General features: G+C 47.0%; 31 protein-coding genes and 1 pseudogene. 20 read left to right on the top strand and 12 right to left on the bottom strand.

Annotated features, from left to right (window positions below; translation table 11 throughout):
* Positions 1 to 325: pseudogene (locus IQ270_RS06535) on the bottom strand (glycosyltransferase family 2 protein); the annotation flags it as partial.
* Positions 326 to 748: 423 nt separating this feature from the next.
* On the opposite strand from IQ270_RS06535, the gene ebsA reads away from it, so the two are divergent.
* From ebsA to IQ270_RS06510, 5 genes are all read left to right on the top strand, one after another.
* A complete protein-coding gene (gene ebsA / locus IQ270_RS06530; protein ID WP_193972432.1) occupies positions 749 to 1,123 on the top strand; it encodes a type IV pilus biogenesis protein EbsA in 375 nt (124 codons plus the stop codon).
* A gap of 742 nt (positions 1,124 to 1,865) precedes the next feature.
* Positions 1,866 to 2,945, top strand: a complete 1,080-nt coding sequence (locus IQ270_RS06525; protein ID WP_193972431.1) for a permease — start codon at positions 1,866 to 1,868, stop codon at positions 2,943 to 2,945.
* A 135-nt stretch (positions 2,946 to 3,080) separates the two neighbouring features.
* On the top strand, positions 3,081 to 3,869 hold the full coding sequence (locus IQ270_RS06520) for a TIGR03943 family protein (protein ID WP_193972430.1): 789 nt from the start codon (positions 3,081 to 3,083) through the stop codon (positions 3,867 to 3,869).
* Between the two features lie 181 nt (positions 3,870 to 4,050).
* On the top strand, positions 4,051 to 5,433 hold the full coding sequence (locus IQ270_RS06515; protein WP_193972435.1) for an oligosaccharide flippase family protein: 1,383 nt from the start codon (positions 4,051 to 4,053) through the stop codon (positions 5,431 to 5,433).
* 114 nt (positions 5,434 to 5,547) lie between these two features.
* Complete coding sequence (locus IQ270_RS06510; RefSeq protein ID WP_193972436.1) at positions 5,548 to 5,766, top strand: hypothetical protein; 219 nt, start codon at positions 5,548 to 5,550, stop codon at positions 5,764 to 5,766.
* A gap of 218 nt (positions 5,767 to 5,984) precedes the next feature.
* On the opposite strand, the gene IQ270_RS06505 is transcribed toward IQ270_RS06510, so the two are convergent.
* The gene (locus IQ270_RS06505; RefSeq protein WP_228056124.1) at positions 5,985 to 6,860 is read right to left on the bottom strand and encodes an IS4 family transposase; all 876 of its coding nucleotides are present in this window, start codon (positions 6,858 to 6,860) and stop codon (positions 5,985 to 5,987) included.
* A 308-nt stretch (positions 6,861 to 7,168) separates the two neighbouring features.
* Between IQ270_RS06505 and IQ270_RS06500 the strand changes: the two genes are divergently transcribed.
* The 5 genes from IQ270_RS06500 (at position 7,169) to IQ270_RS06480 (ending at position 15,686) form a co-directional block, all read left to right on the top strand.
* A complete protein-coding gene (locus IQ270_RS06500) occupies positions 7,169 to 7,711 on the top strand; it encodes a hypothetical protein (RefSeq protein ID WP_228056123.1) in 543 nt (180 codons plus the stop codon).
* A 279-nt stretch (positions 7,712 to 7,990) separates the two neighbouring features.
* Positions 7,991 to 9,559 carry a hypothetical protein gene (locus tag IQ270_RS06495; RefSeq protein ID WP_193972428.1) on the top strand — a complete coding sequence of 523 codons (1,569 nt, stop codon included), beginning with the start codon at positions 7,991 to 7,993 and terminating at the stop codon, positions 9,557 to 9,559.
* A gap of 514 nt (positions 9,560 to 10,073) precedes the next feature.
* The gene (locus tag IQ270_RS06490; protein WP_193972427.1) at positions 10,074 to 13,274 is read left to right on the top strand and encodes an ATP-binding protein; all 3,201 of its coding nucleotides are present in this window, start codon (positions 10,074 to 10,076) and stop codon (positions 13,272 to 13,274) included.
* A 296-nt stretch (positions 13,275 to 13,570) separates the two neighbouring features.
* Positions 13,571 to 14,452 (top strand): tetratricopeptide repeat protein, encoded by an 882-nt coding sequence (locus IQ270_RS06485; RefSeq protein WP_339384357.1) that lies wholly within the window; start codon positions 13,571 to 13,573, stop codon positions 14,450 to 14,452.
* A gap of 22 nt (positions 14,453 to 14,474) precedes the next feature.
* Positions 14,475 to 15,686, top strand: coding sequence for a glutathione S-transferase family protein (locus IQ270_RS06480; RefSeq protein WP_193972425.1), 1,212 nt, complete (start codon positions 14,475 to 14,477; stop codon positions 15,684 to 15,686).
* 64 nt (positions 15,687 to 15,750) lie between these two features.
* Here IQ270_RS06480 and IQ270_RS06475 read toward each other — a convergent pair whose 3' ends face one another.
* Positions 15,751 to 17,709 carry a sodium:proton antiporter gene (locus IQ270_RS06475; protein WP_193972424.1) on the bottom strand — a complete coding sequence of 653 codons (1,959 nt, stop codon included), beginning with the start codon at positions 17,707 to 17,709 and terminating at the stop codon, positions 15,751 to 15,753.
* A 1,415-nt stretch (positions 17,710 to 19,124) separates the two neighbouring features.
* Between IQ270_RS06475 and IQ270_RS06470 the strand changes: the two genes are divergently transcribed.
* The 3 genes from IQ270_RS06470 to IQ270_RS06460 all read left to right on the top strand — a co-directional run bounded on the left by IQ270_RS06470 (position 19,125) and on the right by IQ270_RS06460 (position 21,914).
* Positions 19,125 to 19,619 (top strand): DUF427 domain-containing protein, encoded by a 495-nt coding sequence (locus IQ270_RS06470; RefSeq protein ID WP_193972423.1) that lies wholly within the window; start codon positions 19,125 to 19,127, stop codon positions 19,617 to 19,619.
* Between the two features lie 369 nt (positions 19,620 to 19,988).
* Positions 19,989 to 20,492, top strand: a complete 504-nt coding sequence (locus IQ270_RS06465) for an O-acetyl-ADP-ribose deacetylase (RefSeq protein ID WP_193972422.1) — start codon at positions 19,989 to 19,991, stop codon at positions 20,490 to 20,492.
* A gap of 276 nt (positions 20,493 to 20,768) precedes the next feature.
* Positions 20,769 to 21,914 carry a GGDEF domain-containing protein gene (locus tag IQ270_RS06460; RefSeq protein WP_193972421.1) on the top strand — a complete coding sequence of 382 codons (1,146 nt, stop codon included), beginning with the start codon at positions 20,769 to 20,771 and terminating at the stop codon, positions 21,912 to 21,914.
* 11 nt (positions 21,915 to 21,925) lie between these two features.
* Here the strand turns inward: IQ270_RS06460 and IQ270_RS06455 are convergent, their stop codons facing one another.
* On the bottom strand, positions 21,926 to 22,933 hold the full coding sequence (locus IQ270_RS06455) for a methyltransferase domain-containing protein (protein ID WP_339384356.1): 1,008 nt from the start codon (positions 22,931 to 22,933) through the stop codon (positions 21,926 to 21,928).
* A 539-nt stretch (positions 22,934 to 23,472) separates the two neighbouring features.
* On the opposite strand from IQ270_RS06455, the gene trxB reads away from it, so the two are divergent.
* From trxB to IQ270_RS06430, 5 genes are all read left to right on the top strand, one after another.
* Positions 23,473 to 24,843 carry a thioredoxin-disulfide reductase gene (gene trxB, locus IQ270_RS06450; RefSeq protein ID WP_193972420.1) on the top strand — a complete coding sequence of 457 codons (1,371 nt, stop codon included), beginning with the start codon at positions 23,473 to 23,475 and terminating at the stop codon, positions 24,841 to 24,843.
* Between the two features lie 177 nt (positions 24,844 to 25,020).
* Entirely contained in the window at positions 25,021 to 25,905 is an 885-nt protein-coding gene (locus IQ270_RS06445) for an ABC transporter permease (RefSeq protein ID WP_193972419.1), read from the top strand.
* Between the two features lie 148 nt (positions 25,906 to 26,053).
* The gene (locus tag IQ270_RS06440; RefSeq protein WP_193972418.1) at positions 26,054 to 27,259 is read left to right on the top strand and encodes an AAA family ATPase; all 1,206 of its coding nucleotides are present in this window, start codon (positions 26,054 to 26,056) and stop codon (positions 27,257 to 27,259) included.
* Positions 27,260 to 27,310: 51 nt separating this feature from the next.
* The gene (locus tag IQ270_RS06435; RefSeq protein WP_368670090.1) at positions 27,311 to 27,916 is read left to right on the top strand and encodes a DUF4276 family protein; all 606 of its coding nucleotides are present in this window, start codon (positions 27,311 to 27,313) and stop codon (positions 27,914 to 27,916) included.
* Between the two features lie 419 nt (positions 27,917 to 28,335).
* A complete protein-coding gene (locus IQ270_RS06430; RefSeq protein ID WP_193972417.1) occupies positions 28,336 to 28,521 on the top strand; it encodes a hypothetical protein in 186 nt (61 codons plus the stop codon).
* 853 nt (positions 28,522 to 29,374) lie between these two features.
* On the opposite strand, the gene IQ270_RS06425 is transcribed toward IQ270_RS06430, so the two are convergent.
* Positions 29,375 to 29,536, bottom strand: a complete 162-nt coding sequence (locus tag IQ270_RS06425) for a hypothetical protein (RefSeq protein ID WP_193972416.1) — start codon at positions 29,534 to 29,536, stop codon at positions 29,375 to 29,377.
* A gap of 52 nt (positions 29,537 to 29,588) precedes the next feature.
* On the opposite strand from IQ270_RS06425, the gene rpoD reads away from it, so the two are divergent.
* Positions 29,589 to 30,758 (top strand): RNA polymerase sigma factor RpoD, encoded by a 1,170-nt coding sequence (gene rpoD / locus IQ270_RS06420; RefSeq protein WP_193972415.1) that lies wholly within the window; start codon positions 29,589 to 29,591, stop codon positions 30,756 to 30,758.
* A 585-nt stretch (positions 30,759 to 31,343) separates the two neighbouring features.
* Here the strand turns inward: rpoD and IQ270_RS06415 are convergent.
* From IQ270_RS06415 to IQ270_RS06405, 3 genes are all read right to left on the bottom strand, one after another.
* Complete coding sequence (locus IQ270_RS06415) at positions 31,344 to 31,496, bottom strand: chlorophyll A-B binding protein (RefSeq protein ID WP_193972414.1); 153 nt, start codon at positions 31,494 to 31,496, stop codon at positions 31,344 to 31,346.
* 119 nt (positions 31,497 to 31,615) lie between these two features.
* Positions 31,616 to 33,100 carry an ABC transporter ATP-binding protein gene (locus tag IQ270_RS06410; protein ID WP_193972413.1) on the bottom strand — a complete coding sequence of 495 codons (1,485 nt, stop codon included), beginning with the start codon at positions 33,098 to 33,100 and terminating at the stop codon, positions 31,616 to 31,618.
* Between the two features lie 217 nt (positions 33,101 to 33,317).
* Complete coding sequence (locus tag IQ270_RS06405) at positions 33,318 to 35,870, bottom strand: DNA topoisomerase (ATP-hydrolyzing) subunit A (RefSeq protein WP_193972412.1); 2,553 nt, start codon at positions 35,868 to 35,870, stop codon at positions 33,318 to 33,320.
* Positions 35,871 to 36,853: 983 nt separating this feature from the next.
* Between IQ270_RS06405 and IQ270_RS06400 the strand changes: the two genes are divergently transcribed.
* On the top strand, positions 36,854 to 37,249 hold the full coding sequence (locus tag IQ270_RS06400) for a response regulator (protein ID WP_193972411.1): 396 nt from the start codon (positions 36,854 to 36,856) through the stop codon (positions 37,247 to 37,249).
* A gap of 380 nt (positions 37,250 to 37,629) precedes the next feature.
* Here the strand turns inward: IQ270_RS06400 and IQ270_RS06395 are convergent, their stop codons facing one another.
* The 4 genes from IQ270_RS06395 to rpoB form a co-directional block, all read right to left on the bottom strand.
* The gene (locus IQ270_RS06395) at positions 37,630 to 41,757 is read right to left on the bottom strand and encodes a DNA-directed RNA polymerase subunit beta'' (protein ID WP_193972410.1); all 4,128 of its coding nucleotides are present in this window, start codon (positions 41,755 to 41,757) and stop codon (positions 37,630 to 37,632) included.
* Positions 41,758 to 41,998: 241 nt separating this feature from the next.
* Positions 41,999 to 43,873, bottom strand: coding sequence for a DNA-directed RNA polymerase subunit gamma (locus IQ270_RS06390; protein ID WP_193972409.1), 1,875 nt, complete (start codon positions 43,871 to 43,873; stop codon positions 41,999 to 42,001).
* 151 nt (positions 43,874 to 44,024) lie between these two features.
* On the bottom strand, positions 44,025 to 44,534 hold the full coding sequence (locus tag IQ270_RS06385; RefSeq protein ID WP_228056122.1) for a hypothetical protein: 510 nt from the start codon (positions 44,532 to 44,534) through the stop codon (positions 44,025 to 44,027).
* 158 nt (positions 44,535 to 44,692) lie between these two features.
* Positions 44,693 to 47,098 (bottom strand): DNA-directed RNA polymerase subunit beta (rpoB, locus tag IQ270_RS06380; RefSeq protein WP_193972408.1); only part of this gene is annotated, 2,406 nt, incomplete at its 5' end.

The following is a 47,098-nucleotide window of genomic DNA, read 5'->3' as shown; positions in this document are numbered from 1 at the left end:
CCCCCCACACTACCCACGCACCCCAAGAAATCAAGTGCAGGGCGATCGTCCCGGACCAAATCGCCGTCAGCAGTGCCGCGGCTTTCCCCCGCCTTCCCCGGTACAGATTTTGAGGAAAAGAGCAAGATACCGGCACAGACACCGCCACCGGGAACTCTGCTTTTGTTTCCGCACCGGACACCCTGTCGCCAATATCTGGTATGGCAAATATTTTGCTTACCTTCGAGTTCGAGGTCAAACTCTTGAGTTCTTCTTGAGCTAAATCAGGGATGTCCAAGTTAAGCTCAGTGCGAGCGTCGTTTTCTGGCCAAGAACTCTCCTGCATAGGTTACTTAATTCAACTACCAATAGTTTTTGATTTTAGAGATAAGTATTTACTGTATCAGTTTCTGAGCTTTTGTCGAAAGCAGACTCTGGCACGCTTGCCGGAGAACCCTCTGCTGGTAAGACTCCGGTAAACTATGACTGCATATAGTATTTGGGATCCCCCCCCAAAAAAACGGATACAAGCACCCAACTCCTGTCGTTGGCTGCCTCAAATTTTAGACCCCAGTTCGATAGATCGATCGATCTGTAGAATAAATCTCAAATCTCAAACTTGTACGCAAGCAAGAGTCGAAGCATCTCCAATCCCCAACCGAAAATCTCAAATCGACCGACTCTTGCTTGCGCTTACCCTGAAAAATCTGCTAATTTTTGCAGAGCAGCTCAACTAATCTGTTAGTAGTAATTCTCAGGATGTGGAAATATGTCTCTTCCTCAACTGAAGCCAGCCGACGACAAAGAAGTGAAAGTATACTTGCCTTTCTGTCAGGAGCCCCGGCGCAAGTTTTTGCCACACGCTATCAGTCTCTACAAGCTCAAAAGCTTGGAAGGGGCTAGAAAAATTGACGGTGGCGAGGACGTGCCGTTTGTCGCTAGTTGGAATATCTCCTCGCTGCCGATCGATTTGACCCGCTGTCGGGTGTTGTTTGACGGCAATGCTGAACTCAGCTACGAAGTAACTATGCAAAGTTCTGAGTTTGTCACTTGCTTAATTGAGGTACTCCTGACCTTTCAGCGGACTCGTACTGTCGATTTTTCTAAAACGTTTTACCGCAAGCTGATGCGGATGGATGAATAACTTTCAACGCAGCCGCACTATCAAAAGTCGGCAATTGACTGGCGCTAAAACTGGCGCACCAATAGTTTAACGCCACGACTGCGACATTACACAATTGGTGCGCCAGTTTTATTTGAGAAGCTGTATTTGTTGTCACAAGCCCAAAAGCCTATTTCTGAGATTGGTACAAGATGTAATGCCAGACACATTTCCCCGACAAAAATCCCATTTTTTCTATGTATTAATAATCTTGAGAGCTGGTGAATCAAAGTATGATTTAGCCTGTAGCAGTAAATTTAAGAATTAGTTGTGCAGAACCGCGGGGGTTTTGCCCCTAAAATTTTCATAGCCAAATTCAGCAGCAGTTTTTTTATTCAATTAAATGCTCGCTCTACATACCAATCTTAAAAAAATAGAAATACATACATTGCACGGGAGCATCATTAGGGAATTAGGTACGGCGCGGTGTCTTTAGCAGAAGCAGCAAATTTGAATAATTCGTATAATTTTGATGGCTGTAAAATAAAGAATGGAAGCATCTCCTGCTTGGGAAAAAATCTGTTTTTTTACAGTGCTGTAAAATCTCCTACACCGTTATAAAAAATTAGCGAACTCAGCCAAACGATAGCGCGGCGTTAAAGCCAAACACAGATACTCCCAAAAAAATCAACTGAATCTTAACTTAGTGCTGTGAAAAAGGTATGATCGACAGGGACTCAGCCAAATACGTGAAACTAAATACCAATTTACCAGCAGGCGATCGATGCAACCAGCCCTCACAAATCAGTTAAACAATGCTTTTACCCTTTTTCTCAGCTTGTTAGTAGAAGCAATACCTTTTCTGCTGCTGGGAGTGCTATTCTCAGGTTTGCTGCTGGGGTTTGTAGACGAACGCAAACTCGTATCCCGCATCCCGCGAAACCCGCTGCTGGGGGCTTTGATGGGGAGTTTGATCGGCTTTTTGTTTCCCGTGTGCGAGTGCGGTAACGTCCCCGTAGCCCGCAGGTTGCTAATGCAGGGAGTACCCGCATCAGCGGCGATCGGCTTTTTGCTCGCCGCCCCCACCATCAACCCCATAGTAATTTGGGCGACTTGGACAGCATTTCGCGATCAGCCAGAAATTGTAGTTTTGCGCGTAGTCTTTTCTCTGTTTACCGCCACAATTATCGGCTGGGTGTTCAGCGCCCAAGCAGACTTGCGGCCTCTGCTACACTCCTCTGTAGCCCGCGCGATTCCCCTCCCAAAACCAGAGTTATCCGAAAAAGACTTCGCCCAATCCAACACTCCGCTGCTTTTACAATCTGGGACATTTATGCTCGGTCAGCCGGGGGGTGCAATGCCGATCGAATCTTTGCTACAAGATGACTGGAAGCCCTTACAAACAGGCAAAACCACAAAAACCTCTAAACCTTCCTCCATGTTTCACCGCGTTTCTAGAGAGCGTCTGCGTTTGCTTTTAGATAGTATGGTACAGGAGTTGCGGGAGTTGGGAGGAGTTTTGGTCATCGGAAGTGCGATCGCCGCCATCATTCAAGTTGGCGCACCCCGCGAACTAATTCTCAACCTCGGCCAAGGTCCAGTTTCCTCAATTCTCGCCATGCTGCTATTAGCCGCAGTCGTATCGATTTGTTCTACAGTAGATGCTTTTTTTGCCCTATCTTTTGCGGCCACATTTACCAGCGGTTCGCTGTTAGCATTTCTCGTTTTTGGCCCGATGATTGACCTCAAAGGCATCGGTTTAATGCTCTCTATTTTTAAAGGTAGAGCCGTAATTTACTTAATTGTTTTGGCGGCTCAATTAACCTTTTTGATGACTCTAGCTGTCAACTTATATCTAGGTTAATCGATCTGCCCGCACGGAAAAGTAACGATATATTTCCAATGACTGTTGACTGTTGCCAATTACCAATTACCACTACCAACTGCCAACTGCCAACCACCAACTGACCAATGACTAATAACTAATAACTCTTGAAAAATGAATCTTAAAAAAATTAGCCCTTGGCTGGATGCCCTAGCCATCCTAGCGTGGGGAATATTGCTCCTAAAATATTGGATTACCGGCAAATTAAGCATTCTGATTCACCCCAATTACTTTGGATTGACTGTAGCCGGAGGAATCGGCTTAATGGTGATTGGCGGGTTGAAAATTTGGGAACTCTTAAAAGTCGATCGCCCCAACAAACAATTGCGGACATCACCAGCAAACAAGCCTCTCAGAATCACAGAAGTTGAACACATTACCTTATTTCCCCCCAGTATCGGCAGCACCTTAATGCTGAGCGTCGCATTAATCGGTTTAGCGGTAACGCCCCGCACATTTACCAGCCAGACAGCATTGGAACGAGGCCTCACCGAATCCCTGCCCATCACCAGACTGCAACCGCAAGAATTTCGCAATACCACAAAACCCGAAAAACGATCGCTCGTCGAATGGGTGCGGCTGTTAAACTTCAATCCAGAGCCAGATACATACAGAAACCAAAAAGTCAAGGTTCAAGGATTTGTCATTCACCCGCCAAATATATCAGAACAATATATGTGGATCGGGCGTTTTATCATTACCTGCTGCGCGGCGGATGCCTACCCGATCGGGTTGCCGGTCAAATTACCGATCGGTCAAAACCGCGCCTCCTTTGCCCCAGACAGTTGGCTAGAAATAGAAGGAGAAACGATCGTAGAAGAACTGCAAGACAAGCGCAAATTAATCATTCAAGCATCCTCCCTCAAACCCATTCCCGAACCAAAAAACCCTTATGATTATTAAACGAGGAGCCAGTTGCAGATTAAATTTTATCATTTTGGTTTTGCAACAAAAGTCCCGTCCGCTATCCCTAGAAAAATAAAGATACGGTAAAGTCAGCTACAAGATTGGCAGCAGCACCCTGTAAAAGTTGCCAATCATAGATTCAGCAACTAGACTCGTAATTAGGCAATAAATGTAGAGTATATGTCATCAGAAAAAAAAATTAGCGCTCAAAGGAGCATTCTGGACGATCGCCAGCTATGGAAGCAGTCAAATTATCCGATTTGGCAGCAACCTAATTTTGACCCGCCTGCTTTTGCCAGAACTATTTGGTCTGGTGGGTTTAGCCTACGTTTTCATCACAGGTGTCAGCTTATTCACAGACATAGGTTTGGGCCCGAGTATTATTCAAAACAAGCGCGGGAACGAGCCAGAATTTCTCAACACCGCTTGGACAATGCAAGTTTTTCGCAGCTTATTTGTTTGGCTGTGTTTAATATTAATCACCTGGCCAGTTGCTAACTTCTACGAAGAACCCCGTCTCCTGTGGTTGCTGCCCTGCATAAGTATAAATACTTTAATAGGAGGGTTCAAATCCACTTCCGTATCCACTCTCGAACGCAAAATGAGCGTCAAGCAAGTAGTGCTTTTTGAGTTGGGCATACAGATATTTTCAACTACAGTGATGATTGTCTGGGCCTTTTTCAATCCCAGCATCTGGGCGATTATTGTCGGCGGTTTTACGGGCGCTTTAACAGAGTCAGTATGGAGCCATTTTTTGATTCGCGGCCAGTCAAACCGCTTCGCTTGGGATAAAGAAGCAGCTAAAGAAATATTTTCTTATGGCAAATGGATATTTTTGTCTACGATGTTATTTTTTCTGTGTTCCCAAGCCGATCGCCTAGTTCTAGGGAAAATCTTTACTTTAACAATGTTGGGCATTTACGGCATCGCTTTTACCCTCGGCGATATGCCGCGCCAAGTGATCATGGCCCTCGGCGGTAGGGTAATTTTTCCCTCTATTTCGATGCTAGCAGATTTGCCTCGCGAGGAATTGCGCGCCAAGATCATTAAAAACCGCAACTTGATTCTGATACCTTTAGCCGTAGGCTTAGCAATTTTTGTGAGCTTTGGAGATCAGCTCATTTTAACACTGTACAGGAAAGAATATATCGCAGCATCTTGGATGATGCCAATCTTGGCTTTAGGTATCTGGCACACTACTCTCCACAATTTAATGGGTTCTTGTTTGTTAGCGGTTGGCAAATCTCAATATTCAGCTATGGGCAACCTGGTAACTTTTTTGAGTATCGCTATTGGCATCCCGATCGGATATCATTTCATGGGTAATTTAGGTGCTGTGATTGCTGTAGCTCTCGGCGATATTCCTACTTATTTAGTCACTAGCTACGGTCTTTGGAAAGAAGGGCTAACTTGTTTTTGGGAAGATATCAAATTGACAGCACTGTTCTTAGGAGTCCTGGTCAGCATACTTTGTGTTAGAATGTATGTCTTGGGTTGGGGGTTGCCAATTGATAAAATATCGATGGATGATTTAAGACCGATAAATCAACTGTTTCAGTAAACAAAAAGGAGATTGTCTGTATGTCAGAGGAATATACAGTAAAAAAAAGCAATACACTTTATCTTTTTCCAAATTGCTTTGTTACAAGAAATATCGCGGTCGGTTGTTAGATATATGAAAATGATGCTTTTTTATCAAAAAAAGCCCCTCATAAATTTATTCAAAGAAAACGAACAGCCCAAAAAAGAACTCCCTAAAGTCTTTGTTGCTGTCGCACACATTACATCAGTTGAAGAATCTAACAATCCAGAAAAAGGGGCAGCAAAGCTGTCGGGGCGACAAGTCGCCTATAACGCTGATAGAATAAGGCTCATAGCTCTTATGCCTTGTTGATAATTAGGCAGTTTATGTGGAGATAAAGACATTAATTCAACAACAACCTGCCAATCACTAAACATCGAATCGACCCATGATTCACCCCAAAGCCCAATATAAAAAGTGCTATGGCGTGCATATTTTCTGTGACTTTCTGTTTTTCTACTTAAATATTCTTGAACTTGCTTTGACTTAATTTCCATCCCTTGGATTATACTCTTCAAATATGCTAGTGATCACAAAATCAATAATTTACTCAATCGCTCACCCGTGAGATTAGTCCTTTCTAGGTTATATCCTCCACCCTTAAAGTCTCTGAACATCTCTTCAATTCCAAATTTTTTTGCATAGGCATCAACTGCTGCTTGTATATCTGCCAAGCTAGTCAGAATATACCAAGGTTCCTTTGTAGTAAAATTTCGATATTTACCCAGCCATTTACCTGCCAGATTAAACCCCGTAATTGGTGCTGTTTTTCGGATCGTTACTTCTTGATTGAAAAAGCTATTTCCTGGCTCTAATCCTAGGATTTTTAGTTCAGTCCATAATTCTTCTTCTGTCTTGATACAAACATTCTTTTTTAGTCGTAAACAGAAATCTACTTTCTTCTCCCTCAGCCAATTTGCGAGGGTAACACTACAAAATTCACGATCTCCTAAAACGAGCAATTTATAATCTGATAAAGCATCGAATACTGGCGTTAATACAAATTGTTGATTTTCCAATGTACTGTTTTCTTGTTTGTCAAGCATTTTCCAATAAATAGGAATAGCTCTTTTTCGCCAAATCATGCTGACCATTAAAATATTATTTAATTCCCATTTGGTTCGGTCTATTGCTAAATATATAACCTTATTCTGTTTGACACCTTTAATCCAACTAATAACCAGTGACAACCAAATATTATCTAAAGTCCATTCATCCTCCGATAAAAATCTCTGAATCTTTTTTCTTCTACTTTCAAATTTAATGGGCATTGGTAGTTTTGTCGCTATGCTTTCCAATGTGACTTCTTTAATCGATTGCACTACTTGAATCAATAAAATTGTCAATATGTAATTAGAACGTGTCAGCTTTTCTGACAAATGGGCATGATATAATTCTGGTATCATTTAATTGTTTTTGGGTAAGAAGCTTTCTTACCCGATCTTTTTTGAGGCGATTTGTCTAGAGTTATCTCCCTGTATGCTTTTCAGGCGACCTGTCACCCCGTCAGGCAGCAAAGATAGAGAGACTCAGGCATACAATAGATGGACTGCTGACAAGTTTTGCTCATTGCGATCTGAGTATAGCGATCCAAACTCTACCGAACAGGCACGTTACAGCTTATTTGCCTGAATATCAAACTAAGTGCATTCAGGTACAAGAATATCCTGAATGCGACCCAATGTTTGTAGAGTTTAGGCTTCAGGAAGAGTTTGTGGAAAAACTAGAAGAATTTGACTGGTTTTTATTTATAGAAGATGACATTATTTTGTCGGACGCTTTCACTATAGAAAAGCTAGAAAAATTTAACCGACAAAGCGGGTATGAAAATGCAATTCTTTACCCAAATCGTTATGAAATGTATCAAGGAACCAAGAGATATATTGATTTGACAATAACGCAACCACTGTTGATAAACAAGCTATCTAGTGTAGAGATAGAAGGTGTAAAATTTGCTGAGTTTAACAATCCTCATTCAGCATTTTACTGTTTGTCAAGCAAGCAGATGAAACACTGGATAAAATCAGGTCGCTTGTTCAAAAATCAAATAGTGGAGGTCGGGCCTTTAGAGAGTGCAGCAACTTTTTGTCTTTTGGAATGTTTCTCCATATATAAGCCTCACCCGTCAAATTTAAACTATTTTGAGGTCAGGCATTACGATAGCAAATATTCTAAGTTATATCCCGAACCGGAATCGCCGTATACACTGTCAGCGGTTAATCATAGTTCCAATATAGCAACGGTCGAAAATTTGTGAAATAATGGCTCAGGGCTAAGTAGCCGTCAGAATTATTAGTAGTCCTGGACGCGGTGGCGATCGCTCGATTTCGGATTGGTTCGTAGTGCGGACTTGCATACGCTCAAACTGCGTATGCAAGTCCGCACTACAAACTGTTTTTGTTATGGCAATCGACCGGAGTTGATCTGAAACTCCGATCGCCAAATTGGGTTTTTGAACTGGGGTGCGCGCAGAACTGTAAAATTTAAGAGGGAAAATTGGGCAGTTATTTTCAGCAGAAATAGGAGAGAAAGATTTGTGAAGATTTTTAACAAAAAAATTAATCCTTCACCTTTGGGTATTCTGTCATTCAAACAGCCGATCGACCGCACGGCCATCTTCCTGATGCTAATCCTGAGCGTCTTAATCGGACTGCTGCTGCTGAGCGGCGATCGCACGGCACCCAGAGTGCGAGAATTTAGCTGGGAAAACAAACAAATCGGAGCCCGAGATACCGGCTTTCTCCTCACCTTCTTTCGGCCGATGAACCACTCCAGCGTCGAGGAAAACTTAACGCTAGAACCCCCCCTCCCCGGTAAATTTAGTTGGGCCGGAAGGCGCATGGCTTACACTCTCAAAGATCCAGCACCCTACGGCGTTACCTACACATTAAAACTCGCCAAAGCAACGGACAAGTATTTCGGAGCGGACAACAAATATCAAGGTACGCCGATGCAGCCGTTTAGCAGTTCCTTTCGCACTCGCGATCGAGCTTTTGCTTATATCGGCGTCCAAGGCGAAACAGAAAGCAGATTAATGCTAGTCAACCTCAGCAGCGGCGACTCAAAACCGATACCCCTAACTCCCAAAGATTTGGTTGTCACCGATTTTAAACCGTATCCCGAAAGCGATCGCATTTTATTCTCCGCCACAGATCGATCGATCGCCCGTACTCGTGGCACCCTAAATCAAGAACTGTTCACAGTCACCACCGGTCTCAACCCCCAATCCCCCGGAGAAGATTCCCAACAAAAACAGCCAGCAGGTAGAATCGACAAACTACTAGATTCCAAAGATTACCAAAACCTAAAATTTGACCTTTCAGCCGACGGAAAAATCATCCTGATTCAGCGCGTCAACCGCAGCAATCCCAGCGATTTCAGCCCTTGGATTCTGGAAGAAAAATTACCGCCCCGCCCATTGGAAAATCAACAAGGCGGAGATTTTATGATTCGGCCCGACAGCAAATCGGTGGTAATGTCTCAAAAACAAGGATTAGCCATCGTCCCGCTCAAACCAGAGACAGATCCAGTAGAATTTTTGCCAAAATACGAACAAGTATTGGCTATGGCGCGCGACAATTCCGCTGCCGCATATGTTAAATACAACAGCGACTTTACTCGATCGCTTTTCATCTTAGACAACCAAGGTGCAGAACAAGAAATATTGCGGATTCCCGGCAGCATTATCGCCGTTTATTTCGACCCGCGCAAAGACAAAGACAATCAATTCCAGCGTCTCTACTGTTTGTTAGCCCAGCGCCTCCAAACAGAAAGCTACAAAGAACAGCCTTTTATCGCTGCCATCGACCTCAAAAAAGATGGCATCCGTTTGACAGGAACCATCAAACCGCTGCTGATTTTGCCCAACCAATTAGATACCCAAATCAGTTTATCTCCCGACGGTCTGGCATTAATTTTTGACCAATCAGTTACATCAGCAAAACCCTCAGCAGCAGACAGTCCCCGCAACTCCGGCGGACAGTCGATCGCCACGGGCCGCCTCTGGGTGCTACCCTTATTAGAAATATCTGCAGACGGTTCTCCGGCAAAAGTACAGCCCGAAGAACTGCCCTTGGCCGGCTATCATCCCCGCTGGCTGCCGTAAATCGATTTTATATTTGATGGCGATCTCAGGTGGAGAGAGTCTGAGACTGGCAGAGGATTTGACTATTTTTGGTTGGTCAAAAAATACAATATTTCTTTGCACAGCAGCCGATCGCCAAAAAATGCTTTTTACCAAGCCCCAGATGCTCCCTAACACAGCGAGATTCATGCCGATTGCTATGAAAAATTTGTTTACACAATCACACTTATTTCAACATTTATTGTAACCAATCTTAACCACCAAATAGAGGATAAGCTTTCTAACAGAAGAATAATCAAAGTGTGCTCGTTTGCTTTTATGTCAAGCACCCTGAGCTTCATTTCTGCAATTAAGCTTAAGCCTTAAAATAATTAGTAGTAGCCTCAAATCAGGTGCAGGTATCGAACTCGCTATTCTGGGGGCCGATCCCGGCTCTGATAGCGAACTGATATAAAATTAATAAGATACAGAAATCCGCAGGTACATTGGGTATCAAAAATATTACTGCTATAGATAGCAGACTCTCAGGTTTGTTATGCCAACCACCAACCCCAGTCTCAAGAATTTTATCACCCCAGTGCCACTGTGCCGATTAACGGCGACACTAGAATCGCTGCAGTCAATTTTCATTGAAGGAAATTGCGATCGAGTCGCAGTAGTCAACGAACAACTAAAGCCCCTAGGATTAGTTTACCTCCGCAGCATTTGGGCCCGCGCGGACTCACACACAAACGACGGAAAGCAACTGTTGTCAGAAAGCTCGATCGCGATCGAACCCATCAGAATAGTATCGGCAGCTTGGAGTCTCAGTGAATTCTGGCAGTACCTGCAAAAAGAAGAACTCAAAAGCCCAGCCGACAGCCAAACCATCGCCGGTTTCTCCAAAAGCCCGATCGGCCTCACAGATGCCAGCGGTCAAATTTTAGGACTGCTAGACAGCATGAGCCTGCTGCAATTTGTCGCCGCACTCAACAGCAGCCGTCAGGCGGAACCAACAGCAGTCAAAGAAATCGAATTAATATCCGTATCTGCTGTCATCGCCACCAACCTCGGCGCTCGATCGCGCTTTTTGGAAGCAGGATTGAAACCCTCGGAAAACCTCAACTCCTTAGTCCAACTCCTAGAAAAACTGCCCTTACCGCTGAGATTGCAAACCCCCAACGGACAAATAGTCAGTCAAAACGCAGCGTGGCGGATTTTGCTGGGATCGGGGCCAGAACCAATTGTAGAACCAGCAGCAAATTTGGGCAAACACTCGCCCCCCAAACCAAGCCATTCCACAGCCGAATACACGAGTCAGTCGATAGAGGCAGTCACCCCTGAGTGCAGGAGTTTAGTAGGAGCAGGGTTCGCGGGCGATCGGCGGGATGATGCAGCAGCCACCAGTTGCCCGCTACCCCTGTACGCCGCCGCCTCCCCATCAACCTTAACCGCTCCAGCTTGGTGCGCGATCGCAGGCAAACCAGACACCTACATTTGTGAATGCCCCGTCCAAAAAGGTCAAGAACGGACGTGGCAATTTGTCAAACAGCCGCTCTGGGACGAGCTAATTTTAGTCATGGGACAAGATGTCACCGAAGAACATTTAGTCGCCAAAGAACTAGCAGCAAAAAACGCAGACTTAATCCACCTCAACCGACTAAAAGACGAATTTTTATCCTGCATCAGCCACGAACTAAAAACCCCCCTCACCGCCGTCCTCGGCTTGTCCAGCCTGCTCAAAGATAAATTGATCGGAGAACTCAGCGACCGCCAAACACGCTACGCCAAATTAATCCATCAAAGCGGGCGGCATTTGATGACAATAGTTAACGACATTTTAGACTTGACCCGCATGGAAACCGGGCAGCTAGAACTAATTCCCGAATCTGTGGAAATAGCAGCAACCTGCAAAAGAGCCTTTGAACAAGCAAAACAACTGCAACAGCAAGAAGAAAAATCCCCTGCCGCGCCTAACAAAACAAACGGCGAAGCAAACGCAGAACCGTCAGAAAAAATACAATTTACACTCGAAATAGAACCGGGAGTTAGCTATTTGATTGCCGACGAACTGCGGCTGCGACAAATGCTCGTCAATCTCCTTGCCAACGCCCTAAAATTCACCGAAGCAGGCGGCAAAATCGGATTGAAAGTAAATCTTTGGGAAGGTTGGCTTGCCTTCACAGTTTGGGACACCGGCATCGGCATCCCCGCCGACAAACAGCACCTAATCTTTCAGAAATTCCAACAGCTAGAAAGCCCCCTCACCAGACGCTTTCAAGGAACAGGACTCGGACTGGTACTGACTCAAAGGCTCGCGAGGCTCCACGGCGGAGACGTTTCGTTTATTTCCTCATACAACCAAGGTTCTGAATTTACCCTGCTGCTGCCGCCAAATCCTCCGGGAAACTGCGGGGAAGAATCCGCACCGCGTGCAGCAGCGGAGGCAGAATTATTCAAACCAAAATATCAGACAGCAAATTCTCGCTCTCGTTTAGTATTAATAGTGGAAGCAGTTCCCAAATATATCGAAGATTTAACCAAACTTCTATCGGGTTTGGGCTACCAAGTAATAGTCGCCCGATCGGGCACAGAAGCGCTGGAAAAAGCCCGCAGGTTCAGTCCCGAAGCGATATTCCTCAACCCGCTGCTGCCTCTGCTGTCCGGTTGGGACGTGCTGACGCTGCTCAAGAGCGATCCGGATACCCGATCGATTCCAGCGATTGTCACAGCCACCAGAGGTGAAAAGGAACGGGCTTGTGTCAACCGCGCCGAAGGCTTTTTGAGCTTGCCGGTGGAAGAACCCGCTTTGCGTAGGTTGCTGGCAGATTCGATCGGCCGCAGTCATGCCAGTACCAGCAAGGTGAGAAGTTCTTTAACCGTGTTGTGGCTGTCCCCGCAAAACAGTTCGTCTCAAGGTTCCGCTTTACTGCTAAACCCCAACTACTGCCGGGTTTTAGAAGCAGACGACCTCGGCCAAGCAGAACTCGTCGCCCGAATTTGGCGGCCTTCGGCGATCGTCTTGGACAGTACCAGTCAACTACAAAACCCCTTAGCTTTTATCGAACAGTTGAGTCGGTCGCCCAATTTGGGTGCTCTCCCCTTGGTGACTTTAGACCCCGCAACTACCCAACTGGCTAATCAAGTCAAAGGATTGTCGGTATTTCCCTGTTTGGCAATCGGCAGTCCCGAAACATCAGGGTTGGGCGGGTCGGCGCTGTGGCAAGTGATTCAAGTAGCTGCGGGCATGAGTTGGAAGCCCAGCATTTTATTGGCTGACATTTCGACTTTACCGGACTTGCACTGCACCACTCGGGGGAATCCGACGGGAGAATTGGCAAATGGCGGTCGATCGACTTTTGCCGAAATTCCCATCCCCAATTCCCAGTTTTGTGCTCCCAACTTTCAAGCTTTTATTCAATACATCCAAACCGCAGGATTCCGAGGGTCGATCGCACCCTGCTGGACAGAAGTTTTGCAGCAGTTGCAGTATCAAAGCGTTGATTTAGTTTTGCTGTGCTTGCGAGATGCCCCCCCAGAATCCACTGCTATGTTGCAAGCCCTCTCCAACCTGCGACAAATGACTGGAAAACTGCCAATTTTAGTCTGGGATTATCGATATGTTGTAAATTCCGAATCCGAGGCGATCGACTTTTTGCTGCAAGAAGTATCTGCTAAAATTTTGCCTTCTTCCTTATCTGCAGCACAATTGTTAGATCGAATTCAACAGGCTTTATTAAATCACTCAAATTGCTAGAAACAAAATTTATTCAGGTTTTTAGTAAGGATTTCAGTTTTTTCTGAAGTATCAAACAGAACTTGTTAACTCAATACAAACCTAAAAATAAATATATTTTTAGGTTTGTATTGAGGAGTTCAGTCCTCTAGAAAGCAGTAAATCAAAATTATTATTCCTGAGTGCAAAACAGAATCTGGGAACAATTGAACAGAAAACCGCAAAACGTTGCAAGTCGGGAAGCAATATCAAAACTCAAAAATATGAGTTATTATAGGCGATCGAGAAACCCTTATATTTTTTTCAGGGGCTGTACAGTGCCTAATCGCATTTCTTTAATATCTCTGGCCCTGGCACTTGGCTTGTGGGCAATGCCCGAGCCAGTGGCCTCTCAGGCACTCCTGCCTTACACCCTGCAAATCGATTCTGCCCAACTCGAACAGACAGCCTTGAGCCTTGCAGAAGAAGCCGTCCAGCTAGCCAGACTTCAGCAGTACCAACTCGCTGTCCCCAGAGCCGAACTCGCCACACAGTTAGCCCCCAAGAATTCTCAAACTTGGACTTTGTTAGGCAGCTTGTACCTTCAAGTTGAACAGTTGGACAAAGGGATTGAAGCTTTGGGGCGAGCTCAATCTCTGGCGCCAGAAAATGCCTCAATTAAATTTGTCTTGGGAGAAGCTTACTTTCGGCAAAAAAAGTACGAGAAAGCAGCCGAATACTTGCAAGCAGGATTGAAAATAAAACCAGACACTCCCGGCGCATTATTTGATTTGGGTAACGCTTTTTACAAGCTCCAGCGGTTTGATAATGCGATCGCCCAGTACGAAAAAGCCTTTGCTTTAGAAAAAAACCTGTGGCCAGCGATCAACAATATCGGATTAGTCAAATACGAAACCGGAGATGTCGATGGCGCAATCAAACGCTGGCAAGAGGCAGTCGCGATCGACAACAAAGCAGCAGAACCAATGCTAGCTCTAGCAGTAGCACTCTACAGCAAAGGCGACCGAGAAAAAGGTTTAGCAATGGGAGAAGCAGCTCTAAAATTAGACAAACGCTATGCCACTGTAGATTTTCTCAAAGAAAACCTCTGGGGCGATCGCTTGATTGCAGCCACCCAAAACTTCCTAGCCACTCCCGAAATCAAAGCAGCACTCACCAAAATTCAAGACGCTCCACCCCCTCCCCAGACATCGCCCTAATTATCATCAGCCCAATTTAACTATGACACCCACTGATCGCCTCGCCCCCCTAAGCTGGACAGAATTGGAGGCACTCACAGACTTTCAAGTCGATCGCACCAACGGCCCCACCAACGCTCAATCCCGCTTGCGCCTCTTCGGAAAAACCGAATCCGATGTGCGAGTCACCCTCTACCGCGATCACCATGCTTGGTGTCCCTACTGTCAAAAAATCTGGTTGTGGCTGGAAGAAAAACAAATTCCCTACCGTATTGACAAAGTTACCATGTTCTGCTATGGGGAAAAAGAAAACTGGTACAAGCGCAAAGTACCATCGGGAATGTTACCCGCGATCGAACTAGACGGCCGCATCATCACCGAAAGCGATGACATTTTAATCGCTCTCGAACAAGTCTTCGGCCCCTTGAGTTTGGGCATGAAAGACCCGAAAGTCCTTCCGCTGCGGCGACTAGAGCGACTGCTGTTTAGAGCTTGGTGCTCTTGGCTGTGCTACCCAGCAAGTTCAACCGCAATAGAACAGCACAACCGCAACCAATTTATCAGCGTCGTCGCCGAAGTGGAAGCAGCCCTCGCCAGCACTCCAGGGCCTTATTTCCTCGCTGAATTTGGCACTGCGGATGTTATATTTACGCCCTACGTCGAACGGATGAATGCCAGTCTTTACTACTACAAAGGCTACTCGATGCGGGAAGAAAACCCGCGCTTTGCAGACTGGTTTGCCGCGATGGAAAGCCGCCCCACCTATCGCGGTACTCAAAGCGACTTTCATACTCATGTACACGATTTACCGCCTCAAATGGGCGGCTGTTATGAAAACGGCGAACCACAAATGTTACTCAACAAAGCCCGCGTGGATAATGGGCCTTGGGCCCGATTACCGGATGTGATGTATCCAGAACCGGAAACCTCCCGCGCTGAAGCTCTTCACCGCGTCATTAAGCATCAGCGCAACATTATTAAAGTCAATCCTGCGGATGACAACTTATTCGATGAGGCTCTGCGTTGTGCTTTAACTTTGATGATGACTGGGGAAGTTTGTAAACCGCCGGCTGGTTCCGATGTGGCTTTGCGCTATTTGCGCGATCGGGTAAATGTCCCCAGGGATATGTCGATTTACGCGGCGAAGCGGCTGAGGGAAGCTTTGGAGGAAACTGCGGCCCTGGTGGGTGAGGGCCAAGGCGATCCGATTCTGTTGAAGCACCGGCGGGATCAAGATCCGGCTAATTTTGTCTAGGGAGAGTTTGGTGGATTCGATCCAAGATTTCTACAAACTCTCAGGTGCGATCGGGCGAATGCTCCTACCGCGAAACAGGCGGCGGCAAAACATCAGCCTTATTTTCTATTTCCCCTTCTGCCAAAATCGGCTCTAAAGCCGGATCGGGAATCGGTACTTTCTCGACTACTTGATGCTTTTCTAAAGTTAGGCCAGACTGCGATGAACCAGACAATCTTTTTAACAATTTCGGTGTCGGATCGTACAGCAAATAAATAATTCGATCGCCCGTTTGCCAAGTTTGGGCGGCCGACACTACTTGCAAGTATCCCTGTCTTTCCAGTAGCAGCGGAGTCAACTCCCCGGCTTTCACCAAAGCTTGCAAGTGAGCAATCTGAAACTGCAATCCCGCACTTTTTAACTCGGTTTCCCCCAATTTTACTTCGCCGTTGTTTAAGTATTCATTCCAATCCTTCAGCGACAAATCGGAGACAAAGGCTTGATTGATTTTACTCTGACTTGCCGGCGCATTTGCTTGCGGGTCTTTGGGGAATATTGCCAAAACTCTCGGCGGTGTAAATTCCTCGGCTGCTCGTTGAGCTAACACTAAGTTTACCTCACCGTTGTTAGTCATTGCCAAAAAAGTTCCCATCGAATCAAGCCCGGCTTCTTCTAAAATGCTGTGATCGAGAGCACTGCTCAAGAACACGCGCAAACCTTCTCTTTCTGCTTGTTTGCAAGATTCCGGGTTGGTGTCGATAATTGCTACAGATTCTCCGCGTTCTTGAAACAAGCGAGCAATTAATCTGCTCAAAGGATTTGACCCCACAATCACGGCACCCGTTGCCGATTTTAAGGTGATGTCCAACATTTTAGCGATCGGGCCCGCTGTCAATCCCTGCAAAAAAACTGTGATAATGATTGTTAGGAACACTAAGGCTTTAATTGAGTCGCCACCGGTGATTCCTCGCTGGGTGAGTAAAATTGCAAATAAAGATGCGATCGAAGCTGAAATAATTCCCCTCGGCGCTACCCAGGAAGCAAATAATTTCTGCCTCCAGTTTAGCTCGCTGTTGATCGTGCAAACCCAAATGTTGATCGGTCTGACTATCCACATTAAAGCTAAAACTGTGAATAAACTTCCCCAACCGAGGGCGACCACACTAGCAAGGGATAAATCTGCCGCCAGCAGCACGAACAGCACGGATATAGCAAGGACTGTGAGCTGACCTTTAAACCTCCTCAGCAGTCTTTCTTCGGGGACTGAAGCGGCTCTGAGCACTATGCCCGAGAGTACCGTTGCCATCAATCCCGATTCGCTGCATATTTGTTCTGCAATGGCGAAAAATCCCCACAAACCGGCTAAAACTACTAAATTTTTGAGGTCTTCTGACAGGAATTTCGATCGCTTGAGAATGAGTCCCAGCAGCCAACCTCCGGTAACTCCGATGACAGTGCCAATACCCAGCCGCACCATTAAATCTCTGAACAAAATCAGCAAGTCTGTATTGCCGTTTAAAACCACATTCAGTACCAATACTGCCAAAATGGCTCCAACGGGATCTACTAACACACCTTCGCCTTCTAGCAAGGCGGCGACTTTTTTGTCAACGGATACTTGTTTAAGCAAAGGGCCGATGACTGTCGGACCTGTGACGACTACTAGAGAAGCATACAGAAAGGCGATCGGCCAGGGAAATTCCCCCAACCAGTGTGCTGCCATTCCGCCGCCAATTAGTGTAATTAAAGTCCCGAAAGTAACTAAATTGCGAATGCTGCCAGAAACTTTGCCCAAGTCTCGCAATTCCAAATTCAAGCCGCCTTCAAACAGAATTAAGGCTACGCAAAGGGATACCATAACTTCCAAACCGCTGCCCAACAGACTCGGGTGCAGCAGTCCCAAGCAGTCTGGGCCGGCTAAAATGCCGAACAGCAGCAAAAACACGATCGCCGGAACTTTCAGATAAGCGGCCAGAACTTGAGCGCTGATGCCACAGATGACGGTCATGACCATCAACAGGGTGATGCTAAAGGAGATTTCCATAGATACAATTGTTAAAGGCTGCCCGCTCTGTTTTCAAAGTTCGATCGCGGGTAATGTGACTGCAGGCGCTATATTTGGCGCTGATACAAACTCGGCACTGCCCCAGATTTTTGCCAATAAGATTAAAAAACCTTAATATTGCCTATAACTTTATCAGATAACTCTCTTAGCGTCAAAGATGGGAGTATCCCGTTTTGAAAGTAGACGCCCAAAGGCTTAAGGCTGAACGCTTTTAGACCTGATGGCTAGAATCTGCTCATCATAAATTTGGGCAAATATTTGCTCGTTGCTGTCGGTTATTAATTGCCAATCAGTACCTAGCACAAATAAGGTTGGTTTGCGGTGAGGACTTGGCTTGTCTTAAAAAACAGGGATGCTCTGTGTTTTGTAAAAAGCCTTTTTTGAGTGCTGTTCTCAAAGAGCTGATACAATTAAGCGGTGGACAGCTTTTATGCAGCAACAAAACCGAGATGCTCTCTAAAAACTTTGACGGCTTAAGTCGGAACGCTCGAACCCATCGCAGTCATTTTACCTGACTAATATTACTTGCCGTCACAACTGGCATTCTGCCATTGGCGAAGCAACCGATAGCTGTGCTGAAAAAACAATTTTTTCAGCCAATCTCAAGCCTGACTTTGGTTTAGTGCGGTTCGAGAAAACTTACAGGTACTTATCAGTATAATCCAAGTTTTTGAGAGGGTAGATTAAAACTGAGATATTGCATCTGTGGCAAAAACTTGGTTTCTGACCGCAAATTTATACTATTTATAAAAAAGCTGGCTGCAAGAGAATTTTTGAGTTTGTTTCGTCTACCCAATGTGTAAGGTGCGTCGCACGATATATCTGGCGTGAAATGCTCTGAATTGTTCTCGTGCGACGCACCCTACAACTACTGTGGCAGGATTTTGGAAAAATGGTATTAGCATGACAACCTATATCTCTCGTTCAGAAACCCGGTTTTTAAGAGATTCCATACGAAGGGTGCTCTTCTGTCAGTTTTAACTGAGAGAAGAGCACCATTTTCAATAAGCTTTTTATGGACGGGAAGGATACCCATCCCACAAGAAATTCACTCTTTGTGGAACGGGCTTCTAGCCCTTTGCTGACAATGGTGCAAGATATCAGTTAAAACCACAATTTTTGTCGAAGCTCGGCAATAACAGCCGGATAAATTTATTTTTACAGCCAATCTCAGGCTTTGTTTTGTTGTGCAAAAGCGCGATCGAATTTGCCGACATCTCTACAATTGCAAATTATTGTCTTTAGGTACAGAAGTTGTTGTAAACTTTTGAGTGTGTTGTCCTAAAACAAAGGTATAAACTTGACTTTGTGGCCAAATTAAGGCAGTATATTGACTGGCGCCAGCTTGATAACGATGGGTCGCTAATTGTTTTTTTGCAGGGGAGATTGTGCAAGTGAACTTCGATCGCATAGAACCGAGTCCCGGTCAAGAGTCTGTTTGGGATTACCCGCGTCCGCCTCGCCTAGAACAATCGACAAAACACGTAAAGATTGTTTTTAATCAAGTGACGATCGCCGACACGCGACGTGCTCAGCGGGTGTTAGAGACAAGTCATCCTCCTTACTACTATATCTCTCCTGAAGACATTCAAATGCAATATTTGCACAAAAGTTCACGGGGTTCGTGGTGCGAGTGGAAGGGACAAGCCGGTTATTACACTGTGACGGTGGGAGAAAAAGAAGTAGCGGATGCCGCTTGGTTTTATCCGAATCCCGTACCAGCCTTTGAGGCTATTAGAGATTATGTGGCTTTTTATCCGAGGCTGATGGATGCTTGTTATGTGGATGGGGAGTTAGTGCAAGCTCAAGAAGGGATTTTTTACGGCGGTTGGATTACCAAAGATATTGTCGGCCCCTTTAAGGGAGGAATCGGAACTTGGGGCTGGTGATGGAAGTAGTTTTGAGTTTGGGTTGGGAGTGGAGGACTGGTGTATAAACCTGGTTTTTACTGAGATATTTCATCATTCGTGCGGAATCTGTACGGGCGGGTTCACCAATAGTTTGAAAGTTTGCAGATAAGTTAAATAAACTCGCCTTCCTCCACGAAAAATCCCTGACGGATATTGGTGCAATATCTCACTCAGTTTTGACGCAAAACCTGGTTACAGCTTGAACCCTGATTTAAAAACTCAGAAAATTAGCGGGTAACTCTGGAGGAAATCAATTCGCCCCTGGGGAGTTGGGAAGGTTGGGTTTGGATTGCGGGCCCTATTTCTAGGTTGTTAAGCTTGATTTGAGATTTACAATTGGGAATTGCGATGTTAGACCGGATCGAAGTTATTCAAGGTGATATTATCAAGCAAAAGGTGGATGCGATCGTCAATGCTGCCAACGAAAGTCTTTTGGGAGGAGGGGGTGTTGACGGCGCAATTCACCGGGCGGCCGGGCCTGGTTTGCTTGAAGAGTGCAGAATATTGAAGGGCTGTGCGACTGGTGAGGCTAAAATCACCGGCGGTTACAATCTCCCTTGTCCCTGGGTAATTCACACCGTCGGCCCCGTTTGGAGAAATGGCATTTGTGGGGAAGATGAATTGCTGGCTTCTTGTTACCGGAACAGTTTGATGTTGGCTCAAGAACATCAAATCCGTACAATTGCTTTTCCGGCTATCAGCACGGGTGTGTTTCGTTTCCCCATCGACCGCGCCGCCCAAATTGCTGTCTCTGAAATTAAGCTGTTTCTCCGTAATAGCTCGATCGACCAAGTGATGCTTGTTTGTTTCGAGCGATCGACCTATGAAGTTTATTTAAATGTCGTGGAGTAAATATTTGAATTCGAGCTAAATTTTATATTTTCCAGCCGTTGTCGAGAATGCGGTTAATATTTCAGATTTAAATTAACAGTTAAATACGCTCGATAATTCAACTATTCTACAATTATATGAATAGGAATCCAGCCAACAACTTACTTCTCAAATATACCCACAGCTCTTTTTTGATTGTGATTTACACTACAATCAATTATAATATCTTCAGTTAATCTCATAAAATAGTGGACAATAGGTTTGTTGCTACTATATAGTTGATTTTGGGTATGCACTGTGTTTGCTAAATTTATCGCACCATCTATAGAACCTGAAAAACCACCTAAAACTTTATCTTTAGAGTCTACTCTTAAAGAACTGGCTGTATTTGATGTTCAGGTTGAAGCTTCATGTCTTGCCAAAGATGTAGCTCGGCTATTTCAAGCTCATCCGCTGCTTCCGGGAGTTATCTTGAACGTAAGTGGCACATTTTTAGGGATGATATCGCGCCAGAGATTTATGGAACGCATGAGCCGGCCTTACGGAGTAGATATATTTGCTTGCAGACCAATTCAGGCTTTGTATCAAATAACTCAAACGGATATTTTGATTTTACCAGGAGTAGCCTTAATTGTCATGGCAGCTCAGCGAGCTGTGCAGAGACAGCCGGAAGAGCTTTACGAGCCGATTGTCGTGCAGTTAGAACCTGAAGTTTACCGCCTGCTAGACGTACATCAAGTGTTACTAGCTTTATCTCAAATTCACCAACAAGCTACTTGGTATATTAGCGAACTTTACTACAATTTATCGGTCACGCAATCCGAGTTGGAAGCAGCCAATTCTCAATTAACTGCGGCTAATTCGGAATTGTACCGCCTCGCTCATTCAGATGGTTTAACTCAGGTGGCCAACCGACGCTGTTTTAATGAATACTTAGAAAAAGAATGGCAAAAATTGGGAGAAGCAGCAGCAGAAATATCTTTAATTTTGTGCGACATTGACTTTTTCAAGAAATACAACGATACTTACGGACATCAGGCGGGAGACGCTTGTTTGCAACAGGTAGCCAAAACTATTGTTGAGGCGGTAAAGTCCTCAGCAGGCAAAGTTTTGCGAGAGACTCTGGTAGCTCGTTACGGAGGTGAAGAATTTGCAGTAATTTTACCTGAAGCTTCAGCGGATATGGCTGTCTCAGTGGCAGAGAAAATTCGAGCCAGGGTGAAAAAACTTGAAATTGAAAATATCAAATCGCCGTTGTCTTCTTGTGTTACACTGAGTTTAGGAGTGGCGAGTACGGTGCCTAGACCGGAAATTTCACAAAAAGATTTGATTGCAGCAGCAGACAGTGCGCTTTATGAAGCTAAAGACAGAGGGCGCGATCGAGTAATTTTAGGTAATATCGAACTGGATTCAGTAAATGAGTCCGAAAAATTGCTTGGTTGACGATCGCAAATTTACATCCGGGCGCGCAGGGCCGTCCAGTGCCTATCCGAAGATTCATAAATCCTCAAACCCTCCAAACCGACAGTTTCGCTCATTGTCTGTATTTCATTGAGAGTAAAAGCAGCTTGCAGGGAATCACTGAATAACTGTTTTTGATGGGAGTTGCAATCTCCGGTGTACATCTCGACTAAATTATCCCTGATTGCCACATTTTCGGGTCTGAGTAAATCCCGTAAAAATATTGCTCCGTTCGGTTTTAAGACTCGTTTGACTTCGGACAAAAACGGCAGCGGATCGGGCAAATGGTGGATAATACTGTTAGAAATCAGCATATCAAAAGAACTGTCTGGATAGGGCATAGCTTTAGCATCGATCTGTTCGAGCTGAATTTGCTCCCGAAGATTCGCCTCGCACACATTTTCCCGTCCTAATTTCAGCATATTTGCCGACAAATCGATGCAAGTAAACTCCCAATCCGGACGCATCCGAGCAATGGCGATCGGGATTCTCGCCGTACCAGTCCCAGCATCTAAGATTTTCCCAGACATCGGCCCGAGTTCGATCGCACTTTTAGCAAAAGCCGCATTCACCTCAGTAAAATCCATCGAGTCATACTCAACAGCTTCTTCCCAAGAATCCATAACCTCCGGCTCTAGAACGCGCTGCATAAAACTTGTCCTGCTGTCTGACATTTCCAGATCCGAACCGAGCTTCGCCTGCAAAATCTCGACTAACTCTGGTTGCATATACTCATAATTATCGGCGATTTGCAGACAAATAACTTTTTTGCCTTTAAGACTTTCAGGAAATTTGCTGGCAAGTCGATCGGCGTGCTTCTTCTCCATCACAAATATCAAATCCGCCCAACCCAGCAAACCCTCAGTCACTCTAATTCTGGCACTTTTTTCCGTTCCAGCCGATCGCACACTCAAGCCGCTAACATTCTCGCATATCTTCTGTGCAGTCAAACTTCTCCACTTGTTTTGGCTGCACACAAACAATATCTTGGTATTATCCACAAATTTAAAAAGCAAAATTCCATCTGATCTGCGTCAATCCGCGTCAATCCGCCTGCATCTGCGGTTAAAAATCCTCATCCAAATTCCCTCCACCGCACCTTCTATATCACAAAAAATATATTTTGTCAAATCAGCCTAAATTTTCGTTACAATTGTTAAACTACTAAATGCGTATTTTGCATATTAGAGTTGTATTTGTTGCATTAGTTGAGTTTGTTTATTCTCCGATTTTAAAAGCTTTCAGCGTCCAAGTACAAAAAATAGTCATAGCACCCCTTGAGTATCAGAATTGTATAATAGCTCAAACGTCGCAAATTCGTCAAGTAAATGAGAATGGAATCAATAGTGAAGGGGGCCTATTTTGGGGGTTTTCCGGGAATTGATTGAACATTTAAAACAAAATTAGTTTTTTGATTATTTTTGGTTATTTAACTGGCTTGAGTTGTCTCGATCGCCCTTGGGCCCTCAAAAATAGAAATAGGCTCGCTCTCTGCTATAATTTAGTTAAGCGAAGTCGTTATGAGTTTGAATAAACAGCTGTGACCAACGAAACTGTAGAAAACCTAGTGATTATCGGCTCAGGCCCAGCAGGCTACACCGCAGCCATCTACGCCGGGAGAGCCAACCTGAAACCCGTAGTCTTTGAAGGCTACCAAATGGGAGGCATTCCCGGCGGTCAACTGATGACCACTACAGAAGTCGAAAACTTCCCCGGCTTTCCCGAAGGCATCACCGGGCCGCAACTGATGGATCGGATGAAAGCTCAAGCAGTGCGGTGGGGTGCCGAATTATACACCGAAGATGTAATTTCAGTGGATTTAACGAATCGTCCGTTTACAGTGCGATCGGAAGACCGAGAAATTAAAACCCACACGATAGTAATCGCTACAGGCGCAACAGCAAAAAGGTTGGGTCTGCCTAGCGAAAAAGTATTTTGGAGTCACGGCATTTCGGCCTGTGCGATTTGTGACGGCGCTACCCCAATTTTTAAAGGAGTTGATTTAGCAGTCATCGGCGCGGGCGATACTGCGGCCGAAGAATCTATTTATTTGACAAAATACGGCTCCCACGTAAATATGCTGGTGCGGCGCGATCGGATGCGCGCCAGCAAAGCTATGCAAGACCGAGTGCTGAGCAATCCCAAAATCACCGTGCACTGGAACACCGAAGCTGTAGATGTTTTGGGAGTGCCCGGAAGCAAAATGGATGGGGTGAGAATTAGAAATATCGAGACTGGCGCCGAAACAGATTTGCAGGTGAAGGGATTGTTTTACGCGATCGGTCACACTCCCAACACTCAACTGTTCCAAGGTCAGCTAGAACTCGACGAAGTAGGTTATATCGCTACCAAACACGGCACGGTAGAAACTAGCGTCGAGGGAGTTTACGCCGTGGGCGACGTGCAAGACCACGAGTTTCGCCAAGCCATTACCGCAGCAGGTAGCGGCTGCATGGGGGCGATGCTGGCAGAACGTTGGCTCTCAGTTAACGCTTTAACCCAGGAATTCCATCAAACCGAGGAATCCGAGTCGCCGACCTCGGTACCGGAAGCTCCAAAAGTCCGCAAAACCGATGAGAATTTTGAGATCGAAGACACGCGCCATGAAGGAGGTTATGCTTTGCGGAAGCTGTTCCACGATAGCGATCGACTAATTGTGGTCAAATACTCCGCTCCGACTTGCGGCCCTTGTCACAGTCTCAAGCCGATTTTGAGCAAAGTAGTAGATGAGTTCGATGGCAAAATTCACTATGTGGAAATCGACATCGAAGCAGATCCAGAAATTGCTGAAAATGCTGGCGTGACTGGTACGCCGACGATTCAGTATTTCAAAGACAAAGAATTGGTAGTCGAACTCAAAGGAGTTAAGCCAAAAAGTCAGTACCGCGAGTTAATTGCCAGCAATTTGTAGGAATGCAAATTAGCGAAGAGTTTTTAACCGCAGATATCAGCGGATGAACACGGATGAACGCTGATGTAATCCGCTCTGCGTGTATCTGCGTTCATCAGCGGTTAAAAAGTCTTCCTATGGTTTTTGGTAAATGTTGATATGCTGTTGAAAACTAATTTGACGCACTAACGATCGATTATGACCCAAAGCCGCCTCCGACTACCGAAATTTCTCAATCTTGCCTCAAAGTCAAGCCTGTCAATGAAAATGATGTGGGCGGGTTTGACAATAACTGCCGTGTTTGTGTTGGTAGCCATCTTGTCTCCAACTATGCAAGCTTGGGGATGGCTGCAAAATCCTACGGATGCTTTGATCAATCCGATTCACGAACCGCCATCGGCGAATTATTGGTTTGGTACCAGCCGCAGCGGCTACGATGTTTTTTCCCGGACGCTGTTTGCTTCTCGGGCTGCTTGGCAAGTGGTGATTTTAGCCACAGCTTTGAGTTTGTTTATCGGCGTACCGCTAGGTTTGCTTAGCGGTTACTTGGGCGGTAAGTTCGATCGAGTGCTGTTATTTTTAATGGACACAATTTATACTTTGCCGGGGCTGCTGCTTTCCTTGACACTGGCCTTTGTAGTTGGAAGAGGAATATTCAACGCTGCGATCGCCCTGAGCATTTCCTACATCCCTCAATACTACCGAGTCGTCAGGAATCACACCGCCAGCGTCAAAACCGAATTATTTGTCGAAGCCGCGCGAGCAATGGGTGCCGACACTTGGACAGTGCTTTCGCGCTACCTGTTTCTGAACGTGATTGGGAGCGTACCGGTGCTGTTTGCGCTCAACGCCGCCGATGCCATTTTAACATTAGGAGGCTTAGGATTTCTCGGATTAGGACTTCCCGAACAAACTCCAGAATGGGGACACGACTTGCGTTTAGCTTTGGATGCGTTACCTACGGGAATTTGGTGGACAGCTTTGTTTCCCGGTTTGGCGATGACTTTAATGGTAGTGGGACTATCTTTAGTGGGGGAAGGATTAAACGAATTTGTGAACCCTCGCCTGCGGAATCAGCAGTAATTGGTCTCGCCGTCAAATTAAGTTCTCCGTCAGGACTTTAGTTTTTTCTTCTTCTCTTTTCTTCCTTCGCGCACTTCGCGTCTTCGCGGTTCGTTAAAAGAGAAATTAGGATAGAAAAAACCGAGATTATAATTGAGGAGGTGAAATCATGAAAAATATTCCCCGTATAGAATATCTCAAAGTCCAAAATTACCGTGCTTTGCACAATCTAGAACTCAAAAACCTCACCCCCTTAACTGTCTTCTTAGGCCCCAACGGTAGCGGAAAGTCAACTATTTTCGATGTTTTCGCTTTCCTATCCGAATGTTTCACCGAAAGCCTCAGAAAAGCCTGGGATAGACGGGGCAGATTTCGAGAATTACGCACCAGAGACAGCGAAGGCTGCATTATCATTGAATTAAAATATCGAGAGACATCCGACTCGCCTTTAATTACCTATCATCTGGCTATAGATGAAGAAAATAATCGTCCCTTTATTGCTGAAGAATGGTTGCATTGGCGACGCGGAAAATCTGGAAGAGGAAAACCCTTTCGTTTTTTAGACTTCAAAAAAGGGGAAGGACAAGTCATTAGTGGCGAAAGTCCTGATGAAGAAGGTGAAAGGATCACCGAACAACTAGCATCATCTGAATTATTAGCCGTAAATACATTAGGACAATTTACCAAACATCCCCGTGTTAGTGCTTTAAGACGCTTTATTACAGGCTGGTATTTATCATATTTAACCGCCGATCATACCCGCAGCCTTCCCGAAGCAGGTGCACAGGAAAGATTATCTCCCACGGGTGACAATTTACCCAATGTTATCCAATACCTAAAAGAACAACATCCCCAACGGTTAGAACAAATACTAAAAACCCTTTCCGTTCGTATTCCACGCCTCGAAAAAGTCGAAGCCTCAATCATGCAGGATGGCAGACTTTTGTTGGAAATTAAAGATGCTCCTTTTACTCATCCAATTCTGGCAAAATTTGCCTCTGATGGTACGTTAAAGCTCTTAGCTTATTTGATAGTATTATTTGACCCAAATCCCCCGCAATTAGTTGGAATAGAAGAACCAGAAAATCATTTACATCCGCGATTATTACCTCAGCTTGCAGAAGAATGTCGTTCGGCTTCTGCGAATACTCAATTAATGGTGACAACGCATTCTCCCTTTTTTGTGGATAGTTTGAAGCCAGAGGAATTATGGGTATTATATCGAGATGAGAAAGGTTTTACTCAAGCAAAAAGAACCGCAGATATGCAGGGAGTAAAAAAATTTATGGAACACGGTGCATTACTGGGTTCGCTGTGGATGGAAGATTTCTTTGATGTGGGAAATCCGCTTAAAAATGCGGGTGCACCGCAATGATTTTAAACTTAAAATAAAGAGAAGGTGAGCATTTTGCATCTTGAGTTTTTAGTGGAAGAAGCCTCCCTAGAATCAGCTTTGACCCAGCTTTTGCCGAAAATATTGCCATCGACTGTTAGCTGTAAGATTCATGCTTTTCGAGGAAAACCAGATTTACTTGCTAAAGTGCCTAATCGTTTGAAAGGTTATCAAGCATGGCTTCCCCCGGATTGGAAAATTGTTATTTTAATAGATGAAGATCGAGAAGATTGTCTTAAATTAAAAAAACAACTAGAAGATATAGCAATATTAGCCGGATTAATCACTAAATCTTCCTGTCAAAAAGATAAATCATTTCAAGTCTTAAATCGAATTGTGGTAGAAGAATTAGAAGCATGGTTTTTTGGAGACGTTCCAGCAATTCGCCAAGCTTATCCTAAAGTCTCTGCCAATATAGCTAATCAACAACCGTATCGCGACCCCGATGCTATTAAAGGGGGTACATGGGAGGCTTTGGAAAGAGTCCTGAAAAAAGCTGGATATCATCCGGGAGGACTAGAAAAATATAAAGCCTCTAGCGAAATTTCTAAATATATGAATCCTAAATCAAATCGCTCTAAAAGCTTCAAAGTCTTTTATCAAGGTTTATTAGAAATCATCAATAGTAAGCAGGTATAATCAACTTTATAGACAAATTTCGCTCTCGTCATTGCTGAGCTAGCAGCGCGATCGATGATTTAGAGATCAAACCTAGAACCGCGCTTTCGGACGATACGCTGTAAATAAATGTAACAAAACTTTGAGCGATCGCACCAGCGTCCTACCGCTCCACATCTTTAAGCGCATTCTGCAGCTTGTGCCTTCTCCAACAATAGCAAGCACATCGCTAACTGGGTAAATTTTCCTTTTCTTGCAGAGTTATCATCTGCCGACAGTTGCACCAACGCCCCATGCGGCTTTTGTTCTGTCTGCTTAAAATTATCCGCACAACGCCAGTAATTTCACCTAAAATTGATTTAGTTGCTTTATCAAAGCTTCACACTGTTACGATATATTGAAAGGAACCATGAAGTTGTTCCTCCGGGAAATAGCCAATTGTGTTGCCTGTCAAAACTCGCGATCGCCCGAGTGCGAGCCCAAAGCCAGAAAACTTGAGAGAAGTTTGCGGTCGCCAGTTGCGCGGCGGGTTGACTATGAGTAGAATTTATCCGGGTGGTTTTGCCACTGACGGCGACAAACTCGTGTCGAACTGCTTAAATGAGAAGGTGACGTTAAGAACTTAATGTGATTTAACGTCATAATTAAACCCAATTTCTGGGATTTGAGCTAACTTAACAATGAACGCCCCTGTTGCACTACTAAACCCGCAACGCTTCATTTGGGGAAATAGTCGGTTTCTAATCTAGAGTTGCCGATTTACAACTAAAGCTCGCAAGCTTTATTCGATCGCAGATTGCGTATGATTCAATTCAGGGAAACAGGGTAATGATGGGTGCATCTACACCGATTTTATTGGTCTCAATTCCGGCAAGTCAAACATTGTCTGCTCATTGTCTGGCAGACTGCGCTGCAGCCGTTAACCCACACAGGCGCCGAAAACAGCGCCGTTCGACCGTACCCAAGTTTTTATGGGCCGTTCTCAGGCTTTAGCTGGAGCGGCCATGAGTCACTATTGTCAAGCTAAGCTGACAAAGTTTTCCGAGTTCTTGACAAAAAACGGAAAATAGCTTCCATTTTTTGTGAGAACGGCTACAATCGGAAGGGACTTTGTAAGATCCGATTCTCACCATTTGATGCTTCGACTCTAAGAGTGTTGCGATTGAAGCAGCAGACTCACATCCAAGATGGCGAAAATTCGCCGTGCAACTGTGATGTCTTATGACAAAATCGTCACTCGCACGCAGCAGGTAAATCAAAAGTTCGACACCTCAAACACAAAAGTTAGAGGGTTCGGTGCCAGAAAACTGTTACTGGTAAAAGATCGAAAGTCCCGCGTAAAAAAGCCAGTATTTTGACGTGCGATCGATCGGATATCTAAGTTCGTTTCTCTGGGTAAGATATCCAGATGATGCGATTTATCGATGCGAAAGAAAAAGCCACACCCTCAATCTAGGTCGCGAAATTAAAAATCTGCGATTATTGAATGTACTCGGTGCTTCTTTCCACCAAAAGTCGAAATTTGACTTGTAAAACTGGTGCAGTTTCGGTCACTGCTTCATTTGGCAGACCGAAAATTCCACTATTTTTTCTGGCAGAAATGTCAAGACTGGCTAATTTGTCTAAACTACAAACAGACACTATTCCACTGTTATTTATTCATTCTTTAATTCAGGAGCATGAGGAAGGCGGCATGATCCAGGCTAATACCGTACTCGAAACCAAAATCACACCAGAAATGGAAACAATCGATTTGCTTCGGAACGCCAAAAGCGTTCTACCCGAAAGCGAGTTGGAACTGTTTATCGACGAAGATGACGATCGAGAAGATTTTCTAGACAACCCATCAGAGGAAGACGACACTAAAGCTGGCAAAGCCGCCAAAGCCCGCCGCCGGGTGCAGGCAAAGAAAAAGCACTATACAGAAGACTCTATTCGTCTTTACCTCCAAGAAATCGGTCGAATTAGACTGCTGCGAGCTGACGAAGAGATTGAACTCGCCCGCAAGATTGCCGATTTGCTGGAATTAGAGCGAGTTAGAGAACAGCTGCTCGAAGAGTTAGACCGCGAACCCAAAGACAACGAGTGGGCTAATGCTGTGGATATGGCACTGCCGGCGTTCCGTCACCGACTCCACGTCGGTCGGCGGGCCAAGGAGAAGATGGTGCAATCAAACCTGCGTTTGGTGGTGTCGATCGCCAAAAAGTACATGAACCGCGGTTTGTCTTTCCAAGATTTGATTCAGGAAGGCTCTTTGGGTCTGATCCGAGCTGCGGAAAAATTCGATCACGAAAAAGGCTACAAATTTTCCACCTATGCAACTTGGTGGATACGTCAAGCCATCACCAGAGCAATTGCCGACCAATCCCGGACTATTCGCCTACCAGTTCACCTTTACGAAACCATCTCGCGGATCAAAAAAACTACCAAACTTCTGTCTCAGGAAATGGGCCGCAAGCCTACGGAAGAAGAAATCGCCACTAAGATGGAAATGACGATCGAGAAGTTGCGCTTCATTGCTAAATCCGCACAGTTGCCAATTTCTCTAGAAACTCCGATCGGCAAAGAGGAAGACTCGCGTCTGGGAGACTTTATTGAATCTGACGGAGAAACACCAGAAGATCAAGTCTCGAAAAACTTGCTAAGAGAAGATTTAGAAAGCGTTTTGGATACTCTCAGCCCCCGGGAGCGAGATGTGTTGCGCCTGCGTTACGGCTTAGATGACGGACGGATGAAGACATTAGAGGAAATCGGTCAAATCTTTAATGTCACTCGCGAGCGGATTCGTCAAATCGAGGCTAAAGCGCTGCGGAAGTTGCGCCATCCCAACCGCAATAGCATCTTAAAAGAATATATCCGCTAGAGTATTTGTCTGGCATCACCCAAAAGAATGATTCGCACTCTTGTGGGGGGCAACCCCCTGCCCCCAAAAGAGCGATACCTGTTAAAAACTTTTCGCCTAGCAGCAGGGGAGCAAGTCAGTATTTGCTGCGGGTAAATCCCGCTGCAAAAATTGCGCTGCTAAAAGCGCACGGGCAAAATTTTGGGAGTCCCGAAAGGAACTCCCAAGCTTTGCATTGTCTGAAAAATCTTAACTAGGGCTTACTGAAAAAGTCTTTTCGTTAAGGGTAGGAGTCAGAAGTCAGAAGTCGGAATTAGAGGAGGTAAGAAACTAGGGCTTGCTGAAAAAGTTTTTTCGTTAAGGGTAGGAGTCACGAGTCAGAAGTCCGAATTAGAGGAGGTAAGAATAGTCAGTAATCAAAGTTGGAATTGATTGACTTTTGATGGTTTCAAAGCTTATTCCTTGCACCTCCTACACTTGTGAACCCTCTCAATCCATTGATTGATCTAGGTTTTTGGTTAAATCAGCAAGCCCTAACTAATAATTTAGATTGAGTTGAAAAAAAGAATGGCTTGCTAATTGTGCAATCTCAAATCTCAAATCTTACTATAGTAGGCCCCAGAAGTGAAGTAGGCCTTGACCTGAAACCAATTCGATAATAACAGCGGCGGAGAAACCAATCATCGCGAAACGACCGTTCCAATTTTCAGCTCCTTCGCTGAAGCCCCAGTTCCAAGCGTTGCGTTTTTGTTGTTGCATAGTGCGAACTCCTTTGGTTAACTTTTGTCAGGCTTGTGTGAATAAATATAACAAGAAATTGAAAAAAGTGCAAGTGTGTGAATTCGGTGGCAAAGCTCGATCGACCTTAATAATTTTACCTAGCGAGGAAAAATAGCCAACTCGGTATCAGGGTCAAACAAGTGAATTTTGTCATGGGCGACGGCCAGCCAAAGTTCCTCGCCAACTCGGATCGATCGCTCTGCTGGAACCCGTACTTGCATCCGCACGGCCGGAGCATCAGTCAAACACACCCGCAAATAAGTTTCCGGTCCCAAAGCCTCCACAACTTCCACTTGTACAGACACATTTTTAGTAGCAGGAGGGTGAATGCTCAGATGTTCCGGTCGGATGCCCAAAATTAACTCTCGCCCGTCATATTGTTGTAAATTTTTTGCCCAAATATCCGGTAAAGTAAAGCGAAATTGCGGGTGAGAAATCAACAGCGGGGCTGTAAATTGCACCGCCAAAAAATTCATTGGTGGAGAACCAATAAACTCAGCCACAAATAGATTAGCCGGCTTGTTGTAAAGCTCCAGAGGTTGAGCGACTTGCTGAAGCTGGCCTGCATTCATAATAGCAATGCGATCGCCCATAGTCATCGCCTCAGTCTGGTCGTGAGTCACATAAATAGTCGTAGTTCCCAACTGTCGCTGCAACTGCACAATTTGCGATCTCGTTTGGGCCCTCAATTTCGCATCAAGATTCGATAGCGGTTCGTCCATCAAAAAAACTTCAGGATTTCGAGCCATCGCCCTACCCAAAGCTACCCGCTGCTTTTGTCCTCCCGAAAGTTGTTTCGGTAAGCGATTTAAAAGCGGTTCTATTTGCAATAATTTAGCTACATTCAGGACTCGGTTTTCTACTGCCTTTTCCCGTTCTGACCAATAACGCAAACCCCGAGGCAACTTGCGAGTAGCTCCCACTAAAAAATCTTCCCATACAGTGTATATTCGACCGTTATTTAAAGTATGCAAAGCTAAATAATCAATCACCTCTTTGACCTTATTTTTGATAGCTTCTCCCTGATCCCTGTCTCCTTTTTTTGTTTCTGTCGCTGCTTCCTTCTTACCTTTTCCTTCTTCCTTGTTCCTTGTTCCATCGGACTTCTTACCTATTCCGACTTGTATTTCTGTTCTTGTTTCTTGCGACTTACCTTTTTCTTCTGGCTGCTTGGGACTTGTATTTCTCTTCTGACTTTCCGAGCGGCGCAATCCAAAGGCGAGATTATCGTAAACAGTTAAGTGAGGATAGAGAGCATAATTTTGAAATACCATAGCAATATTTCGGTCTTTAGGAGGCAAATCGTTCAGCAGCCTACCGCCAATCCAAATATTCCCCGCTGTCAAAACTTCCAAACCGGCGATCGATCGTAACAAAGTGCTTTTTCCGCAGCCAGAAGGCCCAACCAGCACCATAAACTCCCCATCTTCGACCGTCAGGTTAATGCGCCGCAAAACTCTGTTAGACGAAGAGCTAGAGGCATCTGGCAAGACACTTTCTGCGACATTTTTTGCTAATTTTTCCGGTTCTCCTTGGCGGAGAGGAAAACTTTTGTAAATATTTTCTAATACAACTTGCGCCATCGAACAATTTTAGAATTGGGAATTGGGAATTGGGAATTGGGAATTGGGAATTGATAATGGCTAATTCAGCTCTGTAATTGGAAAGGATTCTAGGGTGAAATAGCCAACTTTTCATTCCTTCATACCGCTTCCCAATTACCGCTTCCCAATTACCGATGCCCGGAGCGAGCAGATGCCCTGTTTGACCAATTCCCTGTTTGGCCTGTTTGGCCAATGACTACTGACTGCTAATAACCTTGATAATTTTTTCACCGGGATTTAGGTCAAAAACTCGATCGCCCGCAGCATCTTTCCCCCAAAAAGCTATAGCATCAGTAGTCGATCGCAACAAGCGGCCAGAAGTAGTAAAGAGCTTAACATCCGTACCGGGAACAGCTTGCAACAAGCCAACCAAAGCATCTTTAGGCTCTGCAAAGCGAAAAGCTTGAGTGCCAATTTCGCCCCGGTTAGTCAGTCTGACAGAACCAGCAGGCATTCGTTTAGCCCAACCCAACTCCGAAATTAACACCAGACTGTCTTCCGGGTCGATCGTAATACAACCCACCAACTGTTCCTGCTTCCGCAACCTGGTTACTTGAGAACCCTGGGCGCTGCGGCCCATTGGCGGCAGTTGTTCGTCATCGACATCAAACCGGAGGACTCGGCCTCCCGAAGTTGCGACGGCCACTTGCTCGCCGACTTTGCTCAGACTAGCCGAGCGCAGCCGATCGTCCTCCTTGAGTTTAACAACAGTAATGCCACGATTAGTCAAATCGGCCAATTCCTGTATCGGCAAGCGTTTAATTTTTCCTTGCTGAGTCAGAGCGACCAACTCCGCCCCCTCCGAATTTTCTGGCAAAATAAAGTGTGCGACAGTGATTTCGGAAAAAGCGAGATCGGCACTATTTTTGGTAGCACTCGGGGACAACAAACCAACAATCGGCTTTCCCCGGTCTTTGCCGTTACTACTAGGAATATCAGCCACTTTCAGCGGGTAAGCCTTGCCATTAGGAGTTAAGACTACCAAAGTGCGATCGGTTTTAGTCAGCTCTGCCGTCACAATAAAATCTTCATTTTTTTCTAAAGCTGAAACCGATTTTTCGCGACTTTTCGAGCGGGGACGTTCCCCCGTCGGCATGCGCCGCACATATTGCTTGTGCGAAAATTCAACAATAGTTTCCTCAGCCTCAAGAACCGGCAATAAATTAGAGGCAATCATTGTCGCCGACAAAGGCTTGACAGCAGAATTTTTCTTGCCAGAAACTGGGGATTGGGCCTTTGGGACGCCTTCGATTCCCCTAGCAAATTTAGTGCGGCGTTCGTCAGCGTACTTGCGTTTGAGCGATCGAAATTCCTTCTTCAAAGCCTTCAAGAGTTCGCGCCTGTCGCTCAACAACCGCTGCAATTCTTGAATATTTCCCATCAACTCATCAAGCTCAGCCTGCAAACTTTGTCTTTCCAAACCAGTCAGCCGGCGCATCGGCATCGCCAAAATCGCATCAGATTGACTTTCGCTCAAATTGAGGCGAACTTGGAAAGTTTGCTTAGCAGTAGTACCGTCAGGAGAATTTCGGAGAATGTCGATCGTAGTATCGAGATTTGTCAAAGCTAACATTAAGCCTTGGACAATGTGACAGCGACGTTCTGCCACCTGCAACTGGTAATTGTGGCGGCGGGTGAGAGTCACTTCTCGGAAATCCAGAAATTCCTGCAACAATTGTCTGAGCGTCAACTGTCGGGGTTGACCGTTGACAATTGCCAGCAAAATCGCACCAAAATTTGTTTGCAGGTCAGTTTGTTGGTAAAGACGAGCTAGCACCGCTTCGGGAGTAAATTCCCGCTTGAGTTCAATCACAACTCGAATGCCATTGCGATCGCTCTCATCGCGCAAATCAGAAATACCGTCGAGGCGACCGGCATTCACCAAATCCGCCACCTTTTCAATCCAAGCCGCCTTATTCACCTGAAACGGAAACTCCGTGACCACGATCGCCGTTTTAGTCCGCACCTTGCGATTACCAGGCACTTCTTCCACCCCAGCCACACCCCTGACCGCAATGCTGCCTCGACCCTTAGTGTAGGCATCAACAATGCCCTCTGTAGCGACGATTTCCCCTCCGGTCGGGAAATCCGGGCCAGGAATCAGTTCAATCAACTTCTCGTCCGAGAGTTCTGGATTTTCAATCAAAGCAATTAAACCGTCTACCACCTCCCCCAAATTGTGGGGTGGAATATTAGTTGCCATCCCCACAGCAATCCCAGTACAGCCATTGAGCAGCAGAAACGGCAACTGAGCCGGTAGTGCGGTCGGTTCCTGCTCGGAACTGTCAAAGTTAGCGGCAAAATCAACAGTTGCATCGCCGACTTGGGTTAGCATAGCTTCGTGGGCGATCGGTGCGAGGCGAGTTTCCGTGTATCGCATCGCAGCAGCCGGGTCATTGTCCACCGAACCGAAATTGCCGTGACCCGCCAGCAAAGGATAGCGGCTCGAAAACTCCTGAACCATCCGCACCAGAGCGTCGTAAACCGATTGGTCGCCGTGGGGGTGATATTTTCCCAAAACATCTCCAACTACCCGGGCGCACTTGCGGTAAGGTCTGTCCGGCGTCAAACCGAGTTCGTGCATCGCGTACAAAATTCGACGGTGAACTGGTTTTAAACCGTCGCGGACATCAGGCAAAGCTCGCCCGACGATCACACTCATGGCATATTCGAGGTACGATTGCTGCATCTCGGCATGCAGAGGCGTAGAAATTACTTGCCCGGAAAGTAGGTTTAGTTGTTTAGCCATGAGTCCTTGTGTCCGTTAATTCCTGAGTGAAGACAGCCTGTGTCAATAATGCTCAGGTTGCCGATCTCGAATGAAAAGCGTTTGCTGGTACAGCGAACCAAAAGTTCGACAAAACCGCCTAGCAGGAGGATAAAAATAAATTTAACAGGTTAAAGCATAATCAGAGTGCCAAAGACGGGCAACACTTGCCTCTTACTCTCGACTATTAGCTTAATCTCTATATTGCCGATCTTTGCGCCTACCTGTATATTTACCGCCCGGCGCGAGAAGGTAGATTTACAATCATGCTTTTTCTTATAATCGCTCACAAATGCCGATCGTTAAGAATTCAGCAGTCAAAAGCTCTCCTCGTGATATTCTAGTCTGACCTGTGCTTGATGAACCGAAGCGTCAATTTTTCAAGTCGTGTCGATCGCCCGCAACTAAGAATTGAGAATCCTCAACAATCCCCGCTATGTTCGCTACTCCGAATGCTGCTGCGGGAGTAGATGAATAAACATTGCTTTATTCTAAGAGCAGGAAATAAAATAATTGTCACACCTCCCCGACTCTCAGTCGCAGGCTTGACCCAAAGAGAGAATACTAGAAACCGGCCAAGTAAGTCGGCGCTGTACAACACAACTATGTAAACGATCGCAAAGTATCCACAATGCCCTCTAGCGGAACTCGTCAGCCCTGTTTACATAATGTTACATAGTTTTGTTTAGTCCCGCCTACGTACTTTGTGAGGAATCTTGAGGCGATCGTCAGTGTCAGGTCTATTTGCCGCAAAAAAACAACTAAACTGTCTTGCAGCCTTGCAGACGGTATCGGCAGTACACAAAGCCTTGCATTCTATGCGTGAGGTATTTTACAAGTATTGCAAACACATTCACAAAAAAGATGGTTATTCGTATGCAACCTAAGTGCTGCCCATCCTTTCCTCCCATCTCCCCGGTGCTGAGTACAGCGCCTTTGAAGGTGGTATCTAGGAGAGCGCAAAGATGAAAACCGTTCTGATTGTAGAGGACGATTTGGTTAATGCTCGAGTTTTTTCTAAAATTCTGACTAAGCGGGGTGGCTTAGCGGTGAAACACACAGAAAATGTTGAAGAGGTGATGCAGATTGCTGCTTCAGGGGAAGCTGATTTAATTTTAATGGATGTGTCTCTTTCGCGCAGCGTCTACCAGGGAAAAGCTGTTGACGGCATTAAGATTACTCAACTGCTCAAAGCAGACCCGCAAACCGCCTCGCTGCCGATTATTTTGGTAACAGCTCACGCGATGGCCGGTGACAAAGAAACTTTTCTGAATCAAAGCGGTGCGGACGGTTACATCTCTAAACCCGTAGTAGACCATCAAGAGTTTGTCGCTCAGATCAAGGCTTTGCTCCCGGACTGAGCGATATACAAAATCCGGGGACTGTAGCAATCCTAAATGATTGGCAAAATTTTTAGGGTAGTGCATTTCTTTGTCTAGCCCCGCTCGGCCGGGGCTCTTCAAGGGGGGAAGAACCCTACAATGAATTAAACAAATCATGCGAGGATTGGTATATTAATAACTAACAACAAACTGGTTGTTGGTAGTTGGCATTCGCTAATAACCACAGCTTTCCTGCTTTCCTGACACTTGGCATTAAGCATTTGCTAATAAAAACTAACAACTGCTTTCCTAATATTAAGCAGTTGCTAATAGCAACTGCTTTCCTAATATCTTGAAATTGGCATTTGCTAATAAAAACTCACAACTGCCAACTAACAACAACCGCAAGAAACTAATAATTAGTCGTCGTCATCGAAATCCTCGTAACCGATGTCGTCATCCTCATCAGCCAAAACCCCCAAAGAATCATCATCAGTCGGACCGACAAAATCGTCCTCCTCAACCTCAATTTCCTCAAAATCTTCATCAACCTCAAGGTCAGAAGCAGCTCCGACCTCGAAACCGCTTTCGATCGTATACTTGCGGCGGGCAGTACGGTCATCAAGTACCACATCCTCCTGCAAATCCTGAAAATCGTCGTCAAACACCGCACCCTCAAAACCCGCATCTTGAACGCTGGCATCCTCGTAGGCGTTGAACCCGGTGCCGGCAGGAATCAGGCGGCCGATAATTACGTTTTCCTTGAGGCCGCGCAGCCAGTCGGACTTGCCTTCGATCGCCGCCTCGGTCAGCACCCGCGTAGTTTCTTGGAATGAAGCAGCCGAGATAAAGCTGTCGGTATTGAGCGAAGCTTTAGTAATTCCCAGCAGTACCGGAGTATAGTCCGCCGGCGCTCCACCGGTAATTGACATGGCTTCGTTGACCTGCTCTACCTGGCGCAGTTCGACCAGTTCCCCCGGGAGCATGGTGGTGTCGCCGCCGTCCTCCATCCGCACTTTGTTGGTCATCTGTCGCACGATCACTTCGATGTGCTTGTCAGAAATATCTACGCCCTGAGACTGATAGACAGACTGCACCTCATTCACCAAAAAAGTCTGCACCTGCTGGAAACTTTCCAAAGCAGCCTCAAAAGTCGGTTGGCGCTCTTTGAGAACGTGGAAAAACACTTCCAGAATTTCGTGAGGGTTTGCAGGCCCGTCAGTCAGAGATTCGGCGACGCCTACCCGCTGTCCGTCAGAGACGATCGGATTTTGACCGGGTAACAAAGGATACTCCTCAATGCGGCCGTCATCTTCAATCACGGCTAATTCGACAACATCGTCATCGGCTGCGATCCTAGCGGTGCCGGGCCGCTTTGCCAAAACACAAGCTTCTTTGGGCTTGCGGGCTTCGAGCAATTCTTCGATGCGGGGTAAACCTTGAATAATGTCCCCGGTTTTGGCTCGCTCGAACACCAAAATCACCAAGTTGTCTCCCCGCTGCACTAAGTCGCCGTCGTCTACGTGCAGCACTGCACCTGCGGAAACCCGGTAAGGGCGGGCTATCCTGAGTACAATTTTGGCAGGTTCGCCGTCGGAAGAGGGTATGACTTTCACGACTTGACCGGACTCTTCGAGGGTGATTCCGGGAGCAACCTCAGTACCGGCCACTAGCAGTTGACCGGGACTCAAGTTGGGGGCAACTGGGACTTGCACAGAAATAGAATCGGCATCCCGCATCACTAGGAGGCGGCGCACGGGTTCGCTGTGTCCTTCGCGGATGCCTCGGACAATGCCGGCTTCTTTGCAGAGAATCTCTGTGCGGGCAACTACTGCTCCTGGAGCGATCGACAGTCCGTCCTCGACCAACAAGCGGGTCTGAGTGCTGCCCTGAGTAGGATCTGCCGATACGTCGCGCCGAATTACTAGCGATTCCAAAATCACTAACTGCAAGCGGAAAGTTTTGGAAACTGGTGAGGCTTCATCGCCTTCAGCTAGTGCCAATTCTTCAGAACTGGGAACATCGGCGGTACCCCAAGCGGGGCCGGAACCGTCTGCTCCAAAAGCTACAGCATCGTCTTCGTCGGGCAGCAGTTCGATATCTGCGGCCAATTGCGGAGCACCGGAACCGATTTCTAAAATAAGCTGAGTCCGCAGCAGTTCGAGTCCTTCGACTGACTTGACGCGCTCTCCGTCTTTGTAGGGCAAGCGCTGCACTGCTTTGAGGGAAATCGACTCGTTGAGGGCTGTTTGGGAAGGTACGGGCGGTTTGTCGGGTACGGGAAATTCTATGACGGGACGCAGGAGCAAGGCGGGGCCTTCGGGTGTTTCGATATATTCGGCGTAACCGAGTTCCTGGGCAATCAAGCCGGGGAAGATTTCTTGACCGGCGCTGACAATTTGACCTTCGGTTTGGGAAAGTGGCGGGCGATCGACTGCGTGCAAAGTTCCGGGTTTGATGACTATTTCCCGCAAGATGTCATTTTTCTGGGTAACTTCGACGGCGCCGCTGGTTTGGCAGAAAATATCTTTGACTACTTCGGTACCGGCTTCGACGTATTGGCCGTCTTCGACGATCAATAGGCCGATATCTTTGTTGACTTCGTGGCACTCTTCAGGTATCCACAGCAGGGTGCCGCCTTTGATGACTTCGAGTCCTTGTTTGGCTTTGCCGCGCTTGTGAACTTCGACGCCGGCGTATTTGACGATGCCTCCGGTTGCGGTGCGGTAGGTGTCGTCGATCAGTTCGGCGACGACTTCGCCGTTGATGACTTTGCTTCCTGGTGTGGTTTTGAGAGAGAACCGCTGGTTAGAGGCGGTTTCGATGGTGTAGTGGTCTCTGCCGCCGGTACTTTCGGCTCGGACGACGGCTTGGTCGAGCAACACTTGGGCTGTGATGATTTCGATTTCTCGCTCGTCGGCGATGCGGACTACGCCGCCGTGTTCGGAGATGAGTTTGGTTTCGGCGATGACGCTGTTGGCGGGAATTCTGGAACCGTTTTTGACGGCGGGTTCGGCGCCGGGGGGTAAGTTGTAGACTTCTCCTGAAAGTATCCAAACCAGTCCGCCGCGGCTGGCGGTGCGGGTGGTGTTGCCTTGGCGGTCGGTTTTTTCTTCGGGCACGATGTCGGCAAATTTGGCTTCGCCGGCTAAGTCTGAGGCTACGTCGGTGGTGACTTTTTCGGTAGTTTTGCGGGCGGCGCGTCCGAGGATGGGTACTTCTGCGAGGATTTGACCTTGGAGGGCGCTTTGTCCGTCGCGGGCCATGACTGTAGAACCGATCGCGATTGCCAGTTCTATTTTGAGTTTCTGATTTTTGGCCCCGGATTTGCCTTCCTCGAAACCCTCGCCCTCCAATACGAGTTTGCCGTTATTTTCGGCTACTAGGGCTTCTTCGCCGTGTCTGGTGCGGAAGGAACGGGTACGCAAGTTTTTGAATTTGACTGTACCGGCAAAAGGTGCGCGTTCTTGTTTGGCGACTTCTCCGGTAAACACGCCGCCTGTGTGGAAGGTACGCATGGTGAGCTGGGTTCCGGGTTCGCCGATCGACTGAGCGGCAATAATCCCGATCGCCTCGCCCATATCCACCATTTTCAGGTGGGCCAGACTCCAGCCGTAGCAGCACTGACAAACTGAACGGGTGGCTTCGCAGGTTAGGGGCGATCGTAAATACACTTCGGCGACGCCCGATGCACCAATTGCCTCAGCGAGTTCTTCGGTAATGGGCTGGTTGCGGAGAGCTCTTTCTTTGGCGAAGGCGACAACTTCTTTGGTTTTGGGGTGTACCACATCTTGAGCTAACACTCGCCCCAACAGCCTGTCTTTCAGGGGAATGAGTACGGTAGCGCCGTCTGTCATCGGCCGCACGCGAATCCCCCGCCCGGTGCCACAGTCTACTTCGCGGACAATTACGTCTTGGGAGACATCTACCAGGCGGCGGGTTAAGTAGCCGGAGTCGGCGGTGCGGAGGGCGGTATCGACTAAACCTTTGCGGGCGCCGTAGGAAGAGATGATGTATTCGGTGACGGTGAGGCCTTCGCGGAAGTTGGTTTTGATGGGGAGGTCGATGATTTCGCCTTGGGGGTCTGCCATCAATCCGCGCATTCCTACGAGTTGGCGGACTTGGGAGATGTTGCCCCGGGCTCCGGAGAAGGCCATCATGTAGACGGAGTTGAGGGGGTCGGTGGCGCGGAAGTTTTTGACTACTTCGTCTTTGAGGTCTTCTGAGGTGCTGTTCCAGGTGTCGATTACTTTTTGGAAGCGTTCGACTTCGGTGATTTCACCACGGGTGTACCGCTGTTCTGTGATCCGGATTTCTTCTTCGGCAGAGTCGAGCAGTTGTCTCTTGATGGGGGGGACCTGTAAGTCGTCTACGCTGATGCTGACCCCTGCTCGCGTTGCGAAACGGAAACCCAAGTCTTTGAGTTTGTCTGCCATTTGAGCCGTGCGGGCAGTTCCGTACTGCATGAACGACCAAGAGATTAATTTTTTGAGCTGACCTTTGTCAACAACTCGATTGCGAAAAACAATTTCCTTATTTTCTGTCATTTTTCTGCTGTTAGTAATTTGAAAATTAGTCAGTAGTCAGTTGGCAGTAGTCAGTTGGCAGTAGTCAGTTGGCAGTAGTCAGTTGGCAGTTGACAGGAAAGCAGTTGGCATTAGTTAGTCAGAATTTGTAGTTCGGAATTAGAACCAACCAGCAACAAATAACAAATAACAACCAACTGCTTTCGTGCTTTCGTGTCAACTGACAACTAGCAACTAGCAACTAGCAACTAGCAACTGACAACTAATTGTTAATTACCGATTCGATCGTTTGGTGATAGATAATCCGGCCTGGAGTAGTGCGAATAAACTGATTGAGCAAGTTGCCCTCTGTGTCTTCGCGAATCCGGCGGAACTTGTATTCTTTGGTCACAGTACCGTCGGTCGATCGTTCCACCTTCATCGGTTCTCCCTCCGGTTCCACATTTTCTATGGCTCCTTGAAATCTCACCCACACGTATGAGTGCAAGTCAACGATTCCTTGTTCGTAAGCTACAACCGCATCGGTAAGGTTGGAGAAATAGCGACCTGCACCTTTTTGAGCGTCAAGATTTTCCGCTGTCAAGTAATAGCAACCGAGTACCATATCTTGAGAAGGAGTCACGATCGGTCTTCCCGTTGCCGGCGACATAATGTTGTTAGAAGCCAACATTAGCAAGCGCGCCTCCGCCTGAGATTCCAGAGACAAAGGCACGTGTACCGCCATTTGGTCGCCGTCAAAGTCAGCATTAAAAGCCGGACAGACTAGCGGGTGAAGTTGAATCGCCCTTCCGTCTACCAAAATCGGCTCAAAAGCTTGAATCCCCAAACGGTGCAGCGTCGGGGCTCTGTTGAGCATCACGGGATGCCCCTCAATTACCTCCTGAAGCACCTCCCAGACACTGGGATCGTTGCGCTGGATCAGTTTTTTGGCAGCCTTGATGTTGTTGACCAATCCTTGACGGATCAAGCGGTGGATCACAAAAGGCTGGAAAAGTTCGATCGCCATTTCCCTCGGCAAACCGCACTGGTGAATTTTCAGTTTCGGCCCCACCACAATCACCGAACGCCCGGAGTAGTCTACCCGTTTCCCGAGCAAGTTTTGCCGGAAGCGACCTTGTTTCCCTTCGATGATGTCCGACAGCGACTTCAGCGGACGGTTGTTTGCGCCCACCACAGTCCTGCCCCGGCGGCCGTTGTCAATTAGCGCATCTACAGCTTCTTGCAACATCCGCTTTTCGTTGCGGATGATAATCTCCGGCGCTAAAATTTCTTGCAGTCTAGCCAAACGGTTATTGCGGTTGATGACTCTCCGATAAAGGTCGTTGAGGTCGCTCGTTGCAAAACGCCCGCCGTCTAGCTGCACCATCGGCCGCAAGTCCGGGGGAATCACCGGAATCACATTGAGTACCATCCAATCGGGATGAGAACCCGTAGCAATAAAGTTGTCAATTACCCGCAAGCGTTTAATTAACTTTGCCCGTTTTTGACCTTTAGCATTAGCAATATCTTCGCGCAACTTTTCGGCTTCGCTTTCTAGGGGAATGTTTTGCAGCAAAACTTGCAAAGCTTCAGCACCGATTCCTACTTCTACGCCGGTCAGTGTGGAATCTTCGCTATAAAGTTCGTCTTCTATTTCGAGCCAAGCATCTTCTGTGAGCAATTGCTTGTATTGCAGTTTCTCAGCATTACCAGCATTTAGGACTACGTAGGCATTGAAATAGACAATTTGTTCGACATCTCGCAGGGGCATATCTAACAAAATTGCCATGTAACTCGGGATGCCTTTGAGATACCAAACGTGAGCTACTGGAGCTGCTAGTTTGATAAATCCCATCCGGTGGCGGCGCACGCGAGATTCAGTGACTTCGACACCGCATCTCTCGCAAACAATGCCTCTATGACGAACTCTTTTGTACTTGCCACAATGACATTCCCAATCTTTTGCAGGCCCAAAAATGCGCTCGCAAAACAATCCGTCCATTTCTGGTTTTAAGGTGCGGTAGTTAATCGTCTCAGGTTTTACGATTTCTCCCACCATCTGACCGTTTGGTAAAGTTCTTTCTCCCCACTGTCGAATTCTTTCTGGTGAAGCTAACCCAATTTTTACGTAATCAAATCGTTGTTCTATCTTAGGCATTTTTGACTCCAATCGATGATTTATTTGAAAGTATTTGCTGTGGTTTTTATGGCGGGATTATTTTGGCGATCGAATCAATGTCAGACTCCTTTATATGTCACATTATTTTTAATGTTGCGGATGATACTTCTGGATACTTCAAATTCCCGAGCTATCTTAGGAATAGATTTTCGAGCTTGAATGAATTCGTTTTTGCACGTCCTGCGATCGAGACACCACCCGGGCGGGCAAGGGGAACCCCTTCGCCTGCTGGTTTCCAAGTGAGGTTACAGTTAATATTGTGTATAGTTACGGGATTCGCGCTGTATACTTCAGCTACACCGTTAATGGGGGACAATCGCTCAATTCCCGGAATACTTTTGCGTCTGGGAGTTGGGCGATCGCGCCCCACGATCTGTCCGGTATTCTTTGCAGCAGACCCCGCTACCAGATGTGCCAGGTTGATGCAGATTCGATTGTCACAGATGTGGCAAGCAAAATCACCGCAACCGAGGAATCCTGCTATTTTCGAGTCGAGGACTAATCGGTGGAAAAATACCGTTATGCCATCGATCCACTTGCGCCCGCAACCGTTTTTCAACTTACTGCCTTGCGAGTTAATAGAGCCTGTCGCCCGATCGAATTCTCCTTCAATATGGGGAATAACTGTTACAATACTCATGTCACCGCCTCTCCTTGTTAGAGCGTTGATTCGCCTCAGCAGTGTTCATACCACTGTTGAGGCATTTTCATGTAAGGTTGTCGATTTTCGCATTACAGAATTGAATAATCTCAAACAATTTTCAAATCTAAAATCTGCAATGCGAAAATGGCAAATCCCTAGTCCTCGTCTTCGTCGCGAGAAAGCGATTCGTAAGTAGGCCGGGAGGGCGATCGCCTGCCGCCAACATCGGCCATCAAATCCACCTCAACGTGCTCGGAACCCTCTTCAGAAGTATTGACTTTGTGGACGGCAATGTCCAGACACAAAGATTGCAACTCCCGCATCAGCACTTTGAACGATTCGGGGGTTCCGGGCCGGGGGATGGCTTTGCCTTTGACGATCGCATTTAGCGCTTCATTCCGGCCCTGCATATCGTCGGACTTGACTGTCAGCAACTCCTGCAGCGTGTAAGCGCAGCCGAAAGCTTCCAGGGCCCAGACTTCCATTTCCCCGAACCGCTGGCCGCCCTGCTGGGCTTTGCCACCGAGGGGCTGCTGCGTAACCAAAGAGTAGGGGCCGGTGCTGCGGGCGTGGATTTTGTCGTCTACTAAGTGGACGAGTTTGAGCATGTAGGCGATGCCGACTGTGACGGGGCGATCGAATGCTTCCCCAGTGCGGCCGTCATAAACTATGGTCTTGCCGGGGTGTTTTTCGTTGAAGACCCAAGGTTTGCCAGTTTTTTCCCGCGCCTCCTCTAATTTGCCGTGAACGGTTTCCCGCGACTTTTCGGCGCCGTGCATTTCGTCAAACGGCACCATCTTGAACCGCATCGACAGATTTTCGCCAGCCCAGCCCAGCAAGCACTCGAAAATTTGACCGACGTTCATCCGCGACGGTACGCCCAAGGGGTTGAGCACAATGTCGATCGGCGTGCCGTCGGGCAAGTAGGGCATATCTTCCTTCGGCAGAATCCGGGAGACGATGCCTTTGTTGCCGTGGCGGCCGGCCATTTTGTCGCCGACTTGAATCTTGCGCTTTTGGGCGACGTAGACGCGGACTACCATGTTCGCGCCGGGGGGGAGTTCGTCTCCTTGTTCGCGGGTAAACACGCGCACGTCTACAACGCGGCCTTTTTCGCCGTTGGGGACGCGGAGCGAGTTGTCCCGGACATCGCGGGCTTTTTCGCCGAAGATTGCTCTGAGCAGTTTTTCTTCCGGCGGTTGGTCGGATTCGCCTTTGGGGGTGACTTTCCCTACCAAGATGTCGCTGGCTTCTACCCAAGCGCCTTTGCGGATGATGCCCTGTTCGTCTAGCTGGCGCAGGGCGTCCTCGCCGACGTTGGGGATTTCTCGGGTGATTTCTTCCGGGCCGAGTTTGGTTTGGCGGGCTTCGATTTCGTATTTTTCGATGTGGATGCTGGTGTATACGTCTTCGTAGACGAGGCGCTCGCTAATGAGCATTGCGTCTTCGTAGTTGTATCCTTCCCAGGGCATATAAGCTACCAGGATGTTGTGGCCGAGGGCGAGTTCGGCACCTTCGGTGGAGGAACCGTCGGCGAGGACTTGACCTGCTACGACGCGATCGCCCTCGTAGATTAGGGGCCGCTGGTTGAGACAGGTGTCTTGGTTTGATCGCTGGTATTTTTGCAGTTCGTGTTCGATGCTGCCTGCGTATTTTTGCTTCCAAACCGAGGGCTGTTTGGTTTTGAGTTCGTCGTATTCGCGAATCAGGAAATGTTCTTCGCTGGAATTCGACTCGGCATCTGCCGCCAGGGGCTTGACAATTATCCGGGTTGCGTCGATGTAGATGACTTCGCCGTCAATCCGGGAAACCACCACCATCCCGGAATCTCGCGCTGCCTGAGCTTCCAAGCCGGTACCCACGAGGGGGCGTTCGGGTTTGAGCAGCGGCACGGCTTGGCGCTGCATATTCGAGCCCATCAGGGCGCGGTTGGCATCGTCGTGTTCCAGGAAGGGAATCAGCGATGTGGCGACGGAGACGATTTGGACTGGCGAAATCGCCATGTAGTCCACTTGCATCGGGGTAGTGGTGGTGAATTCTTGGCGGTAGCGGACGGCTACGGTTTCGCCCAACAGGTTGTTGTTGGAGTCGAGACTGATGTCTCCGGGGGCGACGCGCAAGTCGTCTTCTTCGTCGGCTGTCATGTAGATGGGGGCTTTGTCGCGCAGCACCTGTCCTTTTTCTACTGGATAGAATGGTGTTTCGATGAAGCCGTAGGGGTTGACGCGGGCGTGGGTTGCTAGGGAACCGATTAGTCCGGCGTTCGGGCCTTCTGGTGTTTCGATCGGGCAAATCCGGCCGTAGTGGGACGGGTGGATGTCCCGTACTGCAAAACCGGCGCGTTCGCGGGTTAAGCCTCCGGGGCCCAGGGCCGAGAGGCGGCGTTTGTGGGTCAGTTCTGCCAGCGGGTTGGTCTGATCCATGAACTGGCTGAGCTGCGACGAACCAAAGAATTCGCGCACCGCGGCGACCGCGGGCTTCGCGTTGATCAGGTCGTTCGGCATGACCGTCGACACATCGACCGAGCTCATGCGCTCCTTCACCGCGCGCTCCATGCGGAG

Source organism: Microcoleus sp. LEGE 07076, assembly GCF_015207455.1.
In the GTDB taxonomy this organism is placed as follows: Bacteria; Cyanobacteriota; Cyanobacteriia; order Cyanobacteriales; family Microcoleaceae; genus Microcoleus.
The sequence above is the reverse complement of the archived record's forward strand: the minus strand, read 5'-3'. Positions and strand labels throughout refer to the sequence as shown.

Bases quoted from the DNA above. Each gene is read 5' to 3' on its own strand.
- ebsA (WP_193972432.1), top strand. From the start codon at position 749: ATGTCTCTTCCTCAACTGAAGCCAGCCGACGACAAAGAAGTGAAAGTA.
- IQ270_RS06525 (WP_193972431.1), top strand. From the start codon at position 1,866: ATGCAACCAGCCCTCACAAATCAGTTAAACAATGCTTTTACCCTTTTT.
- IQ270_RS06520 (WP_193972430.1), top strand. From the start codon at position 3,081: ATGAATCTTAAAAAAATTAGCCCTTGGCTGGATGCCCTAGCCATCCTA.
- IQ270_RS06510 (WP_193972436.1), top strand. From the start codon at position 5,548: ATGAAAATGATGCTTTTTTATCAAAAAAAGCCCCTCATAAATTTATTC.
- IQ270_RS06505 (WP_228056124.1), bottom strand. From the start codon at position 6,860: ATGATACCAGAATTATATCATGCCCATTTGTCAGAAAAGCTGACACGT.
- IQ270_RS06490 (WP_193972427.1), top strand. From the start codon at position 10,074: ATGCCAACCACCAACCCCAGTCTCAAGAATTTTATCACCCCAGTGCCA.
- IQ270_RS06480 (WP_193972425.1), top strand. From the start codon at position 14,475: ATGACACCCACTGATCGCCTCGCCCCCCTAAGCTGGACAGAATTGGAG.
- IQ270_RS06475 (WP_193972424.1), bottom strand. From the start codon at position 17,709: ATGGAAATCTCCTTTAGCATCACCCTGTTGATGGTCATGACCGTCATC.
- IQ270_RS06465 (WP_193972422.1), top strand. From the start codon at position 19,989: ATGTTAGACCGGATCGAAGTTATTCAAGGTGATATTATCAAGCAAAAG.
- IQ270_RS06445 (WP_193972419.1), top strand. From the start codon at position 25,021: ATGACCCAAAGCCGCCTCCGACTACCGAAATTTCTCAATCTTGCCTCA.
- IQ270_RS06440 (WP_193972418.1), top strand. From the start codon at position 26,054: ATGAAAAATATTCCCCGTATAGAATATCTCAAAGTCCAAAATTACCGT.
- rpoD (WP_193972415.1), top strand. From the start codon at position 29,589: ATGATCCAGGCTAATACCGTACTCGAAACCAAAATCACACCAGAAATG.
- IQ270_RS06415 (WP_193972414.1), bottom strand. From the start codon at position 31,496: ATGCAACAACAAAAACGCAACGCTTGGAACTGGGGCTTCAGCGAAGGA.
- IQ270_RS06410 (WP_193972413.1), bottom strand. From the start codon at position 33,100: ATGGCGCAAGTTGTATTAGAAAATATTTACAAAAGTTTTCCTCTCCGC.
- IQ270_RS06405 (WP_193972412.1), bottom strand. From the start codon at position 35,870: ATGGCTAAACAACTAAACCTACTTTCCGGGCAAGTAATTTCTACGCCT.
- IQ270_RS06400 (WP_193972411.1), top strand. From the start codon at position 36,854: ATGAAAACCGTTCTGATTGTAGAGGACGATTTGGTTAATGCTCGAGTT.
- IQ270_RS06395 (WP_193972410.1), bottom strand. From the start codon at position 41,757: ATGACAGAAAATAAGGAAATTGTTTTTCGCAATCGAGTTGTTGACAAA.
- IQ270_RS06390 (WP_193972409.1), bottom strand. From the start codon at position 43,873: ATGCCTAAGATAGAACAACGATTTGATTACGTAAAAATTGGGTTAGCT.
- IQ270_RS06385 (WP_228056122.1), bottom strand. From the start codon at position 44,534: ATGAGTATTGTAACAGTTATTCCCCATATTGAAGGAGAATTCGATCGG.